This is a genomic window from Gottfriedia solisilvae, assembly GCF_002128405.1.
Taxonomy (GTDB): domain Bacteria; phylum Bacillota; class Bacilli; order Bacillales; family Bacillaceae_G; genus Gottfriedia; species Gottfriedia solisilvae.
Window position 1 is genome coordinate 346,029 of record NZ_NETJ01000002.1, and the last position, 57,671, is coordinate 403,699.

Annotated in this window: 61 protein-coding genes and 1 pseudogene (2 of these 62 cut by a window edge); 46 read left to right on the forward strand and 16 right to left on the reverse strand. The window is 33.9% G+C overall.

Features of this window, described 5'->3' with window-relative positions:
* The 3 genes in view from gcvT to gcvPB are tightly spaced (at most 26 nt apart) and all read left to right on the forward strand, a layout consistent with a single transcriptional unit that may run on beyond the window.
* A protein-coding gene (gcvT, locus tag CAB05_RS06140) for a glycine cleavage system aminomethyltransferase GcvT (RefSeq protein ID WP_087998948.1) crosses the window boundary here: on the forward strand, positions 1 to 222 show its 3' portion. Its footprint begins 882 nt before the window's first position; only the last 222 of its 1,104 coding nucleotides appear in the window; its start codon lies off the left edge, out of view; it ends in the stop codon at positions 220 to 222.
* A gap of 26 nt (positions 223 to 248) precedes the next feature.
* On the forward strand, positions 249 to 1,634 hold the full coding sequence (gene gcvPA, locus CAB05_RS06145) for an aminomethyl-transferring glycine dehydrogenase subunit GcvPA (protein WP_235821381.1): 1,386 nt from the start codon (positions 249 to 251) through the stop codon (positions 1,632 to 1,634).
* Positions 1,606 to 3,063 carry an aminomethyl-transferring glycine dehydrogenase subunit GcvPB gene (gene gcvPB / locus CAB05_RS06150; protein ID WP_087998949.1) on the forward strand — a complete coding sequence of 486 codons (1,458 nt, stop codon included), beginning with the start codon at positions 1,606 to 1,608 and terminating at the stop codon, positions 3,061 to 3,063. Before gcvPA ends, gcvPB begins: the two co-directional genes overlap by 29 nt.
* A 34-nt stretch (positions 3,064 to 3,097) precedes the next feature.
* On the opposite strand, the gene CAB05_RS06155 is transcribed toward gcvPB, so the two are convergent.
* A complete protein-coding gene (locus CAB05_RS06155) occupies positions 3,098 to 3,613 on the reverse strand; it encodes an immunoglobulin-like domain-containing protein (RefSeq protein ID WP_142283057.1) in 516 nt (171 codons plus the stop codon).
* A gap of 236 nt (positions 3,614 to 3,849) precedes the next feature.
* Between CAB05_RS06155 and CAB05_RS06160 the strand changes: the two genes are divergently transcribed.
* From CAB05_RS06160 to CAB05_RS06170, 3 genes are all read left to right on the forward strand, one after another.
* Positions 3,850 to 5,214, forward strand: coding sequence for an aspartate kinase (locus CAB05_RS06160; protein WP_087998951.1), 1,365 nt, complete (start codon positions 3,850 to 3,852; stop codon positions 5,212 to 5,214).
* 72 nt (positions 5,215 to 5,286) lie between these two features.
* A complete protein-coding gene (locus tag CAB05_RS06165; protein ID WP_087998952.1) occupies positions 5,287 to 5,787 on the forward strand; it encodes an Lrp/AsnC family transcriptional regulator in 501 nt (166 codons plus the stop codon).
* Entirely contained in the window at positions 5,784 to 6,986 is a 1,203-nt protein-coding gene (locus tag CAB05_RS06170; protein WP_087998953.1) for an aminotransferase, read from the forward strand. Before CAB05_RS06165 ends, CAB05_RS06170 begins: the two co-directional genes overlap by 4 nt.
* A gap of 49 nt (positions 6,987 to 7,035) precedes the next feature.
* Here CAB05_RS06170 and CAB05_RS06175 read toward each other — a convergent pair whose 3' ends face one another.
* From CAB05_RS06175 to CAB05_RS06210, 8 genes are all read right to left on the reverse strand, one after another.
* Entirely contained in the window at positions 7,036 to 7,788 is a 753-nt protein-coding gene (locus tag CAB05_RS06175; RefSeq protein WP_087998954.1) for a sirohydrochlorin chelatase, read from the reverse strand.
* A 24-nt stretch (positions 7,789 to 7,812) separates the two neighbouring features.
* Complete coding sequence (gene cobA / locus CAB05_RS06180; RefSeq protein ID WP_087999548.1) at positions 7,813 to 8,595, reverse strand: uroporphyrinogen-III C-methyltransferase; 783 nt, start codon at positions 8,593 to 8,595, stop codon at positions 7,813 to 7,815.
* A 19-nt stretch (positions 8,596 to 8,614) separates the two neighbouring features.
* Complete coding sequence (locus CAB05_RS06185; protein ID WP_087999549.1) at positions 8,615 to 8,833, reverse strand: DUF3906 family protein; 219 nt, start codon at positions 8,831 to 8,833, stop codon at positions 8,615 to 8,617.
* A gap of 16 nt (positions 8,834 to 8,849) precedes the next feature.
* Complete coding sequence (locus tag CAB05_RS06190) at positions 8,850 to 10,472, reverse strand: nitrite/sulfite reductase (RefSeq protein ID WP_087998955.1); 1,623 nt, start codon at positions 10,470 to 10,472, stop codon at positions 8,850 to 8,852.
* A 12-nt stretch (positions 10,473 to 10,484) separates the two neighbouring features.
* Entirely contained in the window at positions 10,485 to 11,081 is a 597-nt protein-coding gene (gene cysC / locus CAB05_RS06195) for an adenylyl-sulfate kinase (RefSeq protein WP_087998956.1), read from the reverse strand.
* Between the two features lie 12 nt (positions 11,082 to 11,093).
* On the reverse strand, positions 11,094 to 12,245 hold the full coding sequence (gene sat, locus CAB05_RS06200) for a sulfate adenylyltransferase (RefSeq protein WP_087998957.1): 1,152 nt from the start codon (positions 12,243 to 12,245) through the stop codon (positions 11,094 to 11,096).
* 85 nt (positions 12,246 to 12,330) lie between these two features.
* Positions 12,331 to 13,032 carry a phosphoadenylyl-sulfate reductase gene (locus tag CAB05_RS06205; RefSeq protein ID WP_087998958.1) on the reverse strand — a complete coding sequence of 234 codons (702 nt, stop codon included), beginning with the start codon at positions 13,030 to 13,032 and terminating at the stop codon, positions 12,331 to 12,333.
* Positions 13,033 to 13,236: 204 nt separating this feature from the next.
* A complete protein-coding gene (locus tag CAB05_RS06210; protein ID WP_235821382.1) occupies positions 13,237 to 13,380 on the reverse strand; it encodes a YezD family protein in 144 nt (47 codons plus the stop codon).
* 555 nt (positions 13,381 to 13,935) lie between these two features.
* On the opposite strand from CAB05_RS06210, the gene CAB05_RS06215 reads away from it, so the two are divergent.
* The 3 genes from CAB05_RS06215 to CAB05_RS06225 all read left to right on the forward strand — a co-directional run bounded on the left by CAB05_RS06215 (position 13,936) and on the right by CAB05_RS06225 (position 17,534).
* Positions 13,936 to 14,355, forward strand: a complete 420-nt coding sequence (locus CAB05_RS06215) for a divergent PAP2 family protein (RefSeq protein ID WP_235821383.1) — start codon at positions 13,936 to 13,938, stop codon at positions 14,353 to 14,355.
* Between the two features lie 141 nt (positions 14,356 to 14,496).
* Positions 14,497 to 16,731, forward strand: a complete 2,235-nt coding sequence (locus tag CAB05_RS06220; protein WP_087998960.1) for an MMPL family transporter — start codon at positions 14,497 to 14,499, stop codon at positions 16,729 to 16,731.
* A gap of 158 nt (positions 16,732 to 16,889) precedes the next feature.
* Positions 16,890 to 17,534 carry a peptidylprolyl isomerase gene (locus tag CAB05_RS06225; protein WP_235821384.1) on the forward strand — a complete coding sequence of 215 codons (645 nt, stop codon included), beginning with the start codon at positions 16,890 to 16,892 and terminating at the stop codon, positions 17,532 to 17,534.
* Between the two features lie 277 nt (positions 17,535 to 17,811).
* Here the strand turns inward: CAB05_RS06225 and CAB05_RS06230 are convergent, their stop codons facing one another.
* A complete protein-coding gene (locus CAB05_RS06230) occupies positions 17,812 to 18,195 on the reverse strand; it encodes a rhodanese-like domain-containing protein (protein WP_087998961.1) in 384 nt (127 codons plus the stop codon).
* Between the two features lie 115 nt (positions 18,196 to 18,310).
* Here CAB05_RS06230 and lipM point away from each other — a divergent pair, with 115 nt between their 5' ends.
* The 3 genes from lipM to mntR all read left to right on the forward strand — a co-directional run bounded on the left by lipM (position 18,311) and on the right by mntR (position 21,026).
* The gene (gene lipM, locus CAB05_RS06235; RefSeq protein ID WP_087998962.1) at positions 18,311 to 19,144 is read left to right on the forward strand and encodes an octanoyltransferase LipM; all 834 of its coding nucleotides are present in this window, start codon (positions 18,311 to 18,313) and stop codon (positions 19,142 to 19,144) included.
* A gap of 251 nt (positions 19,145 to 19,395) precedes the next feature.
* The gene (splB, locus tag CAB05_RS06240) at positions 19,396 to 20,421 is read left to right on the forward strand and encodes a spore photoproduct lyase (protein WP_087998963.1); all 1,026 of its coding nucleotides are present in this window, start codon (positions 19,396 to 19,398) and stop codon (positions 20,419 to 20,421) included.
* A 170-nt stretch (positions 20,422 to 20,591) separates the two neighbouring features.
* Positions 20,592 to 21,026 carry a transcriptional regulator MntR gene (gene mntR / locus CAB05_RS06245; RefSeq protein ID WP_087998964.1) on the forward strand — a complete coding sequence of 145 codons (435 nt, stop codon included), beginning with the start codon at positions 20,592 to 20,594 and terminating at the stop codon, positions 21,024 to 21,026.
* 10 nt (positions 21,027 to 21,036) lie between these two features.
* Here mntR and CAB05_RS06250 read toward each other — a convergent pair whose 3' ends face one another.
* Positions 21,037 to 21,432, reverse strand: a complete 396-nt coding sequence (locus CAB05_RS06250; RefSeq protein ID WP_087998965.1) for an SA1362 family protein — start codon at positions 21,430 to 21,432, stop codon at positions 21,037 to 21,039.
* A 114-nt stretch (positions 21,433 to 21,546) separates the two neighbouring features.
* The gene (locus CAB05_RS06255) at positions 21,547 to 22,476 is read right to left on the reverse strand and encodes a DUF1385 domain-containing protein (protein ID WP_087998966.1); all 930 of its coding nucleotides are present in this window, start codon (positions 22,474 to 22,476) and stop codon (positions 21,547 to 21,549) included.
* A gap of 200 nt (positions 22,477 to 22,676) precedes the next feature.
* Here CAB05_RS06255 and CAB05_RS06260 point away from each other — a divergent pair, with 200 nt between their 5' ends.
* The 28 genes and pseudogenes from CAB05_RS06260 to spo0A all read left to right on the forward strand — a co-directional run bounded on the left by CAB05_RS06260 (position 22,677) and on the right by spo0A (position 48,095).
* Positions 22,677 to 23,249: a YqhR family membrane protein gene (locus CAB05_RS06260; protein ID WP_087998967.1), complete on the forward strand. Its 573-nt coding sequence runs from the start codon at positions 22,677 to 22,679 to the stop codon at positions 23,247 to 23,249.
* Positions 23,250 to 23,336: 87 nt separating this feature from the next.
* Positions 23,337 to 23,795 (forward strand): type II 3-dehydroquinate dehydratase, encoded by a 459-nt coding sequence (gene aroQ / locus CAB05_RS06265; protein ID WP_087998968.1) that lies wholly within the window; start codon positions 23,337 to 23,339, stop codon positions 23,793 to 23,795.
* Positions 23,782 to 24,846 carry a M24 family metallopeptidase gene (locus CAB05_RS06270; protein WP_087998969.1) on the forward strand — a complete coding sequence of 355 codons (1,065 nt, stop codon included), beginning with the start codon at positions 23,782 to 23,784 and terminating at the stop codon, positions 24,844 to 24,846. The genes aroQ and CAB05_RS06270 overlap by 14 nt, the downstream gene beginning before the upstream one ends.
* 186 nt (positions 24,847 to 25,032) lie before the next feature.
* Complete coding sequence (gene efp / locus CAB05_RS06275) at positions 25,033 to 25,596, forward strand: elongation factor P (RefSeq protein WP_087998970.1); 564 nt, start codon at positions 25,033 to 25,035, stop codon at positions 25,594 to 25,596.
* Between the two features lie 94 nt (positions 25,597 to 25,690).
* Positions 25,691 to 26,179, forward strand: coding sequence for a DUF456 domain-containing protein (locus CAB05_RS06280; protein ID WP_087998971.1), 489 nt, complete (start codon positions 25,691 to 25,693; stop codon positions 26,177 to 26,179).
* A 350-nt stretch (positions 26,180 to 26,529) separates the two neighbouring features.
* Complete coding sequence (locus tag CAB05_RS06285) at positions 26,530 to 26,811, forward strand: YqhV family protein (protein ID WP_087998972.1); 282 nt, start codon at positions 26,530 to 26,532, stop codon at positions 26,809 to 26,811.
* 20 nt (positions 26,812 to 26,831) lie between these two features.
* Positions 26,832 to 27,752, forward strand: coding sequence for a stage III sporulation protein AA (gene spoIIIAA, locus CAB05_RS06290; protein WP_087998973.1), 921 nt, complete (start codon positions 26,832 to 26,834; stop codon positions 27,750 to 27,752).
* Positions 27,753 to 28,265, forward strand: coding sequence for a stage III sporulation protein SpoIIIAB (gene spoIIIAB, locus CAB05_RS06295; protein ID WP_087998974.1), 513 nt, complete (start codon positions 27,753 to 27,755; stop codon positions 28,263 to 28,265). It begins immediately after the preceding gene.
* A gap of 13 nt (positions 28,266 to 28,278) precedes the next feature.
* A complete protein-coding gene (spoIIIAC, locus tag CAB05_RS06300) occupies positions 28,279 to 28,482 on the forward strand; it encodes a stage III sporulation protein AC (protein ID WP_087998975.1) in 204 nt (67 codons plus the stop codon).
* Between the two features lie 18 nt (positions 28,483 to 28,500).
* Complete coding sequence (gene spoIIIAD / locus CAB05_RS06305) at positions 28,501 to 28,899, forward strand: stage III sporulation protein AD (protein WP_174567275.1); 399 nt, start codon at positions 28,501 to 28,503, stop codon at positions 28,897 to 28,899.
* A 21-nt stretch (positions 28,900 to 28,920) separates the two neighbouring features.
* A complete protein-coding gene (gene spoIIIAE / locus CAB05_RS06310) occupies positions 28,921 to 30,090 on the forward strand; it encodes a stage III sporulation protein AE (protein WP_087998976.1) in 1,170 nt (389 codons plus the stop codon).
* 8 nt (positions 30,091 to 30,098) lie between these two features.
* Positions 30,099 to 30,716 (forward strand): stage III sporulation protein AF, encoded by a 618-nt coding sequence (gene spoIIIAF / locus CAB05_RS06315; RefSeq protein ID WP_087998977.1) that lies wholly within the window; start codon positions 30,099 to 30,101, stop codon positions 30,714 to 30,716.
* A 6-nt stretch (positions 30,717 to 30,722) separates the two neighbouring features.
* Entirely contained in the window at positions 30,723 to 31,412 is a 690-nt protein-coding gene (spoIIIAG, locus tag CAB05_RS06320; RefSeq protein ID WP_087998978.1) for a stage III sporulation protein AG, read from the forward strand.
* A gap of 15 nt (positions 31,413 to 31,427) precedes the next feature.
* Positions 31,428 to 31,982: a SpoIIIAH-like family protein gene (locus CAB05_RS06325; RefSeq protein ID WP_235821385.1), complete on the forward strand. Its 555-nt coding sequence runs from the start codon at positions 31,428 to 31,430 to the stop codon at positions 31,980 to 31,982.
* A 497-nt stretch (positions 31,983 to 32,479) separates the two neighbouring features.
* Positions 32,480 to 32,962 (forward strand): acetyl-CoA carboxylase biotin carboxyl carrier protein, encoded by a 483-nt coding sequence (gene accB, locus CAB05_RS06330; protein WP_087998979.1) that lies wholly within the window; start codon positions 32,480 to 32,482, stop codon positions 32,960 to 32,962.
* Positions 32,963 to 33,009: 47 nt separating this feature from the next.
* A complete protein-coding gene (accC, locus tag CAB05_RS06335; RefSeq protein WP_087998980.1) occupies positions 33,010 to 34,362 on the forward strand; it encodes an acetyl-CoA carboxylase biotin carboxylase subunit in 1,353 nt (450 codons plus the stop codon).
* A gap of 15 nt (positions 34,363 to 34,377) precedes the next feature.
* Positions 34,378 to 34,776: an Asp23/Gls24 family envelope stress response protein gene (locus CAB05_RS06340; RefSeq protein WP_087998981.1), complete on the forward strand. Its 399-nt coding sequence runs from the start codon at positions 34,378 to 34,380 to the stop codon at positions 34,774 to 34,776.
* Positions 34,777 to 35,135: 359 nt separating this feature from the next.
* Complete coding sequence (gene nusB, locus CAB05_RS06345; RefSeq protein ID WP_087999554.1) at positions 35,136 to 35,516, forward strand: transcription antitermination factor NusB; 381 nt, start codon at positions 35,136 to 35,138, stop codon at positions 35,514 to 35,516.
* Positions 35,517 to 35,553: 37 nt separating this feature from the next.
* Positions 35,554 to 36,429 (forward strand): bifunctional methylenetetrahydrofolate dehydrogenase/methenyltetrahydrofolate cyclohydrolase FolD, encoded by an 876-nt coding sequence (gene folD / locus CAB05_RS06350; RefSeq protein ID WP_087998982.1) that lies wholly within the window; start codon positions 35,554 to 35,556, stop codon positions 36,427 to 36,429.
* Positions 36,430 to 36,462: 33 nt separating this feature from the next.
* A complete protein-coding gene (gene xseA / locus CAB05_RS06355; RefSeq protein ID WP_087998983.1) occupies positions 36,463 to 37,809 on the forward strand; it encodes an exodeoxyribonuclease VII large subunit in 1,347 nt (448 codons plus the stop codon).
* A gap of 7 nt (positions 37,810 to 37,816) precedes the next feature.
* Complete coding sequence (locus CAB05_RS06360) at positions 37,817 to 38,044, forward strand: exodeoxyribonuclease VII small subunit (RefSeq protein ID WP_087998984.1); 228 nt, start codon at positions 37,817 to 37,819, stop codon at positions 38,042 to 38,044.
* Between the two features lie 2 nt (positions 38,045 to 38,046).
* Complete coding sequence (locus CAB05_RS06365) at positions 38,047 to 38,934, forward strand: polyprenyl synthetase family protein (protein ID WP_087998985.1); 888 nt, start codon at positions 38,047 to 38,049, stop codon at positions 38,932 to 38,934.
* A gap of 447 nt (positions 38,935 to 39,381) precedes the next feature.
* Positions 39,382 to 41,262 (forward strand): 1-deoxy-D-xylulose-5-phosphate synthase, encoded by a 1,881-nt coding sequence (dxs, locus tag CAB05_RS06370; RefSeq protein ID WP_087998986.1) that lies wholly within the window; start codon positions 39,382 to 39,384, stop codon positions 41,260 to 41,262.
* A 12-nt stretch (positions 41,263 to 41,274) separates the two neighbouring features.
* Complete coding sequence (locus CAB05_RS06375; RefSeq protein ID WP_087998987.1) at positions 41,275 to 42,105, forward strand: TlyA family RNA methyltransferase; 831 nt, start codon at positions 41,275 to 41,277, stop codon at positions 42,103 to 42,105.
* 181 nt (positions 42,106 to 42,286) lie between these two features.
* Positions 42,287 to 42,739, forward strand: a complete 453-nt coding sequence (gene ahrC / locus CAB05_RS06380) for a transcriptional regulator AhrC/ArgR (protein WP_087998988.1) — start codon at positions 42,287 to 42,289, stop codon at positions 42,737 to 42,739.
* A 141-nt stretch (positions 42,740 to 42,880) separates the two neighbouring features.
* A complete protein-coding gene (recN, locus tag CAB05_RS06385; protein ID WP_087998989.1) occupies positions 42,881 to 44,611 on the forward strand; it encodes a DNA repair protein RecN in 1,731 nt (576 codons plus the stop codon).
* A gap of 295 nt (positions 44,612 to 44,906) precedes the next feature.
* Positions 44,907 to 46,034 (forward strand): annotated as a pseudogene (spoIVB, locus tag CAB05_RS06390) (SpoIVB peptidase); the annotation flags it as partial.
* Between the two features lie 1,272 nt (positions 46,035 to 47,306).
* Positions 47,307 to 48,095, forward strand: coding sequence for a sporulation transcription factor Spo0A (spo0A, locus tag CAB05_RS06400; protein ID WP_087998992.1), 789 nt, complete (start codon positions 47,307 to 47,309; stop codon positions 48,093 to 48,095).
* A 261-nt stretch (positions 48,096 to 48,356) separates the two neighbouring features.
* Here the strand turns inward: spo0A and CAB05_RS06405 are convergent, their stop codons facing one another.
* The 3 genes from CAB05_RS06405 to CAB05_RS06415 form a co-directional block, all read right to left on the reverse strand.
* A complete protein-coding gene (locus CAB05_RS06405) occupies positions 48,357 to 48,869 on the reverse strand; it encodes a DUF3231 family protein (RefSeq protein ID WP_174567284.1) in 513 nt (170 codons plus the stop codon).
* 616 nt (positions 48,870 to 49,485) lie between these two features.
* Positions 49,486 to 50,286 carry an undecaprenyl-diphosphate phosphatase gene (gene bacA / locus CAB05_RS06410; RefSeq protein ID WP_087998994.1) on the reverse strand — a complete coding sequence of 267 codons (801 nt, stop codon included), beginning with the start codon at positions 50,284 to 50,286 and terminating at the stop codon, positions 49,486 to 49,488.
* Positions 50,287 to 50,449: 163 nt separating this feature from the next.
* On the reverse strand, positions 50,450 to 50,608 hold the full coding sequence (locus CAB05_RS06415) for a YycC family protein (RefSeq protein WP_087998995.1): 159 nt from the start codon (positions 50,606 to 50,608) through the stop codon (positions 50,450 to 50,452).
* Positions 50,609 to 50,687: 79 nt separating this feature from the next.
* On the opposite strand from CAB05_RS06415, the gene CAB05_RS06420 reads away from it, so the two are divergent.
* Positions 50,688 to 51,419 carry a glycerophosphodiester phosphodiesterase gene (locus CAB05_RS06420; RefSeq protein WP_087998996.1) on the forward strand — a complete coding sequence of 244 codons (732 nt, stop codon included), beginning with the start codon at positions 50,688 to 50,690 and terminating at the stop codon, positions 51,417 to 51,419.
* A gap of 44 nt (positions 51,420 to 51,463) precedes the next feature.
* Here CAB05_RS06420 and CAB05_RS06425 read toward each other — a convergent pair whose 3' ends face one another.
* A complete protein-coding gene (locus tag CAB05_RS06425) occupies positions 51,464 to 51,718 on the reverse strand; it encodes a DUF2627 family protein (protein WP_087998997.1) in 255 nt (84 codons plus the stop codon).
* Between the two features lie 180 nt (positions 51,719 to 51,898).
* Between CAB05_RS06425 and CAB05_RS06430 the strand changes: the two genes are divergently transcribed.
* The 5 genes from CAB05_RS06430 to lpdA form a co-directional block, all read left to right on the forward strand.
* Positions 51,899 to 53,971 (forward strand): sigma 54-interacting transcriptional regulator, encoded by a 2,073-nt coding sequence (locus CAB05_RS06430; RefSeq protein ID WP_087998998.1) that lies wholly within the window; start codon positions 51,899 to 51,901, stop codon positions 53,969 to 53,971.
* 234 nt (positions 53,972 to 54,205) lie between these two features.
* A complete protein-coding gene (gene yqiS, locus CAB05_RS06435; RefSeq protein WP_087998999.1) occupies positions 54,206 to 55,105 on the forward strand; it encodes a phosphate butyryltransferase in 900 nt (299 codons plus the stop codon).
* A gap of 31 nt (positions 55,106 to 55,136) precedes the next feature.
* Positions 55,137 to 56,231, forward strand: coding sequence for a branched-chain amino acid dehydrogenase (gene bcd, locus CAB05_RS06440; RefSeq protein ID WP_087999000.1), 1,095 nt, complete (start codon positions 55,137 to 55,139; stop codon positions 56,229 to 56,231).
* Positions 56,232 to 56,374: 143 nt separating this feature from the next.
* Positions 56,375 to 57,475: a butyrate kinase gene (gene buk / locus CAB05_RS06445; RefSeq protein ID WP_174567276.1), complete on the forward strand. Its 1,101-nt coding sequence runs from the start codon at positions 56,375 to 56,377 to the stop codon at positions 57,473 to 57,475.
* Between the two features lie 13 nt (positions 57,476 to 57,488).
* A protein-coding gene (gene lpdA / locus CAB05_RS06450; protein WP_087999001.1) for a dihydrolipoyl dehydrogenase crosses the window boundary here: on the forward strand, positions 57,489 to 57,671 show its start. 1,239 nt of this gene lie beyond the right edge of the window; only the first 183 of its 1,422 coding nucleotides appear in the window; its start codon is at positions 57,489 to 57,491; its stop codon lies beyond the right edge, outside the window.

Below are 57,671 nucleotides of genomic sequence, written 5' to 3' on the forward strand. Positions count from 1 at the left end.
AAAGGAATTCCAAGATCTCATTATCCTGTATATAAGGATGGGGAAAATATTGGAGAGGTAACAAGTGGTACACAATCTCCAACATTAAAACGCAATATTGGACTTGCGTTAGTTAAAACAGAATATTCAAGCTTAGGTACTGAAATTGAAGTTGAAATTAGAAATAAAAAATTAAAAGCGGTTGTAGTTTCTACACCATTTTATAAAAGAGAGAAGAAGTAACTAGGGGGAGAAAGGGGATTACCTTAATGCATCGTTATTTACCAATGACAGAGCAAGACCGTCAAGAGATGTTAAAAACAGTTGGTGTTTCTTCAGTTGATGAACTATTTAGTGATATTCCTGAAAATGTGCGTTTTAATGGATTACTAAATATTAAAAAAGCAAAATCTGAATCTGATTTATTACAAGAGCTTAGTGGATTAGCTAATAAAAATGCGAATTTAAGAGAATATGTATCATTCTTAGGTGCTGGCGTATATGATCACTACCTACCTACAGTTGTTGATCATGTAATTTCTCGTTCAGAGTTTTATACTGCATACACTCCATATCAACCTGAAATCTCACAAGGTGAGCTTCAAGCAATTTTTGAATTCCAAACAATGATTTGTGAATTAACTGGAATGGATGTTGCAAACTCTTCTATGTATGATGGAGGAACTTCTCTTGCAGAAGCGACTACTTTAGCAGCCGGTCATACTGGTAAAAAACGAATTTTAGTTTCAAAAGCTGTTCATCCGCAGTCACGTGAAGTTATTTTATCTTATGCTAAAGGTCAACACTTAGAGGTTGTTGAAATTGGTTTGAAAGATGGAAAAACTGATATCGAAGAGCTAAAAAATGAAATGAACGATAACGTAGCGTGTGTTGTTGTACAATACCCTAACTTCTATGGACAAATTGAGGCATTAGATGAAATTGAACCAGTTGCTCATACTGGAAAAAGCTTATTTGTTGTATCAAGTAATCCATTAGCATTAGCTGCATTAACTCCTCCAGGTGAATTTGGTGCTGATATTGTTGCAGGAGATGCTCAAACATTTGGTATCCCTACTCAATTTGGTGGACCACACTGTGGTTATTTTGCTACGACAACAAAATTAATGCGTAAAATGCCTGGTCGTTTAGTTGGTCAGACAGTTGATGGTGAAGGCCGTCGTGGTTTTGTATTAACACTTCAGGCACGTGAACAACATATCCGTCGTGATAAAGCGACTTCTAATATTTGTTCAAACCAAGCTTTAAATGCATTAGCAGCTTCAGTTGCAATGACAGCACTTGGTAAATATGGTGCAGTTGAAATGGCAACACAAAATATACAACGCACTCAATATATGAAAAAGAAATTAGCTGAAAGTGGCATTTCTGTTGTTTTTGAAGGTGCTGCATTTAACGAGCTAGTAATTGATGTAAAACAAAATGTGTCAGAAATTAATAAAGAATTATTTACGAAGAAAATTATCGGTGGTTACGATTTAGCAAAAGTTGAACCTGCTATGGAAAATCATATGTTAATCGCTGTAACTGAACTACGTTCTAAACAACATATTGATACATTTGTAGAAGAGCTAGCATTATTAGTAGACGGAAAGGGGATGCAACATGCTGAAGGATCAACCGTTAGTTTTTGAGATGAGTAAAGAAGGTCGTATTGCTTATAGTCTTCCAGTAATGGATGTTGAAGACATTAATATTGAAGATGTTATTCCAGCGACTTATATTCGAAAAGAAAAAGCAAATCTACCAGAAGTATCTGAATTAGATTTAATGCGTCATTATACAGCACTTTCTAAACGTAATCATGGATTGGACTCTGGTTTCTATCCACTTGGTTCTTGTACGATGAAATACAATCCAAAAATTAATGAAGCTGTAGCCCGCTTTCCTGGTTTCGCTCATATTCATCCACTTCAAGATGAATACACAGTTCAGGGAGCTCTTGAATTAATGCATGAGTTGCAACAAGAACTTAAGGAAATCACTGGTATGGATGAAGTAACGTTACAACCAGCAGCTGGTGCACATGGTGAGTGGACTGGATTAATGATTATCCGTGCTTATCACGAAAGTCGTGGAGATTTCAATCGTACAAAAGTAATCGTACCTGACTCAGCTCATGGTACAAATCCAGCTTCTGCAACTGTTGCGGGATTTGAAACAATTACAGTTAAATCAAATGAAAAAGGTTTAGTAGACTTAGACGATTTACGTCGTGTAGTTGATGAAAATGTAGCAGCATTAATGCTTACAAATCCAAATACACTAGGACTTTTTGAAGAAGACATTTATGAAATTGCAGAGATAATCCATGCTGCAGGCGGTAAAGTTTATTATGACGGCGCAAACCTAAACGCTGTATTAAGTAAAGCTCGTCCTGGCGATATGGGATTTGACGTAGTACATTTAAATCTTCATAAAACGTTTACAGGTCCACACGGTGGTGGCGGTCCTGGTTCAGGTCCTGTTGGAGTAAAAGCAGATTTAATTCCATATTTACCTGCACCAATCGTTGAAAAAGTTGGAGATGAGTATGTTTTAAATTCTGATCGTCCAGAAACAATTGGTCGAGTTAAACCTTTCTACGGAAACTTCGGAATTAATGTAAGAGCATACACTTATATTCGTTCAATGGGTCCAGAAGGATTAAAACAAGTAACAGAAGATGCGGTATTAAATGCAAACTATATGATGCGTAGATTAGAACCATACTTTGATCTACCATTCGATCGTCATTGTAAGCATGAGTTCGTAATGAGTGGCAAACGTCAAAAGAAATTGGGCGTACGTACATTAGATATCGCAAAACGTCTATTAGACTTTGGATATCACCCACCAACAATCTACTTCCCATTAAACGTGGAAGAATGTATTATGATTGAACCAACTGAAACAGAATCGAAAGAAACATTAGATTCATTCATTGATACAATGATTGCGATTGCGAAGGAAGCTGAAGAAAATCCAGAAATCGTTCAAGAGGCTCCACATACTACTGTTGTAAGTCGTCTTGATGAAACGTTAGCTGCTCGTAAGCCAGTATTACGTTACCAAAAAGCATAAATAAAATCGTTCCCTTTTTTGAGGGAACGTTTTTTTATTTTAATTGAAATATAGAAGATAATTTAATTTTTTCCCCAGTACCGTTACCTATAGAAAACTCTTTTACAATACGGTAATAACCAGGGTGTACATTATATTTTAAATTATCTGTATCTAATCCAATTTCACTATTATCTGTCTTCCCTTTATCTAAAATTATGCCGATCATAGTAAAAGCTATATTATCTTGAAAAGGAATTTTTCTCCATTTATCTTCTTGAAAAACTTCTAGTTCATATGGTGTTCCGTAAAGAATTGAATCTCCATTATTCCTAATAACAAGGGGAATATGTTTCGTTCTTTTATCAAATGAAGCTGGTTCAATCTTCATCTCAAATTGAATAGTTTTATCTTTAAAATGATCAGGTATATCATTATGCTTTGATTGCTTGAATGAAGTGAATTTTTGATCATCTTTTATATTATGATCTTTATTACAAGCCGACAAGCTAAAGAGGAATATGACAATAAATAAAAATATTTTTTTCATATTTTCTTTTCCTTTCTTCATTCCTATTTTTTCATATATTAATGAAACTTCGTTAGAAAGAAAGCCGATTCCTCCTTAGTGAATAGTAGTGATATTAAAGAGTAATGTATTTTCTTTCTTCCTTAATAAATGATAGATTAAAAAATTCTATTTTAACATACTATGTTTTTCCAATAAATTATTGATTTTTTTTCAGATTAGAGGGATAATTGTAGCATTATTTAACAGAAAATTAACATAATTGGGAGACGTTAAGAATGAAAATCGCAAAATTTGGTGGTTCATCATTAGCCACTTGGGAACAAATTGAAAAAGTTTTTCAGATTGTGGTTTCAGATAAAGAACGTAAAATTATTGTGGTTTCAGCACCTGGAAAAAGATATCCGGATGACATTAAAATAACTGATCTCTTAATTACTTGTGGGAGAAAATCAATCAATGGTGAAGACTATTCGATAGAATATAGTCAGATCATTGAAAGATATTCTGAAATTGCAAATGGCTTGTGTTTATCATCTGACATAATTGATGAGATTTCATTAAATATAGAAGGTGCTCTATCCAGTTCAAAGGAAAATCATGCAAAATATATGGATGCTGTAATGGCGTGTGGTGAAGATAATTGTGCTAGGTTAGTAGCGAATTATTTTCAAATGAAAGAAATTGACGCAGAATATATCAATCCAAAAGATGGTGGTTTATTTGTAACTAATGAACCTGGTCATGCACAAGTCTTACCAAAAAGTTATCTTTTGTTACATGAACTTCGCAATAAAAAAGGTATTGTCATTTTTCCTGGTTTCTTCGGGTATTCAGAAGATGGAGATATTGTCACTTTTTCAAGAAGTGGTTCAGATATTACTGGTTCTGTTATTGCCAATGGAGTTAAAGCTAGCTTATATGAAAATTTTACCGATGTGGATGCAGTGTATTCAGTGAATCCTTCTATCATTCAAGAGCCAAAAGAGATTAAAGAATTAACGTATCGTGAAATGAGGGAGTTATCTTACGCTGGTTTCAATGTATTCCATGACGAAGCACTAATTCCTGCTTTTCAAGCAGGCATTCCGGTTAATATTAAAAATACAAACAATCCAACGGCTCCCGGGACAGTTATTGTAAAAGAAAGAAAGTTAACGAATGGTCCATTAGTTGGTGTAGCCAGTGACAATGGATTTTGTAGTATTTATATAAGTAAGTATTTAATGAATAGAGAAGTTGGGTTTGGGCGAAAAATCCTACAAATCTTAGAAGACTTTCATATTTCATATGAACACCAACCAAGTGGAATAGATGATATTTCAATTGTTATTAGGCAAAATCAATTAACATCTACGATTGAAAATCAAATTATCAACCGTATACAGGACGAACTTCATGTTGATCATGTGGTTATTGAAAGAGATCTTGCTTTAATCATGTTAGTTGGTGAAGGAATGCGCCATAATGTTGGGACTACGGCACGCGCCAGTAAAGCCCTTGCAAATGCAAGCATCAATATTGAAATGATTAATCAAGGGTCATCTGAAGTTAGTATGATGTTTGGTGTAAAAGCAAGTGACGAGAAAAAAGCAGTACAAGTAATTTATGAAGAATTCTTCCCAAAAGTGTCATCTAAGTAAAATAATTAAATATAGATGAAGAGTATAACATCAGCAGAAATTCCATGATTAAATGGAATGCATAAGGAGCTTATGAAAATGACAGATAAAGAAATTCAATTACTTCAGTGTATTGAACAAAATGGTCGATTAAGTAATGACGTATTAGCAAAAATGATTCAAATGTCAGAAGAAGAAGTCGTTGAGATTCTTAAAAAGTTTGAAAACGATCGTGTAATTTTACAATATATTACACTGATTGATTGGGGTAAAGTTCCTGTTCAAGAAAGTATAACGGCAATGATCGATGTAAAAGTAGCTCCAAAAAGAGGAGTAGGCTTTGATGAAATTGCTGAAAAAATATATTTATATCCTGAAGTAAAATCAGTTTATTTAATGTCAGGGACATATGACTTGTCAGTTGTTGTTGAAGGTAAAACAATGACTTCAATTGCTTCATTTGTATCTCAAAAACTATCAACCTTAGAATCAATTTTATCCACTACAACGCACTTTATCTTAAAACGATATAAACATGACAGTATTGTTTATGGACAGAAACAAAATGATAAGCGTATGGTGATCACGCCATGAGTAAATTTACCTTATCTAATACAGTCACAACACTTCAACCTTCGGGGATTCGTAAATTTTTTGATTTAGCTGCTAGCATGGATAATGTTATTTCCTTAGGAGTAGGGGAGCCTGATTTTGTCACGCCTTGGAATGTACGTGAGGCAAGTATTTATTCGTTAGAAACAGGACATACAGCGTATACATCAAATGCTGGTTTATTTGAATTACGAGATGAGGTCAGTCGCTATTTCTCTAAGAAGTTTGATGTACACTATGATCCGAACGAGGAGCTAATCATCACAGTTGGTGCAAGCCAAGGGATTGATATAGCGTTACGAACGATTTTAAATCCGGGTGATGAAGTGATCGTTATTGATCCTTGTTTCGTATCATATGCACCATTAGTTTCATTAGCAGGCGGTGTACCTGTTCATTTGGCAACAACTGGTGAAGAAGAGTTTAAAATTAATCTTCAAGCTTTAAAGAAAAAGATAACACCAAAGACAAAAGCAATTTTACTTTGTAATCCTAATAATCCTACTGGTACATTACTTGAAAAGGAATTACTTGAGGATTTAGCAATATTTGTTAAAAAACATAATTTAATTGTCATTTCTGATGAAATTTATGCAGAGCTTGTTTATGATGGGGAATATACTAGTTTTGCAAAGATAGATGGTATGAGAGATCATACAATTTTAATTTCTGGTTTTTCTAAAACGTTTGCAATGACTGGCTGGCGTTTAGGGATTGTTGCTGCACCTTCAGAAATCATTTCGCATATGCTAAAGGTTCATCAGTATGCGATTATGTGTGCACCAACAATGTCACAACATGCAGCGGTTGAAGCACTTCGTAATGGTGAACATGATGTAGAAGCAATGAGAAGAAGTTATATGCAACGAAGAAATTATCTTGTTTCATCGCTTCAAGAAAATGGTTTATCATGTCATTTGCCTGGAGGAGCATTCTATGTTTTCCCATCAATCCAAAATACAGGACTAACATCTGAAGAATTTGCAGAGCAATTATTGTTAAAAGAAAGAGTTGCGGTTGTCCCGGGAAATGTTTTTGGAGATTGTGGAGAAGGATTTATCCGATGTTCGTATGCTACTTCACTTGAACAGTTAATTGAAGCTACAAAAAGAATAGGGCGTTTTTTACAAACTCTCCCGACGTTTCAACCAGTAAATTTAACGAAAATTGAAAGTAAATAGTCTAAAAGAAAAAGCTCTTGTGTTCCATATGGAATAGACAAGAGCTTTTTTATACATGAATGAAGGGGTGATTTAACTTTGTTTCTATTAATCTTTCTTCAAAAATAGAAGCAATCAAATGATCATATCCAAGCGTTTCACAAAGAATCCAATTCTGTTGAATTGAAGCTGGCAGACTATTAATTTTCTCTGCAATTTCTTTCATCAATGTACCCGAAAAGAATAAATAAGGCACGACGATGATCGGACAATTTTTTTCAGTAAGAAGAAGTTTCCAAGCGTCGTCGAAAGAGGGTTTCGACACGGCCATGTAAGCAGGAATGACAGTTCTATTTAATTTAGTTTCAAGTAATGTAGCAATGCTTAAAAAATCATTTTGCGTAAGTGGGTCGCTACTACCACGTCCAACTAATAAAATTTTAGAATGAGGATGTACTTTTATCGTTTTTTCATAAATACGTTTCTTCACTAATTCAATCATATTTTGATGAACACCAATTGGATTGCCTAATGTGATTGTAACTTTTGGGAAACTTTTTTGAAATGCTGCAATTTCTTTTGGAATATCGATTTTTGCATGATTGGCTGATAATAGTAGAACAGGGAGGACCGTAATCGAAGTTGCTCCCTGTTGAATACAATTATGTAGTCCCTCATATATAGAGGGTTCTGCTAATTCGATAAAACTAATTTCTTGTATTTTACAATTAATTTGTTTTTGCACTTTTTTAACAAAGTTTATGGCAGAATGGACTGCAGATTGTACGCGGCTTCCGTGACAAATATATAAAATAGCATCCATTCAATCACTCCTTACAAGTAGTCATTAAATACTAGAGTAACTTTTTTGATTTGGACGTACAATTGAATCTTGTTTAGATTCGAACCATTTTAGTTGATGATGTAAATTTACGACTTCACCAACGACAATCATACTTGGGTTACTTATTTTTTCTTTTTCAGCAACTGATAGTACGTCTTTTAAAGTACATGTCACAGTTTTCTGTTGTTCTGTTGTACCATAGTGGATGAGAGCTACAGGTGTATCCTGATGTTTCCCATTTGATAAAAGTTGATGACGAATATATGGTAAATTACTTACCCCCATATAGATTGCAAGCGTGTCAATCCCTTTGGCTAATGCTTCCCATTTAACAGTATCATCTTCCTTACAATGCCCAGTTACAAATGCAAAGGAACTACTAAAATCACGATGTGTTACTGGGATACCTGCATAAGCTGGTGCTGCTATACCAGATGTAATCCCTGGAACGATTTCGAATGGAACTCCGCGCTCAACAAGATAAGCGGCTTCTTCACCACCTCGCCCAAAAATAAAAGGATCGCCACCTTTTAAACGTACAACATTTTTACCTTTTTTAGCATATTTAACTAAGAAAGCATTAATTGTTTCTTGCTTTAATGCATGGTAGTTTGGTAGTTTACCTGCGTAGATTAATTCTACTGATTCTTTTGCATACTCTAGCAGTTCTTTATTCACTAAACGGTCATATAAAATGACATCAGCATTTTGAATGCATTTTAGACCTTTTACAGTAATTAGATCAGCATCACCTGGTCCAGCGCCAACTAAATAAACTTTTCCAATCATTCCATACACCTCATCATCATCGTTTACTTAAAACCTCAATATCTAGGACAAAACCACCACTTTGACTAACTCTCTTTTTTTCATACATTAGTAAATCCTTAACGTCAGGTTTCTTTACATAAAATTTCTCAAGCTCGGTATCAACGAGCTTAAATGCTTTTTCATCATCATTTGCTAGAATGACTATCGGTACAGTTCGATTTTCTATTTGCGCCTCAAAACGATATAAAAACATAGGCCACCGACTTTCTTTAAGATGCTTTAACTGTTTCAAGAATTGTCGTTAAATGATTTTGTAATTCCTCAATACCAACTCTGGCTACATAATCTAAGTATGGTTCAGAAGGTAATTTATTCTCTTGAAAATGCTGTAAGAATTTTTCTAAAACAAGATGAAGGGAAGGGGATTCCACTTTTCCTTTTAGTTTTTCGTTTAATTTTCCACCGTTTGCTAAAGTTCCACCTACATAGATCTCAAATGCTTCAACTAATTCTTTTTTGTCATTTCGAGCTTTGATACCTTGTAGGCCGATATCAGCGATTGCTCTTTGACCACATGAGTTCGGGCAACCAACCATATGAATCCGAACTGGAACATCAAGTGAAACTTTTTCATCTAAGTAAGTAGCAGTATCTTTCATACGAGCTTTTGTTTCTACTAATGCTAGATTGCAATATTCATTCCCTGTACACGCCACAGAATAACCAATGAACTTAGGCGGAATTGGAGTGAATTTTTTTAGTAAAGGTTCTTCAAGTAATTCATTGATATTTGCAGTTGGGATATTTGGTAAAATTAAATTTTGTGAATTACAGTTTCTGATTTCTCCATTTCCATATTTCTTTACAATTCTTGCTAACTCGAAAACTTCCTCAGAATGTAATCTTCCAACTGGGATACTTAATCCGACATAGTTTAAACCATCTTGCTTTTGCGGATGTACACCGTAAAAATAACCTGCATTCCAGGACTCATCAAATCCAGTTCCTTTTGTTAATAGTTCACCTGTATATTCTTGTAGTACATCTTTAAATTTTCCAACTCCCCAATCTGCTACTAAAAACTTTAAACGGGAGTGATGACGTTTTTCACGGTAACCAAAATCTCTAAAAATCGTTGTAACTGCAATTGCAACTTCCTTTACCTGATGTGGTAAAACAAATACATCAAGTGTTTGTGCTAAATGTGGTGCAGCAGATAATCCACCGCCAACTTTTAAATGGAAACCAGCTGTTTTGAGACCATCAATTTCTTTAATAGCTGGAACAAATGAAATACAATTAATCTCAGCATTAGAAGCATTACTAGTATTTGTACTAATTGACATTTTATATTTTCTTGGAAGATTCGAAAAATCTTCATTAAATTGGAAGAATTCATATATTTCTTTTACGATTGGTGTTGTATCGAATAATTCATTCGGATCAATACCAGCCAATGGATTACCAACAATATTACGTGTTATATCTCCACAAGCACCTGCACTAGAAAGACTAACCTTTTCAAGTCGCGATAAGATATCTGGAATCTGTTCAATTGTTAACCAATGAAACTGAATGGCTTGGCGGGTTGTAATATCATAAACATCGCGACCATAATCCCGGGCAATTTCAGCTAATACGACTAGTTGATCATGCGATAATATGCCAGAAGGAACATTTACACGCATCATAAAGTAACCTGCTTCTTTTGGTTTTTGTAGATAACATCCTGCCCATTTAAATAAATCCCATTGATCTTTTGGGATCGATTCAAAACCATTCTTAGCGTAATAAGGAATGTCGTCATAAATTTTTAATCCATCTTTTACTAGCTTCTTTTTTTCAGTTTCGTTTAACTTCGGATTGTCTTTCCATACTTTTTCAGTACTCATTAACACATCTCCTTATTTGATATAATTTTGAACTTTTAAATATTGAAGTACTGTTTCAACACATTGTTCAATCGAAAGTGTGTCTGTATTTAAAGTGATTTCCGGACGATTTGGTGCTTCATAAGGGGAGCTTATACCTGTGAAATGTTGAATTTCACCACTTTTTGCTTTTTTATAAAGTCCCTTTGGGTCTCTGTTTTCACAAGTTTCAACTGAGCACTCAACATAAACTTCAATAAATTCATCTTTTTCAACAATTGATCGAACAAGATCTCGATCAGCTTGAAATGGGGAGATAAAGGCAGTAAGTACAATTTGCCCATCATCGACAAATAACTTAGCTACTTCTCCAATTCGGCGAATATTTTCGGTTCGATCACGATCTGTAAATCCAAGATCATTATTTAATCCGTGGCGAATATTATCACCATCTAAAACATATTGCTGCACATTTTGTTGAAACAATGCTTTTGCTATTTCATTTGCAATCGTAGATTTTCCAGATGCTGATAAACCGGTAAACCATAGGATACAGCTATGATGATTGTTTTTTTGACGTCGATCTTGCTTCGTAATACTGGCTTGATGCCAAACAATATTTTTAGACATGTTGTTTTTCTCCTATTCAACTGAAATCGATGCTGCTTCACGTATTCCTTCAATTAATACTTCAACTACTTCTTTTCGGCTAAAAGCAGTTGGAGGAATTTCACCGTTTTTTAGCATTTCTCGTACTTTCGTTCCAGAAAGGGTAATATGATGCTCGCTACTATGAGGACAAGTTTTTGTTGAACCCATATTTTCACATTTTGAGCAGTAAAAACTATTTTCGAAAAATAGGAGATTAATTCCTAAATCATCAGCTGTAAACCGTTGGAAGATTTTTTGAGCATCATAAGTTCCGTAATAATTTCCAACTCCTGCATGATCACGTCCAACAATAAAGTGAGTGCACCCATAATTTTTTCTGACGATTGCATGGAAAATTGCCTCGCGTGGGCCTGCGTAGCGCATAGCGGCAGGGAAAACTGCTAAGAATACACGGTTAGCTGGATAATAGTTGTCTAGCAAAACTTTATAACTTTTCATTCTTACATCTGCAGGAATGTCATCTGATTTTGTTTCTCCAACTAATGGATTCAAAAACAGACCATCAACGATTTCTAATGCGCTTTTTTGAATATATTCATGTGCCCTATGAACAGGATTTCGAGTTTGGAAACCAACAATCTTTTTCCAGTTTAATGCTGCAAATTTTTCCCGAGTTTCAATTGGTGTTAAATAATGTTCGGAAAAATCGTTTCTGTTCAACTGCTTAGTAACAGTAACCTCTCCACCGATATAAACATCGCCACGGGAATACAATTTAGCTACCCCTGGATGCTCATGATCCGTTGTTCCATAAACGAATTGTGCTTCAGCTAATTTATTAGGTGTATAAATATCTTCAATTTTAATGATTCCATATACTTCATTTTCCCAAATGAGCTTTGCTACATCACCGATTTGAAGATATTTAGCAGATAACTTCGAAATAGGAAGGGTAATCGGGATACTCCAGACAGCGCCATTTTTTAATCTCATTGAACTAACAACATGTTCATAATCATCTTTGCCTAGAAAACCAGTTAATGGGCTATATGCACCATTTCCAATTAACTCTAAGTCACTAATCCCGATGAGATCTAAAGGAATCTCGTGGGAAATTTCATTTGTTAAAACGGTTGAATCAAATCGATTAATTAATGTTCCACCATGTGCCGGTAAACTCATATTCTAGACACTCCTTAAATTTTCTAATGTGATAGTTTCATATATTAAAGAAAAAAGACGATGCAAATTGAGATAGAAGAATGGTTTAGTCGTGTAAGCCACATTCGGTTTTACTTGTACCTGACCAACGACCTGAGCGGCTATCAGACGAATTAGAAGCTGGTAAAGTACAAACCTCACAACCAATACTTGGATAACCTACGTCGTGAAGCGGATTATATGGAAGGTTTTGATAATACACATATCTCCAAACTTCCTTCCAAGTCCAGTGGATTAATGGGCAAACCTTTATAGATTTGAATTTATTGTCTAGATTAAGAAAATTCGTTTTTTGACGAGATGAAGATTGCTCTCTACGTAAACCTGAGATCCAAGCAGGTGCATCCTTTAATGCTTCTTGTAATGGGATGATTTTACGAATTTGGCAACATTGATTTGGTTCCCGTTTCCAAAGTTCAGCACCATGTATGTTTGCTTGTTCATCTAAAGTAAGGCTAGGAAGTTTTTTTTCAATCTGTAAGAATGGATACTTTGCTTGGACTCGGTCGATACATTCGTAAGTTTCTTTAAAATGTAAACCTGTCTCCAAAAAAACAATTTTTGCGTTGGGTTTTACTTTTGAGATCAAGTCAATTAATAATATTCCCTCCACGCCAAAGCTACAGGCGTAGATACATTCATCTCCATAAGTAGAATAAGCCCACTGGAGAACTTCAAGTGCTCCCTTTGTATCATTATCAATAGAAAAGTTTGGCAGTTGTTCCTCGTTCCATGTTTCAAATCTCATTTGTCTTCCTCCAATGAATTAAAAAAAATAAAAAAAGAGCAAGATACTCTGTCATAAATTTATGAAAAGATCGATATAAATACTTTCTATATGAAAATGTATCAAAACATTTCTCTTTAAATAGAAAAAGACAGCTTAAATCTATGATGTAAAGATTACATAGATTTAAGCTGCCTCTAGTTTTTCTAGTCAGCAGGATCTCATTTACTTTAATCGTATTTTCTCTTGTTTTTCTACCTGAATAATTTTTCCATCTTGAACGACTAAAGTAATCGTTCCAAATTTTAAACCATTTAGTAACGATTCCACGACCTCGATTAACGGTTTTAAGTCGTTGGTTTGGCTCATGAGCATCATCCTCTGAATTTAATTACAACTAAGTTTATCAGAATTGTATGAATTGTCAATTTCAAAAATTCCATTTTTTGAATAAATTTTGAAAATTATAACGAAAAGGGAAATACGCCTGAAATGAAAGCGTTTCATCGCGTTTTTGATAAAAAAAGAAGAAATATTTGAATAAAAAATGGAAGGTGCGAAGACTCCTATGGGAGATGCGGGAAACTTGAGACCCCGGAGGCCAAGCAAGGTAGGCATGCTAAAACCACGACGTCCTGTCGTAACGCATGCATGATCCACATCGTGTGGACCCGGAGGCTCAGGGTCGTCACGCCCCATGGAAAGCGAAGTACCTGGAATGAAAATAAACATTCTTCTTTAACATAGCCCTTTATTTAAATTCTGCTTCGAAATTTTTAGTCATTAAATAGAAAAGAAATGCAAATAGACATATTAGAAGAAAATGAACATTTATTTCGTTCTTTCAGAAACGTTATGAATATACAATTGTTGAAAGAAGATAATAATTAGTAGGTAATTTAATAAAATTTAAGGGGGTTCGTCTTGACTATCCTTCATAACGAGCCATTGATTTCTGCTGTAATAGCATGGTTTATTGCTCAGTTTTTAAAAGTCATTATTCATCTAGTGAAAAATAAGGATTTTGATTTATCTAAGTTTTTTGCTTCAGGTGGTATGCCAAGTTCTCATTCTTCAACAGTTACTGGTTTAGCTTTAAGTGTGGGATTAACGATGGGTTTTGAGAGTGTTGATTTCGCGATGGCAGCAATTTTTGCTACGATTATTATGTATGATGCTTCAGGTGTGCGTCTTGCGGTTAGTAAGCATGCAAAAATACTTAATGACTTTTTTCACGGCAGAATAAAAAATTATAAAGCTTTAAACGAATTGGTCGGACATACTTCATATGAAGTAGTTGTAGGGGCAATAATTGGAATCATAGTTGCAATAATTGTTACCTAATCTTACATGCGCTCAAGTTTAAATCAAAAGATTTATTCTTGAGCGTATTTTCATAATATAAATAATTAAATGTAAATAATAGGAGTTATATAAATAAGTTTGATAAGATATTGTTAGGATTTGTAGGTAAGGAGTGAAAGAATGAAAAGTATTGTAAACGAACATAGTGCTTGGAAGAAAGTCGGACGAGGAATTTATCATTTTCGATTTGTATTAATTAGCTTAATCGCTGTTATTTCAATCTTCTTAAGTATTTATGCGAAGCAACTACCCGGTATCTTAGAGGGTGATGGATTTCGAACACCTGGTGATTATGAAAAAGCTAAAAATATTTTAGAACGAGATTTTGAACAATCTCCTGACTCACTTATTATTCTACTTGAGAGAAAAAAGAATGCTACAGCTAAAGAGTTTCAGGAAGATATTGAAAGAATTGTAAAAGTGATTGAAGAAGAAAAAAATATTAAGCAGTTCATGAATCCAATGGTCGATCCAACGATGAAAAAAGAAAATATTGCTTATATTTCTCTTCTATTTAACGAAAAAGATTATGATAAATTAGTTGACCGGAATAATAATTTTTCTAAAAAAATTGAATCTTACTCTGATGAATCAGTGAAAGTTGGTACAACAGGCTTTACGATTATTAGTGATGTAATGAATAAAACGAGTCAAGAAGATTTGAAAAAGGCCGAAATGATTGGGGTTCCAATAGCATTTATTGTTTTATTCTTTGCTTTTGGTAGTCTTGTTGCTTCAGCAATCCCTATATTAATAGGGTTAATTAGTATTTTTACAACTTTTGGTATTCTAGCATATATCGGTAAGTATGTTGATTTATCAATCTTTGTCTTAAATGTAGCACCGATGATTGGCTTGGCTTTATCGATCGATTTTGCTTTGTTATTTGTCAGTCGATACAAAAGTGAGCTTTCAGAACAAAAAACATCTGTAAAAGAAGCAATCAGTATCACTTTTGCAACTGCAGGTAGAGCGATTATCTTTTCAGGTATTTGCGTGTTTATTGGTTTATCTGCACTGTATTTCATTAATATCGATTTATTTAGAAGTGTTGCAATTAGTGGTGCTGTAGTCGTTTTAGTTAGTTTATTTTTATCGTTAACACTATTACCTGCAGTACTTTCTGCTTTAGGAAGAAATATTAATAAAGGTACGTTAAAGTGGATCGCAAACCGCAGTCAAGATCAACAACAAGCAATTTGGAGGAAATTTGCGCAGTTTGTAATGAAGAGACCAATCATCATGGCACTTACTTCATTAATCATATTAGGGATATTTGTCATTCCAATTCGAGATGTTCATTTAAACATCCCAACTATTGATGCACTTCCAAAACATGAACCCTCTAGAATTAATTACGAGAAGTATCAAAAGGAATTTCTTCCTGATGCATTAAATCATGGGTCAGTTGTAGTCGTTTTAGATTCGGATGAAGATATATTGATGAATGATAATTTAACATCATTAGAAAAAGTTCAACAGGAATTTGAAAATGATTCAGACGTTTTAAAAGTAAGAAGTGTGTTCAATGCTGTTAATATGAATGCTGCTCAACTTTTACCTGCTTTAAAATCACCTAATGCAACAAAGCTTCAGCCAGCTGTAAATGCATATATTCAAAAGGATAAGACCTTCATACAAGTATTTCTAAACTCTGATCCGAAGTCTGAAAAAGGGAAGCAATGGGTAAGAGATATTGAAAAGAAATACAAAGGTAAAATTGAAGGATTCCAAATGACGAATGGTGGGCAGGTTAAATTTGAACAAGAGTTATTTGATGAAATTACTGATAATATTCGATATGGATTAATTGTGATCATGGTGAGTACATTTATCATATTAATGATCGCATTTAGATCGATTATTATTCCAATCAAAGCGATTATCATGAACGTCCTTTCCTTAAGTGCAACATTTGGCATTATTACATGGCTATTCCAGGGAGGGAATTTTGGATTACCGCAATCTGATATTATGCTAATTTTACCAGTATTTGTCTTTGGTTTAGTATTTGGCCTAAGTATGGATTATGAAGTGTTCTTAATGTCTAGGATGCAAGAGTTATATGAAGAAACAGGAGATAATACATATTCGACACGAGAAGGTTTAGTTTCAACAAGTCGAATTATCACTTCAGCAGCTTCGATCATGATTGTTATTACAGGCGCGTTTGCATTCACAGATATGGTTCCAGTTAAACAAATGGGGATTGGGATTGCGATTGCAATTTTCTTAGACGCTACCATCGTTCGATTAGTACTCGTACCGAGCTTAATGCAACTGTTTGGTAAGTGGAATTGGTGGTTCCCATTTGCGAAAAATAAAGTAGAAGAACCAAAAGAGAAAGTAGGATAATTACAATCGTAAAACTGCTAAACAATGAAAAGGTTTAGCAGTTTTTTATTTGCGTGATTGTTAGTGTAAAATAAAATGAATTGTAAATAATAGATTGATTAGTAAAAGAGCTTAATGATTTGGTAAAATGATACTAGCAAATAGAAGGGAGACATGAAATGTTTAAAAAATCAATGAAAGCAGTTCTAATCTGCTGCTTTGTCTTAATGTTCACCATTTTAACTGCTTGTGGAAATGATAATCAAAAATCTTCACAAGTTGCAAAACCAAAGAAACCTGAGAAATTACCAGTCGCAACAATTACAATTAAGGATTACGGGGTGATTGAAGCGGAGCTGTATCCACATATCGCACCAAATACTGTCTATAATTTTATTTCGCTTTCAAATAAAGGATTTTATGACGGACTTAAAATACATAGAATTGTGAAAGACTTTGTTATTCAAGGTGGAGATCCTGAGGGTACTGGAGCAGGTGGTCCTGGATATACAATTAATGGAGAGTTTACTTCAAATGGATTTGAAAATAACTTATTGCATACTGCAGGAGTTTTATCAATGGCACGTACGGATGATCCGAATAGTGCTGGAAGTCAATTTTTTATTATGACAAATGATTCCTCACAGCTTGACGGTGCGTATGCATCATTTGGTAAAGTGACAAAAGGAATGGATATCGTAAAGAAAGTTGAAGCTGCAGAAACGACACCTGAGGAGCAACCAAAAACGCCTATCATCATCGAATCTATTAAAGTTGATACGATGGGTGTAAAATATCCTAAACCTAAGACGAATAAAGAGTAAGTTGAATTTTATTAGAATCCCTCGGAGAATTTTTGAGGGATTTTTTTCTAAACAACGTTAAACAGTTTAAAATAAAAAAACTACTACTTAAATAGTAGTAGTTCCACAAAGTACAAAAAGTTTCACAAAGTAAAAAACTAAGAGATACAGACTGATTGAAAACGCTTGTCTTTCGAGGCGCAAAGTCGGATGAGGAGCGGAGTTACCTTTGACGGTAATGAGCACCGCAAACAGGCGAAGCAACGAAGAAAGCGAGCGTTTGGCGGGCAGTCTGGAATTATAAACCTTTTTTTACTTTACCAGACCAAACCTTAAATCCACCTTTTAATTGGAACAGGTTTGTTACGCCTTGTTTACGTAAAATTCGTGCAGCTTGTCCAGGACGAACACCCATTTGATCATACAGATAAACTGGTTGATCTTTACGAATTTCTTTTGAACGCATTTTTAATTGAGCAAAAGGAATATTACGTGCACCTAAAATATGTCCGTTTTTAAAATCCTCTTGATCTCGTAAGTCAATTAATTGAGCTTTACGAATACCTGAGCGGAATTCTTCCTCGTTTAATGTTTTTATTAAGCGTTTTTGGTAGAAATACATGATTGTTGTGTATACAATGATACCTAGGACAACCCAAATTAACAATAACCAATTAGTCATTTTATTCAACACCTTTCAATTACCTACTTATCTTATTATAATTCTCTAATAAGATTGTGCAAGATTCTTTAATAAAAAAAGAAAAAATTTCAGTATTGTATGAGGAGATTTCAACATGTCAAAGACAAAGTGGTATTTTATTAATAGTGGAAAAAAATCAGGTAGTTATAATATGGCTCTAGACGAATGCCTTATTAAATGGCAAAGCGAAGAAGGTTTTTTACCTACATTACGTTTTTATGAGTGGGAACATCCAACAGTAACAATTGGATATTTTCAAAAGAATCAAGAAATCAGTTTAGAACAATTAAAAAAATATAACGGTGATTTTGTCAGAAGACAAACAGGTGGTAGAAGTGTACTTCACCATGAGGAATTAACATATAGTGTAATTGTTCCTGAAGATTATCCAAATATGCCAGTAACAGTAACAGAAGCTTATAAAGTCATTTCAATGGGAATATTAGAAGGCTTTAAATTATTAGGTTTAGATGCTTCATTCTCTGTGCCGAAAACAGCGGCAGAAAAAGATGAATTAAAAAAACCATCAAGTGCAGTTTGCTTCGACGCTCCATCTTGGTATGAAGTTGTTGTTAATGATAAAAAAATTGCTGGAAGTGCACAAACAAGACAAAAAGGTTCAATCTTACAGCACGGTTCAATCCCATTAAATATTGATGTTACTATGCTGTATGACCTATATATTTTTTCATCAGAAGAAGTTAGAAACAAAATGAAAAAAAGATTCTTAGAACGCGCCACATGGATTAATGCAGAAAGCGATACACCAAAATCAATGGATGAATTGTATATTGCATTTAAAGAAGGTTTTGAAATTGGTTTGGATATTGAATTGGTTCCTTATGAATTAACTGATGACCAAGAAAAAGAAGTACAAGCATTAGTTGCATCAAAATATAGTACTGAAGAATGGAATCTTCGAAAATAATGAATGTGTTGGAAAGAAAGCTGGATAAGCTTTCTTTTTTGATTTTTTTAAAGGCAAACGTACCTTTTTTTAAGGAGGATCACCGCATGCCCCACGAAAAAGCGAGGATCCTGGAGTGGAAATGAACATACTTTTTTTACTGAGAATTAGCATATCACCTTTCTTTACCTTTATTCCCAATACTTGGACCGTTTGTTTTTTTGGTAAGGTTCATACTATCTATAGATAAATGTAGAAAGGAATTATCAGATATGAAGCCATTTATACCTAGGCTCGTTTATTTTGAGCCACAAGCGTTGGAATATCCATTAGGAAAAGAATTAAAAGAGAAGTTTGAGAAGATGGGTTTAGAAATTAGGGAAACAACATCACATAATCAAATCCGAAATTTACCCGGTGATACTGACGCAGAGAAATATCGGATTGCAAAATCGACATTAGTAGTTGGTTTACGTAAAACATTGAAATTTGAAACGTCAAAGCCTTCTGCTGAATATGCAATACCTTTGGCTACGGGATGTATGGGACATTGTCATTATTGTTATTTACAAACAACATTAGGATCTAAACCTTATATTAGAGTGTATGTTAATTTAGAAGAAATTTTTGAACAAGCAGAAAAATATATGAACGAAAGAAAACCGGAGATCACAAGATTTGAGGCTGCATGTACTTCTGATATAGTAGGCATCGATTACTTGACTCATTCTTTAAAAAAAACGATCGAATTTATTGGGCAAACTGAATATGGTCGCTTACGTTTCGTAACTAAATTTCCACATGTAGATCACTTATTGGATGCTAAACATAACGGCAAAACAACATTTAGATTTAGTATTAATTCAAGATATGTGATTAAAAATTTTGAGCCAGGCACTGGTTCATTTGATGAGAGGATCGAAGCTGCGAAAAAAGTAGCAAATGCAGGATATCCTTTTGGATTTATAGTCGCGCCAATTTATATGCATGAAGATTGGGAAGAAGGCTATGAGGAATTATTTATTCGGTTAAAAGAAGCACTTGGTGACTTAGCGAATCAAAAGATGACATTTGAGCTGATTCAGCATCGTTTCACAAAGCCAGCAAAAAAAGTCATTCTTGAGCGATATCCGAATACAAAATTAGAGATGGATGAAGAGAAAAGAAAATACAAATGGGGTAAATATGGAATAGGGAAATATGTGTATCAAACGGATCAAGCAGCATCCATCGAAGAAACGATATCTGCTTATATTAAATATTATTTTCCAAATGGAGAGATACAGTATTTTACATAAGTAAAAAAGTGTACTAATTTGGTACACTTCTTTTTTTTGATAGTATGATATATATGTAAAGATTGAAAAAGTCGAGTTAATTGCACTTTTGTATTTTGTGTTGTATCATTTTATTTGATGTTTATTTGTAACGGATTATTTAATTTGTAATACTTAACTGGAGGAAAAACATGCCCACACCTAGTATGGAAGATTATATTGAACAAATTTACCTTTTAATTGAAGATAAAGGGTATGCACGCGTGTCTGATATTGCTGATGCTTTATCAGTACATCCATCATCAGTTACGAAAATGGTACAAAAGCTTGATAAAGACGAATATTTAATTTATGAAAAGTATAGAGGACTTATTTTAACTCAAAAAGGTAAAAAGATGGGGAAAAGGCTTGTATATCGCCATGTTTTACTTGAGCAATTTTTAAGAATTATCGGTTTAGACGAAACTTTAATTTATCAAGATGTCGAAGGAATGGAACATCATATGAGCTGGGAAGCAATTGATCGTATTGGTGACTTAGTTCAATTCTTCGAGGAAGATAAGAGTAGGATAGAAGCATTAAAGGTCATTCAAAAATCGAATGAAGAACAATCTAATAATGACTAAAAGACCGTGCCTAATAGGAAGCACGGTCTTTCTTTTTACCCTTTTCACCTTCAATTACGGTCAGGTGACTAGAATCTTTATTTCGTTTTCTTAGCAAAGGACTGGAGGTACTTTTCCTTGAAGTGGGCTTTGATTTATTAAACGATTTTTTTACTGAACTAGTTTTTTGCGTATTATATTTTTTTACAGTCTGTTTAGCAGCTTTTCTATAGGAGTCTTGTTGGCTTCTTTGACTGTTAGATGATGTAAATACTCTATAAATAAAATAAAGAACAAGGAGAATTAATCCAATAAATAAAATTCTTTGTAATAATTTTGCTGGATTGTTAATCAATTCAGCAATTAAGCCAAAAAGTGCTAATGCTATCATTCCGTAAAATATTGATGTGTACACTTTTTGATTCACTTAAGCACCTCCTATGTTAAGAATTATTTTTAAATCGTTTTGTAAAAAAATAGGTTACTTATAGTTTATTACATTTTATTCAATAAGTTGATATTTTTTATAAAATTCTGTCAATTATATTTTGGTATTTTTTTCTATTTCCAAAAGTCGATTAAATGAAGCGATTGAAACTTCAATTTGATCATCTGACGGCTCTTTTGTTGTTAATAATTGTAGCCATAATCCTGGGTAGCCAACCCATTTTAGTACTGGAATATGACGAACTTTATTCGTTAATTGTAAAACTTCAAACGAAATACCTAAGACTACCGGTATTAATAAAAGTCTGTCTACTATTCTTAACCAAAGTGGACTCGTTGGAACTAGGAAATAAATAAACATCCCAACAATAACCGTAAATAAAATAAAACTACTACCACAACGGTAATGTAATCTAGATTGTGATCTGACACCTTCAACTGTTAATGGTACATTATTTTCAAAAGCATTAATCACTTTATGCTCAGCACCATGATATTGGAAAACTCTTTTGATAAAAGGAGTTAAGGAAACTAAATAAATATAGGTTAATAAAAAAAGTAATTTTATTATACTTTCTACAATTACTTGCTGAACATCAGTCTCGAAAAATGGTCTAAGTGTAGCTGCTAACAGAACTGGAACTAATGTAAAGATAACTTTCCCTACTAAAAAAGATAAAACTGCTAATACAGATATTCCAATATATGTAGCAATCGTACTTTTTTGGTTCTCACGTTCTAAAGCAACTTGTTCATCATCATTTGGATCAATTCCATATCGTTCTGTTGAAAAGTTTAAATGCTTTGATCCATTAATACTAGCTTGAATAATCGCAACAACTCCTCGTACGAATGGAACTTTCTTTAGTTTTTGCATCGTAGGATTCGTTTGAATTGGTTCTTCGAAATACTGAATAGAGTGATCATTTCTTCGGATTGCCGATACAGTGTGTTTTTTACCACCAAACATGACACCCTCTACGATCGCCTGCCCCCCATAAATTGCTCTTTCTTTCTCTTTCATGTTGCACCAACCTAAATTCATTTTTTACTACATAAATATTTCTATTTGAATCTATTGTAAATGGAATAACAATAATGGTGCAAGTATAAGTAAGTTTTAATATTTTTAATATTCTTATAACCATTCTATTCACATGAAAGAATATCACTTGGACATACTACAATAAGATAATTAGCAATGTATGGAAAGGGTCATGATACATGGATAAAGGAAATATTCAAGCTCAAGGTGAAAAAGATGAAAAACAACAAGATCAAGGCAAAAACCAAGGCGGTGTAACAGATCAAGGACAAAGTCCGGATTATGCAAAAGGTGCAATGAATTTTAATAAGATTGCAAGTATCGGATTTTTCGGTGGAATATTTTGGTCAACAGTATCTTTCGTACTAAGTTTTTTTGATTTCACACAAATCGGTCCAACATTTGTATTAGAAAAAATTCCTCTTGGAAAATGGGCTAATTTTTACATTGAGGTCATATTATCTATTTTTTGTATTGGTATTATTTCAATCGTCATTGCATTCATCTTTTTCTTTATAGGAAAAAAATTTACAGGTGTATTGCCTGGAGTGTTCTATGGATTATTGTGGTGGGTTATTATTTTCCTTGTATTTGGAAGAATTGCGTTTGATTTAAAACCAATTAAAGAGTATTCAACTGACACGATGGTAACAAGCATTTGTATATTCATTCTATACGGAACCTTTATTGCATATTCGGTTTCTTTTGCATCTCTAGAAGAAGAACCCTCTTTGCGTGGCTATTCAAAATAGTCTGGCCTATGATAAAATAAGGATGAGTGTTCCATATTATGTTAAATTGGAGCAAATATGCTGAAATGATAGGTGGAGACAAGAAAATTGGCTAAGTTTTTATTATTAAATGGACCTAATTTAAATATGCTCGGCCAGAGAGAGGTTTCAATCTATGGTTCTACAACACTTAAGGATATAGAAAACCTTTTATCTGAGCGGGCTATTGAGTGTAATGACATAATTGATTGTTTCCAGTCTAATCACGAAGGTCAGATTATTGATCGTCTACATGCAGCAAACAATGTTTATGATGGAATTATTTTTAATCCAGGTGCATTTACACACTATAGTTATGCAATTCGCGACGCGATTGCAAGTATTACAGTACCAACCATTGAAGTACACATTTCAAATATACATAAAAGAGAAGAGTTTCGTCATACATCAGTATTAGCTGCTGTAACGGTTGGACAAATTGTTGGATTAGGTGTGTACGGTTATGACTTAGCTTTACTTGCATTACAACAGATTAGTAGGGGAGAGAAAGTTCATGGAAAAAATTAAAAAATTAAGAGAAGCTCTTGTAGAAAAAGGGTTGGACGCACTTTTAGTTACTAGTACATATAACCGTCGTTATTTAACAAATTTTACAGGTTCATCAGGTGTGGCACTTATCACAAAGGATAAGGCATTATTTATTACTGATTTCCGTTATGTTGAGCAAGCAACTAGCCAATGTGAAGGATTTGAAATCGTTAAACACGAAGGATTAATTTCAAGCGAAGTTGCATCACAAGTTGAAAAAAATGGTGTAGCTAAAATTGGATTTGAACAAGATCATATGACGTTTTCTGAGTATGGTACATACCGTAAAGTAGTAGCAGGAGCAGAACTTGTACCTGTAAATGGAATCATTGAAAATTTACGTTTAATCAAAACGGATGCTGAAATTTCAATTATTAAAGAAGCAACTAAAATTGCTGAATCGGCTTTTGATCATATTTTAGGTTATATCCGTCCAGGTGTTACAGAATTAGAAGTATCAAATGAGCTTGAATTTTATATGCGTAAATTAGGCGCGACTTCATCATCATTTGATATTATTGTTGCTTCAGGTGCCCGTTCTGCATTACCACATGGTGTTGCTTCAAGCAAAGTTATTGAAACAGGTGATTTTGTAACACTTGATTTTGGTGCATACTACAAAGGATATGTTTCTGATATGACAAGAACAGTTTCAGTAGGCGAGCCAGATGCAGAATTAAAGAAAATTTATGACATCGTGTTAGAAGCTCAATTACGTGGTGTAAATGGAATTAAAGCTGGAATCACGGGTAAAGAAGCTGATGCGTTAACACGTGATTATATTACTGAAAAAGGTTATGGCGAATATTATGGACACTCAACAGGTCATGGAATTGGACTTGAAGTACATGAAGGTCCTGGATTATCATTCCGTTCTGATTTAGTACTTGAGCCAAATATGATTGTTACATGTGAGCCAGGAATTTATATTCCAAATCTTGGTGGAGTTCGTATAGAAGATGATTTAATCGTTAAAAATGGTGGTAACGAAAACTTAATGTCATCACCTAAAAACTTAATCATTCTATAAGTTTTCACGATAATTGAAAAAGAACTACACAAACGAAGTAATATACATTATCATATAGAAATGTGGAGGCGCATGAACAAAGGTTTCATGGCGCTTAATCTAGACATTAATTCAAGGTAAGCGAAATGGTTCATACACAGGTACATAAGCAAATCAGAACCATTTCATTTTTTAGGAGGATATTTAATGATTTCAGTAAACGATTTTCGTACAGGTTTAACAATTGAAACTGACGGTAGCATTTGGCAAGTAATTGACTTCCAACACGTTAAACCAGGTAAAGGGGCTGCGTTCGTACGTTCTAAACTTCGTAACCTACGCACAGGAGCAGTACAAGAAAAAACTTTCCGTGCTGGTGAGAAAGTTGCGAAAGCACATATCCAAAATCGTAAAATGCAATATTTATATGCAAATGGTAACCAACACGTATTCATGGATAATGAATCTTACGAACAAATTGAATTACCAGAACAAAACATAGAGCGTGAATTAAAGTTCTTAAAAGAAAATATGGAAGTTTATATCATGACTTATGAAAGTGAAATTTTAGGTGTTGAATTACCTAACACAGTTGATCTAAAAGTTATTGAAACAGAACCAGGAATCAAAGGTGATACTGCTTCAAACGTTACAAAACCTGCTACAATGGAAACTGGCTTAGTTGTTCAAGTACCTATCTTCATTAACGAAGGTGAAGTATTAATTATTAATACGACTGAATCAAGTTATGTTTCTCGTGCAAAAAACTAATTTAACATTTAGTGTAATAGAATAAAAAGTAGAGGCACTTGTAAAAAGTGTCTCTTTTTCTTATGAAATATCATCTATTTGATGGAGGGTTGATATGATAACATCAATTTTACTTTGGACATTGATTATTATTTGTTTCGTTTTAGCTTTTATTGCGTTAATCAAACCGATTATTCCGGGAGTACCTGTACTATGGGTAGGATTTTTAATTTATCACTTCGGTATTAATAGAGAGGAACTAGGTCTATTCTTTTGGACCATCATGGTAATTTTTACTGCTTTCATATTTATAGTAGATTTTATTGCCAATAAATACTTTCTTCAAAAATACGGAAGTACGAAAACTGGTGAAAGAGTAGGCTGCTTAGCTGTGATTGTTGGTTCCTTTATTTTTCCGCCATTTGGTCTAATTATTGTTCCGTTTATTTCAGTGTTTGTAACAGAAAAAGTTCAAGGTAAAACGACTAAAGAAGCTTTGAAATCTTCATGGGCAACTGTTATATCATTTCTAAGTAGCTCACTTGCCAAAGCAATTTTACAAATTATCATGGTAATCCTATTTTTTATATTTGTCATTATGTAAGAGAAGCACTATGCTTCTCTTTTTTTTTGTCTTATTTTTTTATAGGGTGTCTTCGTAAACTTTCTAAACACCTTGGATTTCCTCACTAGTATGCTCCTATTTATTGAGGATAGCGGAAAGCCAACCCGATTCCAACATTGATAATAGGAACCTACCACGCTTAAGCTACAGGATTCTCAACCATAGATTCCTCAGAACTCATTTTCCAACAAAGGCTTTTAAGAGAAAACATCCATTATAAATGACTGCTTTCTTAAAGTACTAATAAAAATCAAATGATGAAATATCTTCTTAAATGGACATGTTCTGCATATTAGTAATAAAAAGACTGAAAAAAAGGTGTGTAATGTATGAAGCAATGGATTGATTCAATGGATAAAGCTGTACTTGGCATGGGTTTGTTGAGAGTGGTTGGTGGTAGCTTAGAATTGATGGCAGCAATTACAATACTCTATTTCAATGACATAAAAAAAGCATTAGCACTTAATAGTATTCTAGCGACTATTGGTCCAATCATCCTCATATCGACTATGACGATTGGGATTATTGGTGTAGCTAGTGAGTTAGATCCAATCCGACTTGTGCTTGTTTTTTGTGGGGTATTTTTAATTTTATTAGCGGTTTTTAAATGATTAATAGGATGTGAACTGCTATGGAAGAGGTTTTCAATGTATTACCTATAATGCTGAAAGAGAAATTAATCCTTTCTTTTTCAGATTTAAACGAAGTAGAAGAATTGCGTTTAAGAGTCTCAAGACCTGTAGAGGTAATTGCAAATAATCATTCAACATTTTTACCGTATATCGTGACAGCTGAAGATGGTAGTCAAATTCTTGGGAAACTTAGTCAGTTTTCTATTTATACAATTGAGGAAGAGTTGAAAAAAGGATATATCACGATTAAAGGCGGCCACAGAGTAGGACTAGCAGGACGCGTAGTGACTGAAAATGGAATGGTAAAGATGATTCGAGATATTAGTTCATATAATTTTCGAATCGCAAAAGAAAAAGTAGGCATAGCAAGTCCATTTGTTAAGTATTTATATGATGGAAGATGGAAAAATACAATGCTGATCGGGCCACCACAAGCCGGAAAAACGACCTTATTACGAGATTTTGCAAGAGTTGTCAGTCAAGGAGATCATGTTAGAGGTATTAAACCTCAAAAAGTAGGAATCGTTGATGAACGCTCTGAAATCGCTGGTTCGGTTAAGGGTGTACCTCAATATACTTTCGGAGAACGCATCGATGTATTAGACGCTTGTCCAAAGGCAGAGGGTATGATGATGCTCGTTAGATCGATGAGTCCTCATATCATTCTAGTTGATGAGATTGGTAAGAAAGAAGATGTAGATGCAATTTTGGAGGCGATTTTCGCAGGTGTTCAATTAATCGTAACTGTCCATGGTTATTCTCTTGAGGAAATTCAAAAAAGACCGTCATTACAGCCTTTATTTCAAAATGGTACATTCGAACGATTTATAGAAATATCCAATCATCCAAGACCGGGTAATGTCACTGATATTAAAAATAGAAAAAATATAAGCCTTTTTTCACAAAAGGTGGTGTATTAGATGAAATGGATTGGCGCACTATTTATTATCTTTTCTACAACATGGCTCGGTTTTTATTTTGCAGGAAGATTATCTGAGCGAACGAAGGAATTACGCGCTTGGAAGTTAGCACTTCAATCACTTGAAGCGGAAGTTATGTATAGTCAATTACCTCTACAAGAAGCAAGTAGGCGAATTGCGAAACAATTAAACGGACAAATCCAAATATTTTTAATCGGTTTTGCGAATCAACTTGAAACAAGTGCCATATCTGCAAAAGAAGCATGGAAACATTCTTTACAAGAATATGCCAAAAAAGTATCGATTAAAGATTCTGATATCCAAGTCCTTTTGCAATTTGGCGAGACAATCGGAATGCATGACAAAATTTCACAGCAAAAGCAAATTATCTTAGCGTTAAAACATTTAGAACGGGAAGAACAAGAGGCAATTGACTCTCAATCTAGTTATGAAAGAATGTCAAAAATGCTAGGTGTTTTAAGCGGGATCTTAATCGTTATTTTATTAATTTAAAGGAGGGAATTCGATGATTACAAATTATGCATTAATGTTTCAAATTGCCGGGATAGGCATAATCGCTGCGATTATACATGCAGTCTTAAAAAAAGCAGGTCAAGAAGAATTTGCTACATGGACAATCATTACAGCCTTTATCATTGTATTCTTTCAAGTCATTACGAAAGCAGGCGATTTGTTTAATAAAGTCAAGGATGTATTTCTATTTCATTAGATTAGGAGTGAGTTAGTAATGGAAATCATCCAGATTGTTGGCATCGGGTTATGTGCTACATTTTTAATTCTCCTTTTAAATCAATTTAAAATGGATAAATTTAATTTGGCTATTACAGTTTTTATCAGCTGCGTATTATTTTTATTCTTATTAGATAAAGTTCAATTTTTATTAGATGAAATTCAAAAATTAGCGAATCAAGCAAGTATAAAAAACGTTTATGTAGAGACTTTATTGAAAATTATTGGAATTGCTTATATCGCCGAATTTGGCGTTCAAATAACAAAAGATGCTGGGCAAGGTGCAATTGCCTCCAAAATTGAATTAGGTGGAAAAGTGCTCATTTTAGTTTTAGCTGTTCCAATATTAACAGCACTAATCGAAACAATATTAAGTTTTTTACCTAAAATTTCTTAATAAAGAGGGAAGGAGGACTTTATGAAATATAAGATTCAATTTTTTCTTCTTTTCCTTTTTCTCCTTTTTTTTATCCCAAAAAATGTACAAGCTGCTCCTCCACCTGCTGAAATTGTCAATGAACAAATCAAAAAACTCGGTATTGATGAAGTTCAGCAATACTGGGATGAAGTAGTAACGAAATATGGTGGATTTCTTCCAGAAAGTCAAAAAGGAGATTTTATTGAATTTATTAAAGGAGAAAAGAAGTTTTCAATTCAAGAATGGTGTATCGCCTTTGGTAAATATTTATTTTTTGAGCTATTAAGTAATGGGAAAATACTTGGGATACTGATCATGCTCGTCATTTTTAGTTCACTATTACAATCATTGCAAAATGCATTTGAAAAAAGTTCGATTAGCAAAATCGCTGACAGCGTTGTGTTTTTAGTGCTTGTTGTATTTGCTTTAAATAGCTTTTATATAGCCACACAAGCAACTCAAGAAGCGATCACAATGATGATTAACTTTTTAAGAGCATTAATTCCAATTTTATTAGCATTAATCGCGACCTCAGGTGGAGTAATCTCTGTAGGGTTCTTTCATCCGATTCTAATCTTTTTAATGCATACAAGTGGATTATTAGTAACCTATTTTGTATTACCACTTATTCTCGTTTCAACGATTTTAAGTATTGTCAGTATTATCAATGATGAACTCCAAGTTACGAAACTAGCAGCTTTAATTAGAAATATAGCAGTAGGTGTACTTGGTATTTTTTTAACAATTTTCCTCGGTGTGTTAAGTGTACAAGGTATGACAACTGCTGTAACTGATGGTGTAGCTATCAAAACTGCAAAATTTGTGACGAGTAATTTTATCCCGGTAGTCGGTAAGGTGTTTGCGGATGTAACAGATACTGTTATCAGTGCTTCACTTCTATTAAAAAATACTGTCGGGATCGTTGGATTAGTCACGATGCTTGCGATCATTGTCTTTCCAGCATTGAAAATATTAGTTTTGGCACTTATTTATAAATTTTCAGCTGCCATTCTTCAACCAGTAGGCAGTAAAGCAATCATTAGTACGATTGATGTGATTGGAAAAAGTGTCATATACTTATTTGTTTGTTTAGCGATTGTATCATTAATGTTTTTCTTAAGTATGACATTGATCATTGCGGCAGGAAATATTGTCGTTATGTTTAGGTAGGTGTGAAGATGGATTTCTTTATTCAATGGGTATCAAACATAATCGTCTATATCTTAATTGCAACTATTATCATGATGTTAATTCCGAATACTGGATTAGCAAAATATGTTCGTTTTGTTGCAAGTCTATTATTAATTGTCATGATGCTCCAACCAATTTTTCAATTATTTAAAGTGAATATAAAAGAAGTGCTTGCCGGATACCAGTCAACGACATATGAAGCAAGTGGTGAAATAAAAAATGAAATAAATAATAAGAAAAATGAAATACAAGCAACAGAACGTGCATATATATTAAAACAAATGGCTGTCCAAATGAAAAAAGAAGTTGAAGAAAACATTACACAGGATTTCGAACAGGTTATTACAAACGTTGAGTTAGAAGTAAAAGAAGGCGTAACAACAATTAAAACTGCGCAAGATTTATCAAAGGTAACAGTTTTTGTAAGCGCCAAAAAAGATGAGACAAGCAATGTAGAACCTGTTCAAGAAGTAAGTGTTAATACAACTGAGCCGATCCAAACAGACAGCGAAAAAATTAAACAACAAGAACTACAGAATTTTTTAGCAGATAGATGGCAACTTGAGGACAAGCAAATCGAAGTTAAGATGGAAGGAGGGGAGTAATGGCAAATGAAAAAGAAAATACCACCAATAAAACTAGCAGACTTTTTAAAAGGAAACAAAGATGAAAATACCTCTTCTGACAAAGAGCATAGTCCATTTAAACTCACGAGGAAATATGTACTAGCTCTACTCGGACTTGGAGTTTGTTGGATGATCGCAAGTAGTCTATTTGCAAATTCAACTGGTAAAACCAATTCGATGCTTTCACCGATTTCAACTGAAACAAGTGCAAGTCCTAAAAATAACGAAGAAGCTGTTGAAACTCTTAAACTCGGTGGTGAAAAATCATCAGGAAGTATAAATGATTTTGAAAATAAATATGAACAACAGTTAACAGAAACTTTAAATCAAATGGCTGGCGTTAGCAAAGTAAAAGTTGAAGTAAATGTAGACGGCAGCGAAAAAAATGTATACCAATTTAATAGAACTGACCGTACACAACAAACGGAAGAAGTAGACAAGCAAGGTGGGAAAAGGAATATTGAAGACGAATCCCATGAGACGCAAGTTGTCATCATAAATGATGGTGAAAAAGAAATTCCAGTTATTGTGCAAACAGAAATGCCAGATATAAAAGGGGTTCTTATTATCGCTAAAGGTGCTGAGAATCTTGCAGTAAAAAATATGATACGAGAAGCTGTCACAAGATTACTTGATGTACCAAGCCACCGTGTCGCTGTACTACCAAAAAAATAATAGGAAGAAGGTAAAATGAAAATGAAAAGACAAACGATTTGGTTATTAACAATGTTAAGTTTAGTAGTGGTACTATCTGTATATTACGTAACAACACCTGATCAAATGAAAACTGCAGGAATTATGAATATGACTAGTAATAACTCTTTAGACTCTACTCCATCAAAGGACACAAATAAAAATGATGAAGGAAAAGAAACGACATCTAAAGAAGAAACAACAAATGAAGTATTCTTAAAACAACGTATGGAACAAGAAGATAAAAGAGCTCAATTAAAAGAAGAATTTCAAACAACTATTGACTCAGCTACAGCATCAGCAGAAGAAAAAAGCCAAGCATTTACAAGCTTAAAAGAACTTCAAACATTAACAGCACTAGAAGCAGACGTTGAAACAATGATCAAAGAATCAGGTTACAAAGATGCATTAGTACGCGCTGACAGCAACGAAGTAAATGTATCAGTAAAATCAACAAAAAAACATAGCAAAGCAGCAGCAAACGAAATCATCCAAATGGCAAGAAGCGTACTAGGAGAAAAACTAGTAATCGTAACATTCCAGACTAAGTAAATAGAAAAGCGGAAGGCGTTCGCTCAGCCCCGACAAGCATAAGACGGAAACCAGAAAAGGTGCTCTTTACCTTTACTGGTTTTTGGCTTATGACTCGAGGGGCTAACGCCTGGAGCTAGACAGAAAGAAAAGTGGAGGCGACTGGTCAGCTCCGATAAGCATAAGGCAAGCCCGGGTAAAGGTTGCTTTTTAACCTTTACCTGGGATTGACTTATGACATCAAAGAGCAGGCTATAATATTAGAAAAAGAAATTGAACAAAAACTATCACATCATTCAAAGCACTGTCTACAAAGTTGTAGGTAGTGCTTTTGTACGTTAAAATAGATATGCAGTCCCTAAGTTTATAACGAATTAGTTTTGGTAAAGAATAAGATAATTAATTTGGTGGGAAAATGGCTAAAATTAGAATGAGACATGCTCAAGGAAAATAATTTGTTGAAAAGTTTAGTATTAGGTTATAAGATTAGACTATATGTTTTTAAGGGGTGAATGAAAATGAAAATTCATGAAATTAGAGAATTAATTAAATTAATTGACCAAACAACGATAAATGAGTTTGAATTTGAAAATAATGGTGCCATCGTTAAAATTAAAAAAGGTGGACAAACAACTGTTGTTACTCAAGCTGCTGCTCCAGTAGTTCAACATGAAGTAATGCCTGTTGTATCTGCTCCGGTTGCAACTTTAGAAAAACCAGCTGAAGCTGTTGCACAAGAAGTAGTGAAAGAAGATACAAGTAATTTACATAAAATTACATCACCAATGGTTGGTACATTCTATGCATCTCCATCACCAGATTCAAAAGAATATGTTGCAGTTGGCGATCGCATTAAAAGTGATTCAATTGTATGTATCGTAGAAGCAATGAAGTTATTTAATGAAATCGAAGCTGAAATTGATGGGGAAATTGTTGAAGTATTGGCTAAAAATGGCCAGTTAGTTGAATACGGCCAACCATTATTTTTAGTAAAAAGCTAATAGACATACAGATTAAGTTACAGTACTTTACTTAAGAAGGTGAAGAAATGAAGAAGGTTTTAATTGCTAATCGTGGGGAAATAGCGATTCGTATTATAAGAGCATGTAAAGAATTAAATATTGAAACAGTTGCTATTTATTCTGAAGGGGATAAAGAAGCATTGCATGTTCAAATGGCTGACGAGGCTTATTGTGTCGGTCCTAAATTGTCAAAAGATAGTTATTTAAATATGACTAATATTATCAGTATTGCAAAATTAACAGGTTGTGAAGGAATTCATCCAGGTTATGGTTTCCTATCTGAAAATGCTAGTTTTGCAGAATTATGTACAGAGTGTAATGTGAAGTTTATCGGACCTACTGCTGATTCCATTTCTAAAATGGGTACAAAAGACGTAGCTCGTGAAACGATGAAAGAAGCAGGTGTACCAGTTGTACCAGGTTCACAAGGTATTATTTCTAGTATTGAAGACGGTAAAAAAATCGCTTCAGAAATAGGATACCCAGTCATTATTAAAGCAACTGCTGGTGGTGGCGGTAAAGGTATTCGTGTAGCTAGAGATGAGAAGGATTTAGAAAAAGGTATTCAGATTACTCAACAAGAAGCTCAAACAGCTTTTGGTAATCCTGGAGTGTACCTTGAAAAATATATCGAAGACTTTAGACATGTTGAAATTCAAGTTTTAGCAGATGAACATGGTAATACAATTCATTTAGGTGAACGCGATTGTACAATTCAACGTCGTTTGCAAAAATTGGTAGAAGAAGCTCCATCACCTGTTTTAGATGAGGAAACTCGTGCTAAAATGGGGCTAGCTGCTGTACGTGCAGCTGAAGCAGTTAATTACTGGGGTGCGGGTACTGTTGAGTTCATTTATGAGCCACATACTAAAAACTTCTATTTCATGGAAATGAATACTCGTATTCAAGTTGAACATCCAGTAACAGAATATATTTCTGGAATTGACTTGATTAAACAACAATTATTAATTGCAAAAGGTCATCCATTAAAAATTACTCAAGCAGACGTTAATTTAAATGGTTGGTCGATCGAGTGTCGTATTAACGCTGAAAATCCTGATAAAAACTTTATGCCTTCGCCTGGTAAAATTATTACGTATTTACCACCAGGTGGTCCTAATGTTCGAGTTGATTCTGCAGTATATAACGGTTACACAATTCCGCCATATTATGACTCAATGATTGCAAAAGTTATCGTTCATGGCAAGACAAGAGACGAAGCAATTGCTATAATGATAAGAGCACTGGAAGAATTTGTAGTAGAGGGAATTTATACAACAATTCCTTTCCATTTAAATTTACTGCAAAATGAAATCTTCGTAAAAGGGAAGTATAATACTAAATTCCTTGAGGAACATGCGCTTGTGACGAAAGGATAAAGTGGAGGGATCTACATGAATGAAAATCAAATGTTAGAAATGGGTAGCGCGACTCTTGGTCGAGTAGAAATAGCACCTGAGGTTATTGAAGTAATTGCTGGTATTGCAGCTGCGGAAGTAGAAGGCGTATCTAGCATGCGTGGTAATCTTGCATCTGGTATTTCTGAAATTATCGGTAAGAAATATCATGGTAAAGGTGTTCGCGTTGATTTATCAGAAGAGCGAATTAAAATTGATGTTTACATTTTAGTGAAATTCGGTAAATCAATTCCAACAGTTGCAGGTAATGTTCAAGATAACATCCGTCAAGCATTATTAACAATGACTGGCTTAGAGTTATCAGAAGTGAATGTACATGTAGTTGGTGTTCAATTTGATACAAAAGTAGAGCAGGAAGCTCCAATCGAGCTTTAATTAATTCCGTTTAAAAAGAGTTCCATATTCGTATGGAACTCTTTTTTTATTCGGTGTAAAAATTAATGTTCGTGTTTTGGTTGCTAAAATTATATAAAGTGTAAAAAAACTTTAAAAAATAATAAAAAACACATACATTAAACTATTATTTTTTTGGATTTTAAGTTAAAATGTAGAAAATACTTTAAAAAGTATGGACTTAGCTTAAATACGTTAATAATAATAAAAAATTAGTTAATATACATCGTTGGAACTTATTAAAAAAAATGGTAAAATAACGTGTTACTATATAAAAATTAGAATTCGTTATTACCTATGCAACGAATTGTGAATTTAGCTTAAAGGAGTTTATTATTTTGATGAAACGTAGAAAAGCAAGAGAACTTGCATTACAAACATTATTTACAATGGATTTAAGTGAGGCGGATGCTTCAGATGCATTACAGCATGTTTTAGAAGAAGCTGAAGAAAAAGAAGACGCATTTTTAGAGTCAATCGTTTCAAACTTTGTAGAACACAAAGATGAGATTGACAATAAATTATCTTCAAATATTGAAAGCTGGACAATCGATCGTTTAGGGAATGTGGATCGTAATATACTTCGAATTGCACTAGTTGAGATTGACTTTTTAGAAGATGTTCCAAAAAGTGTAACAATTAATGAAGCAATCGAAATTGCCAAAATTTACGGAGACGATGACTCAAGTAAATTTATCAATGCGGTATTATCAAAATTCTAAATAGATAAAGTGTTTACATGCATAGGGGGAAATGAAAATGGTAGCAGCATTAATTAATGGTAAAGAAATTTCATTATCAATTCGTGAAGAATTAAAACTTGGGGTTACAGAACTAAAAAACCAAGGAGTAATTCCAGGACTGGCTGTAGTGTTAGTTGGAAATAATTCAGCATCAAGAACTTACGTTAATTCAAAGCATAAAGCTTGTAATGAATTAGGTATGTACTCAGAAGTAATTGAATTAGCAGAGGCTGTTTCAGAAGATGAATTATTATCGGTTGTTAGAAAACTAAATAACGATGATAAAATTCACGGTATTCTAGTTCAATTGCCTTTACCAGCGCATATTTCTGAGAAAAAAGTTATTGAAACTATTTCACCATTAAAAGATGTTGATGGATTTCATCCGATCAATATCGGACGTATGATGACAAATCAAGATTCATTACTACCATGTACTCCTTTTGGTATATTAAAATTAATTGAAGCTACAAATATTCCAATTAGTGGAAAACACGTTGTTGTAATTGGACGTAGTAATATAGTTGGAAAACCAGTTGGTCAATTATTCTTAAATGAAAATGCAACTGTTACTTATACTCATTCACGTACAACTGATTTAAAACGTATTACGAAACAAGCTGACATTTTAATCGTTGCGATTGGTGTTGCAAAATTAATTACGTCTGATTATATAAAAGAAGGTGCCATTGTAATCGATGTTGGTATGAACAGAGACGAAAATGGAAAATTATGTGGAGATGTAGATTTTGAAAATGTGAAAAGTGTCGCAGGTCATATAACGCCAGTACCAGGTGGAGTTGGACCGATGACGATTACTATGCTACTTCACAATACTTTAAAGGCAGCATCTCAAATTGAAAATAAAAGCAATTTAGGTGTGAAGCTTTAAAGGTTGCTCCACAAGAATGAAAGAGGGATCGGCATGACGGAAAAGTTGCCAGTTACAGTTACCGCATTAACTAAATATTTAAAAGCTAAATTTCAAGCAGACCGAAATTTACAAAATATAATGCTTCGTGGGGAAATTTCAAACTTTAAACGTCATTCTTCGAGTGGACATTTTTATTTTACTTTAAAAGATGACGGAGCTAGAATTGCTGCAGTCATGTTCCAATCCTATAATTCAACAATTGCTTTTCAACCAACTGACGGTATGCAAGTTATTGTCCAAGGTGAGATAACTGTATACCCTCAGTCTGGTAGTTATCAAATATATATTCGTGACATGCAACCGGACGGTGTAGGTGGACTTTTTGTTGCATTTGAACAATTAAAGAAAAAATTATTAGAAGAAGGACTCTTTGATCAGAAATTCAAGAAAAAGATTCCTTCTTTTCCTAGTGTAATCGGGGTTGCCACTTCTCCGACAGGAGCGGCAGTAAGAGATATCATTACGACAATCCAAAGAAGATATCCTATTGGAAAAATAATTGTTATTCCTACACTTGTGCAAGGTGATGGAGCTCCTGCGTCTGTTGTAAAATCTATTGAAACTGCCAATAAATTAAACAATATTGATGTTTTAATTGTTGGGCGTGGTGGTGGTTCAATTGAAGAACTTTGGGCGTTTAATGATGAAAAAGTAGCAAGAGCGATCTTCCAATCGAAAATACCGATTATTTCTGCAGTTGGTCATGAAACAGATACGACAATAGCTGATTATGTAGCCGATTTGCGTGCTCCAACTCCAACAGCTGCGGCTGAGTTAGTATCTTTAAGTCAACGAGAAATCCTTGAACAGTTTGCAGTCCGAGAAGCAAGATTAAATAAAGCAATGAATTCGATATTTGATAAAAAGAAATTGCAATTAAGTACTATTCAAGAATCTTATGTATTTAGATATCCAAATTCATTGTTAAATCCAAAACAAGAACTATTTGATCGAACACTTGAAAAACTAGAACAGTCGATGAATGAAATTGTAAAAGGAAAATCGATTCAATATAAAGAATTGACTTCTTCTCTTCTAATCCATCATCCGAGCAATAGGGTGAAGCTTGAAAAACAAAAACACGAACAATTACATATGAGCTTACAAAAAGAATTTAATCGACTGATTACACATAAGCAATTTATGATGGAAAAGGTCATACATACATTAGATGCCCTTAGCCCGTTAAAAGTTATGGCAAGAGGATATTCATTAGCATACAAGGAAAATGAAGTACTAGTGAAATCTGTGAAGCAAGTGAAAAACGGAGATCAGTTCGAGTTGCAAATGACAGATGGGAAATTAAGCTGTGAAGTACTTGAGGTAAAGGAGCAGTGATGAAAAAATGGAACAAAAAGATTTATCTTTTGAAGATGCAATAAAAGAGATTGAAACAATTGTTCAGAAGCTAGAACAAGGTGACGTGCCACTAGAAAAAGCAATCGATTACTTCCAAGAAGGTATTAAGCTTTCTCAAATTTGTAAAGAAAAGCTTACAAAAGTTGAAAAACAAATGACATCAATTTTAAATGATCAAGGTGAAGAAGCTCCTTTTACTGTTGAGGAGGAATAAGCATGAGTACTTTTAAAGAATTTATGGAATACTCCAGCAAATTAGTTAGTGAATCAATGGTTGAATCGGTTCAGAAATTAAAAGCGCCAGAAAGATTAAAAGAATCGATGACATATTCCCTTCAAGCTGGGGGTAAGCGAATTCGACCTTTGTTGTTATTTGCAACGTTAGATGCGTTCGGTAAAAATGTTGAAATTGGTATCAAACCTGCCTGTGCACTTGAAATGATACATACGTATTCATTAATTCATGATGATTTACCTTGCATGGATGATGATGATTTTCGTAGAGGAAAACCTACAAATCATAAAGTGTTTGGTGAGGATTTAGCTGTATTAGCAGGAGACGGTCTACTTACTTATGCATTCCAACTTATTACGGAAATGAATGACCCTAATGTATCAGATCAAGTTAAAATTCGATTGATCAGTGAATTAGCAATCGCAGCAGGTCCTGAAGGGATGGTTGCAGGGCAAGTAGATGATATGGATGGTGAAAGTAAGCAATTAACAGGAGAGGAATTGCAATATATCCACGAAAGAAAAACTGGGAAAATGCTTATGTATCCTGTTATCGCTGGTGCCATTTTAGCTAATTCAACAGCTGAACAGTTATCACATTTAACACAATTCGCATATAAATTAGGCATAGCATTTCAAATTCAAGACGACATTTTAGATGTAATCGGTGATGAAGAAGTTTTAGGGAAGCCTGTAGGTAGTGACATCGAAAATGATAAGACAACTTATGTGAAATTATATACAGTTGAAGGTGCCAAAAACCGACTTCATACATTCATATTTGAAGCAAAACAACATATTAAAGCATGCGGTATAAAAGATGATCTATTACTTTCTATCTGTGACTTTGTAGAAAATCGCAGTTTTTAACTGCTAATTGTACAAGTTCTAATGTATATGATTGAATAGATTTAAACATTTATGTATAATGTAACTACTTTAATCGCAATGTTGTTAATATAATATACAGAAATGTAAGCCGTTAACACAAATGTGCTAGCGGCTTTCTTTTTATGAAAGTATATGAAGTTTCGTTAATAGAGTCCATTTATCAAATTTAATTTAATTGAATAGTATGGACAAGTAAATAGTAATCAAAAATTCTTTATGATGATATTGAAACAATTCTTTTCATTATTTAACGTTTGTATTTACGAGCTCAAATTAAATGGTATTATGATACATGGTGTTAAGAGTTAGTACTCTAAGACTTAGCGTTTAACTGCAAGTATGGTAAAATCATTTTAGAGATAGTATTAAATAATCATTAATTTTTATTAGAATAGATTTAACATCTAGGAAGGTGAGTGATCCAATATGGATCTTACGACGATTAAAAATCCAAGTTTTTTAAAAAATAAATCGATTGAGGAATTAGAACTATTAAGCGAAGAAATCCGTAAATTTCTTATACAGCAGTTATCTGAAACAGGTGGGCATATTGCACCAAATTTAGGTGTAGTTGAGTTAACGATTGCATTACATAAAGTGTTTGATTCGCCAAAGGATAAATTTTTATGGGATGTTGGACATCAATCCTATGTACATAAAATTTTAACAGGTAGAGCGAATGAATTCTCTACTTTAAGACAATTTAAAGGACTTTGTGGATTTCCAAAGCGAATTGAAAGTGAGCATGACGTTTGGGAAACGGGCCATAGTTCTACTTCATTATCTGCAGCAATGGGTATGGCGATTGCAAGAGATATAAAAAAGACGAAGGAATATATTGTTCCGATTATTGGTGATGGTGCCCTGACAGGTGGTATGGCTTTAGAAGCAATGAACCATATTGGACATGAACAAAAAGATGTGATTGTGATCCTAAACGATAATGAAATGTCTATTGCGCCAAATGTGGGTGCTTTACATAGTATTCTAGGTCGTCTAAGAACGACTGGGAAATATCGTTGGGCAAAAGGTGAGCTTGAAGGAGTTATTAAAAAAATTCCTGGTATTGGTGACAAATTATCAAGTACTTCTAAAAAGTTAAAGGATAGCCTTAAATACTTAGTAACTCAAGGGATGTTCTTCGAGGAAATGGGCTTTACGTACTTTGGACCAGTAGATGGTCATAATTACGAAGACTTATTTGAGACACTTGAGTATGCTAAGAAAACAAAGGGTCCTGTACTAGTTCATGTTCTAACGAAAAAAGGAAAAGGTTATAAGCCAGCAGAGAGTGATGATATTGGAACTTGGCATGGAACAGGTCCATACAAAGTTGAATCTGGTAAAATCATCAAGCCTGATAAAGCGCCACCTGCATGGAGTAAGCTTGTCAGTGATACTGTATTAAAGTTAGCTTTAAAAGATGAAAGAATTGTTGCTATAACACCTGCTATGCCAGTTGGTTCTAAATTAGAGAATTTCCAGGCTCAGCTACCTGACCGGATATTTGATGTGGGAATTGCTGAACAACACGCCGCAACGGTTGCGGCAGGTCTTGCAACTCAAGGCATGAAGCCGTTTCTAGCAATTTATTCAACCTTCTTACAAAGAGCTTATGACCAAGTACTACATGATATTTGTAGACAAAACTTAAATGTTTTTATTGGGATAGACAGAGCTGGTTTAGTTGGAGCGGATGGGGAGACTCATCAAGGGGTATTTGATATTGCCTTTTTACGTCATATTCCTAATTTAGTATTAATGATGCCTAAGGATGAAAATGAAGGACAACATATGGTTAATACTGCAATTAAGTATGATGATGGTCCTATTGCACTACGTTTCCCACGAGGAAATGGTATTGGTGTACAAATGGATGATCAGTTAAAAGAAATTCCAATAGGATCTTGGGAAGTATTAAGAGAAGGATCTGATGCAGTAATTTTAACATTTGGTACAACAATTAAAATGGCATTAGATGCAGCTGAAAAACTTGAGAAAGAAAATATCTCAGTGAAAGTTGTAAATGCAAGATTTATTAAGCCAATGGATACTGCGATGTTAAATGATATATTTAAAAACGGCAAACCAATATTAACGATTGAAGAAGCTATGTTACAAGGTGGCTTTGGCAGTGCAGTACTAGAATTCGCAAGTGATCATAACTATCAAAATGTACGTGTTGATCGAATTGGGATTCCTGATTTATACGTTGAACATGGTGATGTAGATAAATTGTTAGATGAAATTCATTTAACGATGGAAGAATCAGTTAAGAAAATTCGTGAAATGGTATGTAATAAATAAGAGGATGTAATAATCATGGCAAAAAAGGAACGTATTGACGTACTTTTAGTAGAACGTGGATTAATTGAAACACGTGAAAAAGCAAAACGTGCAATTATGGCAGGTCTAGTTTATACGAATGAACAAAGACTAGATAAACCGGGTGAGAAGATTGATATTGAGTTACCTCTTCAAATTAAGGGCGAGGTAATGCCGTATGTTAGTCGTGGTGGTTATAAATTAGAAAAAGCATTAAAAACGTTTAATGTCACTGTAGAAGATAAAATTATGATAGATATTGGATCCTCTACTGGAGGATTTACTGATTGCGCGCTCCAGAATGGTGCAAAAAAATCTTATGCACTTGATGTAGGGTATAACCAGCTTGCATGGAAGTTAAGACAAGATGATCGTGTAATTGTAATGGAACGAACTAATTTCCGTTATGTGAAGCCAGAAGATTTAATTGCTGGCCTACCGCAATTTGCGTCTATTGACGTTTCATTTATATCTCTACGCTTAATCTTACCTGTTTTAAAAACATTATTAGTTGCTTCGAGTGATGTTGTTGCACTAATAAAGCCTCAATTTGAGGCTGGTAGGGAACAAGTTGGTAAAAAAGGAATTGTCAGAGAGCCTAAAGTACACGAAGACGTAATCGATATGATGATTGATTTTTCGTTACGTCAAGGATATGATGTGAAAGCTCTAACTTTTTCACCTATAACAGGTGGAGATGGAAACATTGAATTTTTAATTCATCTTCATTGGGAAGGTTCAAAGGAACTTGGGGACAATGAATTAACTTATACAACAAAAGAAGTTGTGAAAGAAGCACATTCTGAGTTGAAAAAGGTGAAATAACAAAAAGGAACCATAATAGGTTCCTTTTTCCTTATGTGAGTAAGAAACAATATTCTTTTCAATACTATAGAAAAATCGTTTTTGTGAAAACGGTTAAAAAACTGTATACAATATACATTAGATTAGTTAAGATAATCTTACATATGTAAGATATTTGTCGTAATTTGCAAAGAGGTGTATTATGAATAAAGGTCAACGTCATATTAAAATACGTGAAATCATCGCAAAAAATGAAGTCGAAACACAAGATGAACTAGTACAAGCATTACGAGATTTGGGCTTCAAAGTAACGCAAGCTACGATTTCTCGTGATATAAAAGAATTACATTTAGTGAAAGTTCCTTTATCTGATGGTCGTTATAAATATAGTTTACCAGCAGACCAACGTTTTAACCCATTACAAAAGTTAAAAAGGCTATTAATTGATTCGTTTATTAAAATCGATAGTTCAAGTCATTTAATCGTTATGAAAACTTTACCTGGTAATGCAAATGCAGTTGGAGCTTTAATTGATCATCTTGATTGGCCGGATATTATGGGAACAATTTGTGGAGACGACACAATATTAATCATTTGTCGTTCACCTGAAGATGCTGAAATTTTACAAGGTAAATTTATTGACATGTTGCAATAAAGGTTGACATATTTCTCTGTTGGGGCTTAGATAATGCACGGTTAAACTGATTTTAGTTGTACATGTCTAATGCCTTTACAGAGATTAATCTTAAAATTTAGACATTAAAAGGTGAAGGTTTTATAAGAGGAGAGAAACTCATTGTTATCTGAACTGATCATTAAAAACTTTGCAATCATTGAGGAAGTTTCTATTTCATTTGAAAAAGGATTAACTGTTTTAAGTGGAGAAACTGGTGCAGGTAAATCAATCATCATTGATGCAATCGGCTTATTACTTGGCGGCAGGGGTTCTGCTGAATTCGTAAGATACGATACTGAAAAAGCCGAAATTGAAGGTTTATTCCATATTGAAGATGAAAACCATCCGATTTATATAAGATGTAAAGAGCATGGCTTTGATATTGAAGATGAGATGTTAATCTTAAAAAGAGATATTACTGCCTCCGGTAAGAGCATTTGCCGAATAAATGGAAAATTAGTCACTACAACAATTTTAAAAGAAATTGGTGGATTACTGGTTGATATACACGGGCAGCACGAAAGTCAGGATTTGATGAATCACGAACATCATCTTGCAATGCTACAGCAGTATGATGGAAAAGGATTATTGCCGTTAATTGAAAGTTATCAAGGTGTTTTTAGTCATTATTCTTCTTTAAAGAAGCAATTAAAGCAACTAACTGAGAATGAACAGCAAATGGCTCATCGATTAGATTTAATTCAATTTCAATTATCTGAGATTCAAAATGCAAATCTTAAAGAAAATGAAGATGAGCAGTTAACAGAAGAAAGACTAAAAATAGCGAATTTTGAAAGAATATATAAATCATTAGTAGAAGCATATCAAAGTTTATCTCAGGATGGTTCTGGTTTAGACTCTGTTCGATCTAGTATGTATTCATTAGAGTCAGTTGCTTCGATAGATCAAAATATAAAAGAGATGCATGAAGGCATTAGTAGTAGCTATTATTTATTGGAGGATATTTCGTATCGTTTAAGAGATTCGATAGAAGAAATGGAATACGATCCTAATCGCTTGAATGAAATAGAAAATCGTCTGAATGAAATATCAATGCTGAAAAAGAAATACGGTGCAACTGTAACTGATATTTTGAAATATGCTGAGGGAATTGAACAAGAACTTGATAAAATTCAGCATAAGGATATGCATATTGAAAAATTAGAAAAAGATCTACAAAATGCTACTCAAAGTCTAATTGACGTTGGGTTAAAGCTTTCTGAGAAACGTAAAGAACTTGCTAATCAATTAACTTCTGATATACATAAAGAATTAAAAGAACTTTATATGGAGAAAACGACATTTGAAATTGTATTTTCATTTGAAGAAGGCTCAAGTACTGATCCATATTTTAATAATCAACATGTTAAATTTACAAAAGACGGTTTTGATACTGTAGAATTTTATATTTCTACGAACCCAGGTGAACCTTTAAAGCCATTAGCTAAAGTAGCAAGTGGTGGGGAATTATCGAGAATGTTCCTTGCATTAAAGAGTATTTTCACAAAGCATCAAGGAATTACTTCCATCATATTTGATGAAGTAGATACTGGTGTGAGTGGTAGGGTAGCACAAGCAATTGCTGAAAAGATTCACAAAGTTTCAGTTAATTCACAAGTACTATGTATTACCCATTTACCACAAGTAGCCTCAATGGCTGATACTCATTTGTTTATTGCGAAGCTCATTGATGGGAATCGCACAAAAACATCAGTGACACCTCTTCAAAATGAGCAGAAAATCAATGAAATCGCGAGGATGATTGCCGGTGTTGAAATCACGGACGTGACGATTCAACATGCGAAAGAATTGATCGAGCAAGCAACATCTACGAAGTACCAATCTCAGTGAATATAATAAGGGAATATTTAATGTTAGAACATTTTTTTCTATACATTAAATATTCTCTTTTTTTGTGGGAAATATTGATAATTTAGTAATTGGATAATGTGAATTGAAACATACTAATACAACATTATACCTTTAGATTTATATTATATTTTTACAATTATAATTTGCTTTTATGAAGCTAACATTAACTATACAGCCACGAATTAAGAAACAAAAAATCTGGCACTAGGAGAGTGATTCGATTGTGAAAAATGTAAATGTTCAACGAATAATTAAAATTCTTCTCCTTTTATTCATAGTTGGTATTGGCGCGTTTAATATAAATCAAAAAAATGTATTCTCATCTACAATCAAAAGTAAAAATCAACATGATGAACTAATTGATGTTGCCCTTGGACTAAATGATATTCCAATTAAAAAAGTAGATGTGAAAGTATTAAACAATTTAAGAGTAATACCAGGAGGCCAATCAATAGGAGTAAAGCTTAACTCAGTTGGTGTTTTAGTTGTAGGTCATCACTTAGTGAATACTAGTGAGGGTCAAAAATCTCCAGGAGAAATTGCAGGAATTAAAGTTGGAGATATGATCATAAAAATGAATGGAAAACAAATAGAAAAAATGTCTGATGTTTTACCTTTTATTCAAAAAGCAGGTAAAAATGGTAAACCGATTAAAATTGTTGTAAAACGCGAAGGAAAATATTACACAAAGCTTTTAAAACCTATTCGAGACAATGGTCAAAATAATTATCGTATCGGCTTATATATTAGAGATTCTGCATCAGGAATTGGGACAATGACATTCATCGAACCAAATTCATTGAAATATGGTGCATTAGGTCATGTGATCTCTGATAGTGATACAAGAAAAGCGATTGAAGTTGAAGATGGTCATATCGTTTATTCAACTGTAACGTCAATTGAAAAAGGTTCTGATGGGTCCCCAGGTGAAAAAATTGCTCATTTCGCTATGGATCGAGGAACGATTGGAAACATTACATCAAATAGTCCTTTTGGTATTTTTGGTAAGGTAAATGATAAAATTGACAATGGCGTTATGTCAGAGCCGTTACCAATTGCTTTATCAAATGAAGTTAAAAAAGGTCCGGCTAAAATACTTACGGTGATTCATGACAATAAAGTTGAGCAATTTGACATAGAGATTGTAAGTAGTATTCAACAAAAGTTTCCTTCTACAAAGGGAATTATATTAAAAGTCACAGATAAGCGTTTATTGAAGGAAACTGGTGGTATTGTACAGGGGATGAGTGGATCGCCAATTATCCAGAATGGTAAAGTGATTGGAGCGGTTACTCATGTCTTTGTAAATGATTCTACTAGTGGATATGGGGTTCATATTGAATGGATGCTTGATGAGGCTAAAGTTCCTATTTATGACTACCAGGATAAAAAAGCGTCATGATGAAAAGGCACTTAACAATTGTTAAGTGTCTTTTTGTTCTGTTAAAAACGCTCTTAATGGCTCTGAGAAAGAAGAATGTTGAATTCCACTTCAGGTTCTCGCTTTCCATGGGGCTGGCGCTGAGCCTCCTCGTCGCATACGCTCCTGTGGGGTCTCAGCTGTCCAGCGTATCCCATAGGAGTCGAGGACCTTCCGTTCCATTCAACTTCTTAAAAAGCTGATATTAAAACTAAATCTAAGTGGCTCTTAGAAAGAAGCGTGTTAAATTCCAATTCAGGACGCTCGCTTTCCATGGGGCTGGCGCTGAGCCTCCTCGTCGCATACGCTCCTGTGGGGTCTCAGCTTTCCTGCATCTCCCATAGGAGTCGAGCACCTTCCGTTCCATTCAACTTCTTGAAAAGCTGATATTAAAACTAAATCTAAGTGGATCTTAGAAAGAAGCGTGTTAAATTCCAATTCAGGATGCTCGCTTTCCACGGGGCTGGCGCTGAGCCTCCTCGTCGCATACGCTCCTACGGGGTTTCAGTTGTCTCGCATTTCCCAGAGGAGTCGAGCACCTTACGTTCTATTCAACTTCTTGAAAGGCTGATATTAAAACCGAATCTAAGTGGCTCTGAGAAAGAAGTGTGTTGAATACCAATTCAGGATACTCGCTTTGCCATAGGACACGTGGTGAGCCTCCTGGGCCCTACAGGATGTGGTAATGCATGCGTTATGACAGGACGTCGTGGTTTTAAGTATGCCTACATCTGTTCACGCTTGTAAAGTCGCAGTTGTCTCGCATTTCCCATAGGGGTTTTAGAGCATCTATTTTTCCATTTAACTTCTTGAAAAGGCTGATAAAAACAATCTAAATGGCACTGCAAAAGATATTGGAGTCAAACATCTTGCATTCCGACAACACCTTTTTAATTTTCAAATGAAAGCTTCAATCTTTGCCATAAAAAGATTTTTTTTCTAAAAATAAAATTGAGTTTTTATATTAATTTTATTAAAATTTACAGAATCTTGTAATGGTTTTGTAACCTTTTATTAAAAATTATAAATTTACATACTATTTAATTTTCTATATAATGAATATTATGTAAAATTCGACTTAATACATACTAGTTTTTAACACAATCGTCGAATGCTAGAAGAAATTGAGGAAAACTATCTATATTAATAAAAATATTCAGAATTTATAATAAAAACAGGAAATAAATTTTTATTGTCGAAATAATCGGTAATAAGATATGAAATTCACTATAGAAGATATAGGGAGGAACGGTTGTGGAGAAAATAAAAGTATTATTAGTAGATGACAATAAAGAGCTTGTTATCATGTTAGAAAATTACATTAACGCACAAGCTGATATGGAAGTGGTTGGTGTAGCATTTAATGGACAAGATTGCTTACCTTTAGTTAAGGAAAAGAAACCAGATGTACTTGTATTAGATATTATTATGCCTCATTTGGACGGATTGGCAGTATTAGATCGTCTTCGTGCAGGTTTAGTTGAAAAAATTCCAAATGTAATCATGTTAACAGCTTTTGGACAAGAAGATGTTACGAAGAAAGCTGTTGATTTAGGTGCTTCATATTTCATTTTAAAACCATTTGATATGGAACATTTAATCAGTAATATTCGTCAAGTTGTTGGTAAAGGTAGTTCAATTACGAAACGTAATTCACCATCTTTAGTGTCTAATTATGAAAATAAGCCTCGTAATTTAGATGCTAGCATCACAAGTATCATTCATGAAATTGGCGTGCCTGCACACATTAAAGGTTATATGTATTTACGTGAAGCGATCTCAATGGTTTACAATGATATTGAGCTATTAGGATCAATTACAAAGGTCTTATACCCAGATATCGCTAAAAAGTTTAATACAACTGCAAGTCGTGTAGAACGCGCGATTCGTCATGCGATTGAAGTAGCTTGGAGCCGTGGAAATATCGATAGTATTTCTACATTGTTTGGCTACACTATTTCGATGTCAAAAGCAAAACCAACGAATTCAGAATTTATCGCAATGGTTGCTGATAAATTACGTTTAGAGCATAAAGCTAGCTAAGGTATTAATATATTAGGGAATTCGAAGAAATTTTGACGGTTAATTCCGATAAATTTTTGACAGTGTTTCCGATGAATGATCTTCGTTATAGCGACTAACTTTTCGAGAAATTATCGGTATTTATCGCAATAGCACTTATAAAATCTAAAACGTTGCCTTATAAAGGGCAACGTTTTTTTGTTTTCATCATATATGTATTGGGCTCTATAAATTCGCCAAGCCAATAAAAAAACCCAATATTAACATTTCGTCGAATAAATACTATTGTTGTTTTGTCTCATGATGAAGTGGTGGTGGAACTAACCAACCTTTATTTTTTGTAATTTGTAATAATGCTGCACCGTCTTTTGCTTTTTTTGCACCCATCTGAGCAAATAATAAGCCAATATCTTCACGTATTGATTGGCTAACTCCTTGACCACAAGCTATAACACTAGCAGCGATATCTGCACCAACAATATAAGCTATTTGAGCATCTTGGAATCTAGCTCCAACTGGAATTTGTTCAAGATCTGCTTCAGGTCGCTCTGCTGGCGTAGGAGGAACTGGAATATCATTATGTAATAATACTTCTTCTAGTTCCTTAATTGATGGTTTAATTGATGTTTCAATAACTTGTTTTAAAAAAGCTCTTAATTCTTCGTCACCAGTATGATTAATATATACTTGATAACTATCTAATCTAAATTTTGCAACTGATAATGATGTCCATAATGCAAATACTTCGCCATAATGTAAAGGCTCATCTTGTGGATTTCCACTTAAAATTCCCATAATCATCTTACTTCCTTTCAAAAATAAATTCATACTAATCTCCTTGATGCAGGGATTTAGTTACAAAAATTATTATGTAATTAAAAAAAGTAAATATTCATTGAATAATTTAAAGTTCATGTTTCATTCCAAATGATAAAAACAGGTGATATTAAAATTAGAAAAGAAGGTATTTAACAAGTAAATTGAAGAAGAATTTGCTTTTGTAAATTTACTATGCTATAATATTTTTTGCGCCACTGTTACAATAAAATATATGATGTTATTACTTGAGAATTAGGAAGAAAATTGGGCGTACCCATGACGCGCTAGCTATTTCGACCGGTTCTAAAAAGGTAGTAGTATCTGTTAGTGAAGATTGTTGTGAAACAAGCTGCCTAATGGAACGGCCCTGGAGCCGAATTGCGAAAGAGAGGTAGGGCTTTCGCCAATAGACAACAATTTTACTTTTAAAAATACTAACTTAAATATATTAAAGGCTATTCGTATACGTTGTGCGAATAGCCTTTTTCCATGTCAGAAGAGCTCTGCTCACGCCAAAAGTAGTCTTGGCTCAGTTAAGTAGCAGTGTTACAAATAAAAAAGGAACTTCAAGTGAAGTTCCTTTTCGTTGTCTTTAAAAGATAAATACGATTGTAAAAACAATTGCTACGATAAAACGGTAAATAGCAAAGCCTGTTAGTTTTACTTTTTCTAGTAGTTTTAAGAATGTTACAATCGCAAGTAATGCAACAATAAACGCCGTAATAAAACCTGATGCAAATAAAGGTAAATCTGAAGCACTTAAAATATCCATATTTTTAATTAAATCTAAACCACTCGCTGCAATCATCATTGGAACTGCTAAGATGAATGTGAATTCAGCTGAAGTTTTTCGATCTAATCCAAATAATAATCCACCCGCAATTGTAGAACCTGAACGTGAAAACCCTGGCCATAGTGCCAGCATTTGAAAGCATCCGATAATAAAAGCTTGTTTATATGAGATGTGATCCAAGTCAGATGATCTAGGGTGTTTAGATACTTTCTCAGCGACAATTAATAAAATACCACCAGCAACTAATCCGATTACTACAGTTTCAGGTGAAAATAATACGTCTTTAATAAAGTCGTGGAAAATCACACCAACGATACCTGCTGGAATTGCTCCGATAAAAATATGACCTAAATTTAAATTTGTTTGTCTATATCCTTCTGATTTAACACCAAGAACTGACCACAGTCGTTTCCAAAATACCACGACAACTGCTAATATTGAACCAAGTTGAACAACTACTTCAAATACAGTAGCTTTCGTACCAGTAAAATTTAACAAGTCAGCAACTAATATCATGTGACCAGTTGAAGAAACAGGTAAAAATTCTGTTAACCCTTCAACTAAACCCATGATGAATCCAATTAACCAATCAGGTAACATGTTTAGAACCTCCATAAAATCTTGTCTTTTCACAATACTTTACATTTTACTTGAATTCTTAATTGATTGAAAGTCAGAAAATGTTAAAAAAAGTTAATCTATCATTTCATTTTGACTAAATTGTGAATAAAATAAAAAAACCACTAATAGTGGTTTTGAAAATTTACTTTCCCTCTGTTTCAGTTTGAGGTTCCTGATTGTCTAATTCCATTAACTTTTTCATTAATATGTGTTGTGGCATATGCATAATTTGTTCTAAAGGAACATTTAATTTTTTTGAAAGTAAGATTGCTGTTTCTGCTGAAATTTGCAATGGACGCATATTATCCCTCCTTTGTTTCGTAAAATTAGTATACAATAAGGTAAGAAGGAAAGTACATATATAATGCAGGGGGTATTTGATGGTCGCGATTATTGGACATAGAGGAGCTGCGGGAACTTTTCCAGAAAATACGATGGTATCTTTTATTGCTTGTGAAAAACTTGGTGCAGATGGAATAGAATTAGATGTTCAGCTGTCAAAAGATGGAGAGATTGTCGTCATTCATGATGAAACAATCAATCGAACCACAAATGGGAAAGGATATGTAAAAGACTATACATTATCAGAATTAAAACAATTTGATGCTAGTTATAAATTTAAAGGTCAATTTGACAATTGCACGATTCCGACCTTAAGAGAAGTATTTGAATGGGCACAAGGGAATAACTTTAGTGTGAATGTTGAATTAAAGAATGATAAATTAGAATACCATGGTTTAGAGGAACGAGTCATAAACTTAATTCGTTCATTTGAAATGGAAAATAGAGTTGTATTATCTTCGTTCAACCATAAAAGCATGTTGAAGTTTACTTTAATGGCACCAGATATTGAAACTGCTGTACTTTATAATAAAAGAAATAAAGAACCATGGAAAATTGCTGAGGATTATAAAGCGAGGGCGATTCACCCAAACTATCGCATCATAACCGATGATTTGATCGAAAAAACTCTAAAATATAATGTTGCTGTTCGACCATATACAGTAAATGACGCAAAAATAATGAAACGTTTAATAGATGCGAAATGTTCAGCGATTATTACTGATTACCCAGAAATGGCATTTCAATTAAGAGGAGAAATTCTAAAATAAAAAAGTGCTTACTTTTTGTAAGCACTTTTATTTTGACTAAAACATTAAACTTTTCTCTTTAAAAATCTTCCTTGAACTTTTTCATGCTTACGGTCTCTAAATAGTACGAAGCTTCCGACTAGATAAAACCCGGCACCTAAAGATATTAATCCTATTAAAAGTTGAAGTGGAAGATAAGGTATTCCAAAAGAATGAATTAAAAACATTGTATCGCGAAGTAATTTAATTCCGATAACTGCTAAAGATATGGGTATAAGTATAACGACAAATGCAAGCATTCTAGTTAAGGATTCTCTCATTTTGTTTGATGCCCCCGTTTAAAAAATAAAAATAATCATTAAGTTGTATAATTCTCTCTTTATTCATAATCGTATACAAGAATTGCGTTGTCAAGACTTTAGAAATAGACTCAAATAGAACTATGTATATATAATGATATGATGGCTTAATAATTAGTTGGGATTAGTAGGTGAACGAATGTGAAACAAAACGTTATGATAATAGGGATGGGAACTGGCGGTACAGCAGTTTTAAAACTACTTTCGCATTCTGATTTATTTAAGATTGTTGCAGTAGTAGATATTATTAAAGAAGCTAAAGGTATTGATTTAGCTAATAGTTTACATATCCCTGTTCTGAAGGAATGGAAAGAACATTTAAAAAACGATATAGATGTTGTATTTGATACTACCGGAGATGAATCAATACATCAAGAAATCATAAAACATAAAGCAAAACATACATTAGCGATTCCGGGCTCAGTTGCGAAGATTATTGCAAATCTAGTACAAGAAAAAGAATCCTTGTTTCATTTAATAAATAATAAGAAAAGACAACAAGAATTAATCCTTGAAAATACTCATGATGGAATGATTGTAGTAGATCGGTGGGGGAAGATATTACTTTTTAACCGATCTGCAGAAAATATTTTACAAATAGATAAAGAAAATGCAATTGGAAGAGACATTATTGAGGTAGTACCGACTAGTAAATTACCTCGTGTATTACAAACGAAGAAAAAAGAAATTAACCAAGAGCATATTTTGATTAATGGAAGTAAGATTTTCACAACGAGGATTCCGATTTTTCGTGAAGACGGAGAGCTTGAAGGAGCAATCGCGGTATTTAAAGATGATACAGAAGTATTCAACTTAGCAGAGGAAGTTACAAATTTAAAAGAAGTATATAGCATGCTCGAGGCTGTCATACAAAGTTCTGATGAAGCGATTTCAGTTGTGGATGAGTTAGGTAATGGAATGATTATTAACCCTGCCTATACTCGATTAACTGGATTGACGAGTGAACAAGTAATCGGACAACATGCAACGATTGATATTTCAGAAGGTGAAAGTGTTCATGTTAAAGTACTGAAAACAAAGCAAGCTGTCCGTGGTGTAAGGATGAAGGTTGGTAAACAAAATAGAGATGTATTGGTAAATGTTGCACCAGTAATCGTTGATGGGAAACTTAAAGGAAGCGTCGGTGTTATTCATGATGTTTCTGAAATCTCACAATTAACAAATGAGCTTCATCGTGCTCGTCAAATTATTAGAACATTAGAGGCAAAATACTCTTTTGAAGATATTGCTGGAGAATCTGAGGGGATTCAATTAGCAATTATGCAAGCGAAGTTAGCTGCTAGTACACCTGCAACTGTGCTATTAAGAGGTGAATCCGGGACAGGGAAAGAACTGTTCGCGCACGCGATTCATAATGAAAGTGATCGAAAATATAATAAATTTGTACGTGTAAATTGTGCGGCAATATCAGAAACCTTATTAGAAAGTGAACTATTTGGCTATGAGGAAGGTGCTTTTTCAGGGGCAAAACGTGGTGGAAAAAGAGGTCTTTTTGAAGAAGCGAATAATGGTAGTATTTTCTTAGATGAAATTGGAGAATTATCACCTGCTATGCAAGCCAAACTATTGAGAGTACTGCAAGAAAAGGAAATTAGACGTGTTGGTGGTACGAAAGCAATTCCAATTAATGTACGAGTCATTGCTGCAACGCATGTACATCTTGAAGAAGCGATTAGAGAAGGAAAATTTCGTGAGGATTTGTATTACCGTTTAAATAAATTACCTATTACGATTCCAGCACTAAGAGAACGATTAGAAGACATTTTACCAATTAGTGAAAGATTATTGGCGAAAATAAATCAAGATTATGGTCGAAATGTAGATCAGATCTCTCCAACTGCTGTAAAAAAATTGAAGTCGTATCACTGGCCTGGAAATGTTAGGGAATTAGAAAATGTATTAGGACGAGCAATCATTTTTATGAAAATACATGAGAAACAAATGCTACCAGAACATATTACTTCCATAACACAGGTGAAACAAGAAAATGGAATAGAACCGAAAGTTCCGTTAACAGACAACACTGGCTCACTTGATGATATGGTGATTAATTTTGAAGGTGAATTGATTGAGCAGGTTTTAAATAAAAATAATGGAAATAAAACGAAAACCGCTAAAGAATTAGGAATATCGGTAAGAAATCTATATTATAAGCTCGATAAATATAACTCTGCAAAAAATAGCACGCAATAATTTGCGTGCTATGAATTATTCTGCATACAATATCTGTTATTTTTTTCAAATATAGTGTATGATGTATTTAGCGGCTTTTACTAGTACCTGGTGCTAATAAATTATTTGAATATTGATTATGTAAGGCTTTTCATAAGACTTTCCAACTGTTTTTTAAATATTTCTCTCTTTATTTAAAAGTTGGCACGCTAATTGCTAATATTAAGAGTAAGGGGATGAAAGGAAGGGCTTTCAATGAATTTAGCAGATATCATGTTACAAGCTAAAAGTCATTCAAGGCAAACTGTAGCAGTTGCGATCGCTGAAGATTTAGAAGTGAAAGAAGCGGTTACATTAGCTTTAGAAAATGACTTAGCAAACTTTTTACTTTTCGGTAATGAACAAGCTATTCATGAGATGTATGTAGATCTTTTAATAAATAAGGACTATGCTAATCGATTGAAAATTGTTCATGCTGATTCAATGCAACAAGCTGCAAAACTTGCAGTAGAAGCTGTAAAATTAGAAAATGCTTCTATTGTCATGAAAGGAAATCTTTCGACATCAATACTTCTTAAGGAAGTTTTGAATAAAGAATATGGTTTAAGAGATAAGGGTGTTCTATCGCATGTTGCGATGTTTGAAGTACCTGGTAGAGAAAAAGCTGTTATTGTGACAGATGCTGCCATGAATATTGCGCCTACATTAGAACAAAAAGCAAAAATAATTGAGAATAGTGTTAATATAGCAAGAAAAGTAGGAATAGAAACCCCTAAAGTTGCAGTACTAGCTGCAGTTGAAGTTGTAAATCCTGCAATGCAAGCTACGATTGACGCTGCATCGTTAACAGTTATGAACGCAAGAGGACAAATTAAAAATTGTGTAGTAGACGGACCATTAGCTCTTGATAATGCTATTTCAATTGAAGCAGCAGAACATAAAGGGTTAACAGGCGAAGTAGCAGGTCAAGCTGATATTTTATTAGTACCTACAATCGAAACGGGAAATATTTTATATAAATCGTTAGTCTTTATGGCAAATGCTGAAGTAGCTGCGTTAATCGCAGGAGCAAAGGCACCGATTGTGTTAACATCACGTTCTGACTCTGCGAAGACAAAATTATATTCATTAGCTTTAGCTATATGTAATTCATAAAACTTACTCAAATTAAGGGAGCTGTTAGTACATGGAAATCTTCAAATACTTAGAAACTTACGATTATGAACAAGTTGTTTTTTGCCAAGATAAAGAATCAGGATTAAAAGCGATTATCGCTATACATGATACAACTTTAGGTCCAGCATTAGGTGGAACAAGAATGTGGACTTATGAATCAGAAGAAGCAGCAATTGAAGACGCTCTACGTTTAGCTAAAGGTATGACATATAAAAATGCTGCTGCTGGTTTAAACCTTGGTGGTGGTAAAACTGTAATTATCGGGGATCCACGTAAAGATAAAAATGAAGAGATGTTTAGAGCATTTGGTCGTTATATTCAAGGATTAAATGGTCGTTATATTACTGCAGAAGATGTTGGTACAACTGTTGCTGACATGGACTTAATTCACGAAGAAACTAATTTTGTAACAGGTATTTCACCTTCATTTGGTTCTTCTGGTAATCCTTCACCTGTTACTGCATTTGGTGTATACCGTGGTATGAAAGCTGCAGCAAAAGAAGCTTTTGGAACTGATAGCTTAGAAGGAAAAGTAATTGCAGTACAAGGTGTAGGTAATGTTGCATTCAATTTATGTAGATACTTACATGAAGAAGGTGCTCAATTAATCGTTACTGATATTAACAAAGAATCAGTTCAACGCGCTGTTGAGGAGTTTGGTGCTACTGCTGTAGATCCAGACGATATCTACAATGTTCAATGTGATATTTATGCGCCATGTGCATTAGGTGCAACAATTAACGATAAAACTATTCCACAACTGAAAGCAAAAGTTATTGCAGGTGCTGCAAATAACCAATTAAAAGAAACTCGTCATGGTGATCTTATCCATGAATTAGGTATTGTTTATGCTCCAGATTACGTAATTAACGCAGGTGGCGTAATTAACGTTGCTGACGAATTATATGGTTACAACCGCGAACGCGCAATGAAAAAAGTTGAAGGTGTTTACGATAACATTGCAAAAGTTATTGAAATTTCAAAACGTGATGGTATCCCAACTTATTTAGCTGCTGACCGTTTAGCTGAAGAGCGCATTGCTCGTATGGCAAAATCACGTAGCCAATTTTTACAAAATGGACACCACATCTTAAGCAGAAGATAAGTTAAAATTTACAATAAATAATTTAGTCCTTTATTTTTAAGCTAGAAAGAAAGAGTATATTTTGCTCTTTCTTTCTAGCTATAAAGGTAAGGTAAGAAAAAATATTAGTTACGATATTGCTTTAAATATTAGGAGGTAGAGTGTTGGCAATGCATCGCATATTAGTAATTAACCCAGGCAGCACATCGACAAAAGTTGGTGTATTCGATGATGAAAAACCAATTTTTGAACAAACAATCCGTCACGATGATGAAGAGTTAAATCAATACTCATCAATCATTGATCAATACGAATTTAGAAAACATGTTATTTTGGAAGTTTTGCACAAAGAAGGAATTAACATTTCTAAATTAAGTGCTGTATGTGGTCGAGGTGGATTATTACGACCAATCGAAGGTGGTACTTACTCTGTAAACGATGTAATGCTTGAAGATTTAAGAAAAGGCTATAGTGGCCAGCATGCTTCTAATTTAGGGGGCATTATCGCAAATGAAATTGCACAAGGCTTAAATATTCCTGCGTTTATCGTAGATCCAGTTGTAGTTGATGAATTACAACCAGTCGCAAGAGTCAGCGGGCTTGCAATGGTGGATCGTAGAAGTATTTTCCATGCTTTAAATCAAAAATCTGTCGCACGAAAAGTAGCAAAACAATTAAACCAACCATATAACGAATTAAATGTGATTGTAGCCCACATGGGTGGCGGTATAACTGTCGGAGCTCATAAAAAAGGTCGAGTAATCGATGTAAATAACGGGTTAGATGGTGAAGGTCCTTTCAGTCCAGAAAGAACCGGAACAGTTCCAGTTGGAGATTTAATAAAAATTTGTTACTCTGGCGATTACTATATTAATGAAGTCCAAAAAATGATCGTAGGCCAAGGTGGACTTGTAAGTTATCTTGGAACTGCAGATGCAATCAAAGTAGAAAACATGATTGATCAAGGTGATGAGAAAGCTGCATTAGTTTATGAAGCAATGGCTTATCAAGTTGCGAAAGAAATTGGCAGTGCCGCAGCTGTATTAGAAGGCGATATTGATGCAATCATCTTAACTGGTGGGATTGCATATAGTGATTTTATTGTAAATGAAATCACAAAACGTGTTAAATGGATGGCACGAGTTATTGTATTACCAGGTGAAAATGAGCTTCAAGCACTTTGTGAAGGCGCATTACGTGTTCTTCGTGATGAAGAAGAAGCTAAAATTTATCCTGGGGAATTCGCAGTAAAATCTTTAGTATAAAGAGGAGAATATCATGGCAACAGAATATGATTTAGTCGTACTCGGTGGCGGTACTGGTGGTTATGTAGCAGCGATTCGCGCCTCTCAATTAGGTTTAAAAGTAGCAGTTGTTGAAAAAAACAAATTAGGCGGAACTTGCTTACACGCCGGTTGTATACCAAGTAAAGCATTATTACGTAGCGCAGAAGTATATTCA

Bases quoted from the DNA above. Each gene is read 5' to 3' on its own strand.
- CAB05_RS06230 (WP_087998961.1), bottom strand. From the start codon at position 18,195: ATGACTAATTGGTTATTGTTAATTTGGGTTGTCCTAGGTATCATTGTA.
- folD (WP_087998982.1), top strand. From the start codon at position 35,554: ATGGTAGCAGCATTAATTAATGGTAAAGAAATTTCATTATCAATTCGT.
- CAB05_RS06185 (WP_087999549.1), bottom strand. From the start codon at position 8,833: ATGTTTTTATATCGTTTTGAGGCGCAAATAGAAAATCGAACTGTACCG.
- spoIIIAE (WP_087998976.1), top strand. From the start codon at position 28,921: ATGAAATATAAGATTCAATTTTTTCTTCTTTTCCTTTTTCTCCTTTTT.
- CAB05_RS06220 (WP_087998960.1), top strand. From the start codon at position 14,497: ATGAAAAGTATTGTAAACGAACATAGTGCTTGGAAGAAAGTCGGACGA.
- CAB05_RS06415 (WP_087998995.1), bottom strand. From the start codon at position 50,608: ATGCGTCCATTGCAAATTTCAGCAGAAACAGCAATCTTACTTTCAAAA.
- CAB05_RS06420 (WP_087998996.1), top strand. From the start codon at position 50,688: ATGGTCGCGATTATTGGACATAGAGGAGCTGCGGGAACTTTTCCAGAA.
- accC (WP_087998980.1), top strand. From the start codon at position 33,010: ATGAAGAAGGTTTTAATTGCTAATCGTGGGGAAATAGCGATTCGTATT.
- CAB05_RS06155 (WP_142283057.1), bottom strand. From the start codon at position 3,613: ATGAAGAAAGGAAAAGAAAATATGAAAAAAATATTTTTATTTATTGTC.
- gcvPB (WP_087998949.1), top strand. From the start codon at position 1,606: ATGCTGAAGGATCAACCGTTAGTTTTTGAGATGAGTAAAGAAGGTCGT.
- cysC (WP_087998956.1), bottom strand. From the start codon at position 11,081: ATGTCTAAAAATATTGTTTGGCATCAAGCCAGTATTACGAAGCAAGAT.
- CAB05_RS06165 (WP_087998952.1), top strand. From the start codon at position 5,287: ATGAAAATGACAGATAAAGAAATTCAATTACTTCAGTGTATTGAACAA.
- CAB05_RS06270 (WP_087998969.1), top strand. From the start codon at position 23,782: ATGGAAAAAATTAAAAAATTAAGAGAAGCTCTTGTAGAAAAAGGGTTG.
- CAB05_RS06205 (WP_087998958.1), bottom strand. From the start codon at position 13,032: ATGAGATTTGAAACATGGAACGAGGAACAACTGCCAAACTTTTCTATT.
- spoIIIAG (WP_087998978.1), top strand. From the start codon at position 30,723: ATGAAAAAGAAAATACCACCAATAAAACTAGCAGACTTTTTAAAAGGA.
- accB (WP_087998979.1), top strand. From the start codon at position 32,480: ATGAAAATTCATGAAATTAGAGAATTAATTAAATTAATTGACCAAACA.
- mntR (WP_087998964.1), top strand. From the start codon at position 20,592: ATGCCCACACCTAGTATGGAAGATTATATTGAACAAATTTACCTTTTA.
- CAB05_RS06260 (WP_087998967.1), top strand. From the start codon at position 22,677: ATGGATAAAGGAAATATTCAAGCTCAAGGTGAAAAAGATGAAAAACAA.
- lipM (WP_087998962.1), top strand. From the start codon at position 18,311: ATGTCAAAGACAAAGTGGTATTTTATTAATAGTGGAAAAAAATCAGGT.
- CAB05_RS06280 (WP_087998971.1), top strand. From the start codon at position 25,691: ATGATAACATCAATTTTACTTTGGACATTGATTATTATTTGTTTCGTT.
- bacA (WP_087998994.1), bottom strand. From the start codon at position 50,286: ATGTTACCTGATTGGTTAATTGGATTCATCATGGGTTTAGTTGAAGGG.
- CAB05_RS06340 (WP_087998981.1), top strand. From the start codon at position 34,378: ATGAATGAAAATCAAATGTTAGAAATGGGTAGCGCGACTCTTGGTCGA.
- CAB05_RS06360 (WP_087998984.1), top strand. From the start codon at position 37,817: ATGGAACAAAAAGATTTATCTTTTGAAGATGCAATAAAAGAGATTGAA.
- CAB05_RS06175 (WP_087998954.1), bottom strand. From the start codon at position 7,788: ATGGATGCTATTTTATATATTTGTCACGGAAGCCGCGTACAATCTGCA.
- efp (WP_087998970.1), top strand. From the start codon at position 25,033: ATGATTTCAGTAAACGATTTTCGTACAGGTTTAACAATTGAAACTGAC.
- dxs (WP_087998986.1), top strand. From the start codon at position 39,382: ATGGATCTTACGACGATTAAAAATCCAAGTTTTTTAAAAAATAAATCG.
- CAB05_RS06285 (WP_087998972.1), top strand. From the start codon at position 26,530: ATGAAGCAATGGATTGATTCAATGGATAAAGCTGTACTTGGCATGGGT.
- splB (WP_087998963.1), top strand. From the start codon at position 19,396: ATGAAGCCATTTATACCTAGGCTCGTTTATTTTGAGCCACAAGCGTTG.
- CAB05_RS06190 (WP_087998955.1), bottom strand. From the start codon at position 10,472: ATGAGTACTGAAAAAGTATGGAAAGACAATCCGAAGTTAAACGAAACT.
- nusB (WP_087999554.1), top strand. From the start codon at position 35,136: ATGAAACGTAGAAAAGCAAGAGAACTTGCATTACAAACATTATTTACA.
- ahrC (WP_087998988.1), top strand. From the start codon at position 42,287: ATGAATAAAGGTCAACGTCATATTAAAATACGTGAAATCATCGCAAAA.
- xseA (WP_087998983.1), top strand. From the start codon at position 36,463: ATGACGGAAAAGTTGCCAGTTACAGTTACCGCATTAACTAAATATTTA.
- yqiS (WP_087998999.1), top strand. From the start codon at position 54,206: ATGAATTTAGCAGATATCATGTTACAAGCTAAAAGTCATTCAAGGCAA.
- CAB05_RS06170 (WP_087998953.1), top strand. From the start codon at position 5,784: ATGAGTAAATTTACCTTATCTAATACAGTCACAACACTTCAACCTTCG.
- spoIIIAB (WP_087998974.1), top strand. From the start codon at position 27,753: ATGAAATGGATTGGCGCACTATTTATTATCTTTTCTACAACATGGCTC.
- gcvPA (WP_235821381.1), top strand. From the start codon at position 249: ATGCATCGTTATTTACCAATGACAGAGCAAGACCGTCAAGAGATGTTA.
- CAB05_RS06365 (WP_087998985.1), top strand. From the start codon at position 38,047: ATGAGTACTTTTAAAGAATTTATGGAATACTCCAGCAAATTAGTTAGT.
- spoIIIAC (WP_087998975.1), top strand. From the start codon at position 28,279: ATGATTACAAATTATGCATTAATGTTTCAAATTGCCGGGATAGGCATA.
- CAB05_RS06160 (WP_087998951.1), top strand. From the start codon at position 3,850: ATGAAAATCGCAAAATTTGGTGGTTCATCATTAGCCACTTGGGAACAA.
- spoIIIAA (WP_087998973.1), top strand. From the start codon at position 26,832: ATGGAAGAGGTTTTCAATGTATTACCTATAATGCTGAAAGAGAAATTA.
- CAB05_RS06405 (WP_174567284.1), bottom strand. From the start codon at position 48,869: ATGGGAATTTTAAGTGGAAATCCACAAGATGAGCCTTTACATTATGGC.
- sat (WP_087998957.1), bottom strand. From the start codon at position 12,245: ATGAGTTTACCGGCACATGGTGGAACATTAATTAATCGATTTGATTCA.
- spoIIIAD (WP_174567275.1), top strand. From the start codon at position 28,501: ATGGAAATCATCCAGATTGTTGGCATCGGGTTATGTGCTACATTTTTA.
- CAB05_RS06255 (WP_087998966.1), bottom strand. From the start codon at position 22,476: ATGAAAGAGAAAGAAAGAGCAATTTATGGGGGGCAGGCGATCGTAGAG.
- CAB05_RS06425 (WP_087998997.1), bottom strand. From the start codon at position 51,718: ATGAGAGAATCCTTAACTAGAATGCTTGCATTTGTCGTTATACTTATA.
- CAB05_RS06325 (WP_235821385.1), top strand. From the start codon at position 31,428: ATGAAAATGAAAAGACAAACGATTTGGTTATTAACAATGTTAAGTTTA.
- bcd (WP_087999000.1), top strand. From the start codon at position 55,137: ATGGAAATCTTCAAATACTTAGAAACTTACGATTATGAACAAGTTGTT.
- CAB05_RS06225 (WP_235821384.1), top strand. From the start codon at position 16,890: ATGTTTAAAAAATCAATGAAAGCAGTTCTAATCTGCTGCTTTGTCTTA.
- CAB05_RS06210 (WP_235821382.1), bottom strand. From the start codon at position 13,380: ATGAGCCAAACCAACGACTTAAAACCGTTAATCGAGGTCGTGGAATCG.
- spoIIIAF (WP_087998977.1), top strand. From the start codon at position 30,099: ATGGATTTCTTTATTCAATGGGTATCAAACATAATCGTCTATATCTTA.